Here is a 49,547-nt window from a genome sequence, read left to right on the forward strand (position 1 = left end):
TGTTCGTAGTAGTGCCCTTTTTTCTCATGTAAAAAAGAAAGTGCCGATGTAAAGAAAGGCTCATCGAAAAGTTGAGAAGGCTCCGTATAGGTATTATCACTCAACGTATTGAGGTACTGTAAAAAAAGCCCATTAAAGAAAGTAACCTGATGCTCTGCATTGAAAAAAGCAAGCCCCTCCTTGGAGCTAAGTACGTGCTGTAAGAGGCGTTCTCTCTCATAATCTATCTGTCTATTTTTCTCTTGTAATAGCTTGTAATTCGCTGCTATTTGTGCTCCGATCTCCCCTAACTCATCGTTGGGAAAGGTAACTTCCGCCATTTCTCCCTGAGCTGAAAGAGCAAAATTTCTCAAACGTTGTATGGTTTTGCCCATTGCTCCTGCTTTCTTTCCCAAGACGAAGAGCATACTAAGGAAGAGAGCTATCAACCAGAAAAGAAACACGTTATCGGCTCGTAACCAATCTCTCGTTTGCATATCGTAGGGCAGTGCAATTCTTATGTAAGAATTGCCCCTTTTGCGTGCCAGATAGATATACTTTTTTCCATCAGAGAGAGAGGTGCGTATGTCTACTCCCTCACCAGCATGGCGCGCCTTAGCTATCTCCTTCCGCTCTCTATGGTTCTCAAGTAAAAGAATATCATCAATAGCATTGTCAAAAAACACTTCGCCACTCTCCTTTATTATAGAGACCCGTATAGGACGAGGCAACAAATGTATAAAGTGCTCTAATTGCTCTTTCCAATCGGAGGGTTCGGAGATAACTATACGTTCTACAGAGGAAGCATAAGTTTTCAACTGACCTATAAGAGCCTCTTTGCGAACGCTACGCTGGCGCACCTGCTCTATAACCACTATGCAGCTTGCGAAAACAGCAAAGATGAGAGCGAATGAAAAAAAGAGTTTTCGCTGATAGGTCAATCGCATAGCACCGCTATATTAAAACGATAGCCATAGCCTGAGCGATTGGTAATAGCGGGAGCATACTTCCCCAACTTCTTACGCAAACGGGCTATGTGTACATCTACCGAACGCTCGGTAATATAAGAAGTCTCACCCCATACTTTATCAATAATCTCAGTTCGCGAAAGGATACGGTCTCGCTGTTCGACCAAAAGGAGCAAGAGCTCCATCTCTGTTTTTGTTAAGGCTACAGGTTCTTGAGCAATAGTTACCTCCTTACGCTCCTTATCGATCTTAAGGTCTTCGAAAATAAAAGAGTCTTGCTGCTTTTGTTCCCCCTTGGGATCGGAGCGTCTCAATATAGAACGTGCACGAGCAATAACTTCTTTTATCGAGAAGGGTTTTGAGATATAGTCATCTCCTCCTACCGAGAAACCCGTAAGCATATCATTTTCGGTATCCTTGGCCGTGAGAAATATAATCGGGATATTATTCTCTTCCTTACGAAGTAGCTCTGCCATCTTGTATCCCGACATACCCCCCATCATAACATCTAAAAGGATGAGATGAAAAGAGTCGGAGAGAAGTTCCAAAGCCTCCTCTGACGAATGGGCTGTTACCACGTCAAAACCCTCACTTCGGAGGTTAAAATCGAGTATTTCACAAATGCTTTGATCGTCATCTACGATCAGTATCTTATGGCTCATCGGTTTGATCTATTATATACATAGAAATAATCCTCTTGTTGTAGAGAGGGAAAAGACAAAACAAATGTACAAAAAGAGCGTGTTGCACCGACCACAACACGCCTTAAGCATCGAGAGAAAGGATGAGAGACAGAACGGACAAGCCCCAAAAGCTCGTATAACGGCCTCAAAATCCCCCTTTCTTCACTTTAGAAAAAGGTCTAATCAAGGAAAAACTCTACAATGAAGTCTTAGAAGTTCCACTATGCTTCAACACCTTGGCATCTAAGTAGAAAACTATTTCCTCTACAATATTGCTACAGTGGTCTCCGATACGCTCCAACTTCCGGATAAGAAGAAGAAGTTTTAATCCGCAGTAAATATGCTGCGGAGCAGGTGTTAGCAATTCACTTAACACACGAGGAGCCTTGTGATAAATCTCGTTTACATCCTTATCCTTCAGGAGTATTTTGCCCGCCAGCTTACTGCTCTCGCTGTCCAAAGCCGAATAGCAATCGGAAAGCATCTCCTGCAAGCAGTCAAACATCTGCTCCAAATGTAATTCTTCGTACCACTCTACAGGGATAGTACGACAGTCATTATCAACAATATGAAGAGCAATCCCCGCTGCAAAGTCTCCAATACGCTCAAGAGTACGGCATATTTTCATTAACGAAAGCATCAATCTTAAATCTATCGCTACAGGATTAAACAAGGCAATATAGTGTTCACAACTACTCTCTATATTCAACTCATAGAGATCTACCCGCTTCTCTCTACTGATAACCTCACGCGCCAACTCCACATCGTTATGGAAAAAAGCACTCTTTGCCTTATCCAATTGAGAGATAACAAGCTGCCACATGTGAGTAACATCCTCTTTGATGAGCATCATCTCTTGTTCTGTATGTTTCATAAAATTGTATGATTATTTTCTTGTGTCCAATCCGATTCATCCAAAACGACCTGTGATATAGTTCTGCGTCTCCTCCGATTCGGGAGCTAAGAACATCTTTTTGGTTTCGGAATACTCAACCAAACGTCCTAACATAAAGAAGGCCGTCTTGTCACTTACCCTCGCCGCCTGGTGCATATTGTGCGTTACGATAACAATAGTGTACTGCTCTTTGAGCTGATGGATAAGATCTTCTATCTTTTCGGTCGATATGGGGTCTAAGGCAGAGGCAGGCTCATCCATAAGGAGCACCGAAGGGGAAACAGCAAGTGCACGAGCAATGCAGAGTCGTTGCTGCTGCCCTCCCGAGAGCGCAAAGGCCGATTTCTTCAGTTTATCCTTGACCTCTTCCCAGAGTGCAGCAGCCTTGAGAGATTCTTCCACACGTTGAGCTATGAAATGTTTATCGCCCATGGAGTTTACCCTAAGACCATAAGCTACATTCTCAAAAATTGATTTTGGGAAAGGATTAGGCTTCTGGAAGACCATTCCAACTTTCTTTCTTAATTCATCCACCGATATATTTTTCCCATAGATATCCTCTCCATTGACCAAGCACTCGCCCGTTAAACGAGTACCTCCGACCAAATCGTTCATACGATTGAAAAGACGCAGAAGAGTAGACTTGCCACAACCCGAGGGACCTATAAATGCCGTTACTGTATTGCACTCTATTTTAAGATTGATATCATGCAGGGCATGAAAATCTCCGTAATAGAAATTGACGTTTTTCGTTTCTATCATAAATCTGTTATTCTAATATCAAATGCTATTTACTCCTCGAGCTTTAGCGATTGCCCCTCTTGCGTGCGAGATAGTTGCGCAGTAACATCGCCGAGCAGTTCATTAATAAAACGATAATAATAAGTACCAAGGCCGTTCCATAGGCTATAGGACGCGATGCCTCTAAATCTACCCCTGTAGTTGCTATAACATACAAATGGTAGGGCAATGCCATCACCTGATCAAAAACACTTGTAGGCAAATGAGGCAAAAAATAAGCTGCCGCCGTAAATAGGATAGGAGCCGTCTCTCCCGACACACGACCAATGGCAAGAATAAGCCCCGTCATAATATCGGGCAGTGCGGCAGGAAGTATCACACGACGTATGGTCTGAAACTTGGTAGCACCGAGTGCCAAACTCCCCGTACGATAGCTGTCGGGGATTGCCTTAAGTGCCTCTTCCGTTGTACGTATAACCAAAGGGAGAGAGAGTATCCCCAGTGTACAAGAACCTGCCAATATAGAGTCTCCAAAACCGAGCGTATTTACAAAAAGAGCCATACCGAAAAGCCCAAATACAATAGAGGGCACACTGGCTAAGTTGTTTGTCATGATGCGAATAAAGCCTGCCACCTTTGCCTTATGAGCATACTCAACCATATAAATAGCAGACATTGTACCTAACGGAAAGGCGAGCAACATACTCCCTATAACCAAACAAATCGTCCCTACGATTGCGGGAAAAATCCCCCCTGACGTCATCCCTTCTGTCGGGAACTCTGAGAGAAACTCCCAACTCAATACGCCCGCTCCGTTGTAGACAATAAACCCTAACAGAGCTATCAATAAACCCAGTATAGAGAAACCGAGTAAACGAAACAAGGTAAAAGCTATTTTTTCTTCTATTTTCTTCTTTAACATAATTGCTTTTTATGTTACTACTCAAGTTTTATTTCACCTATTCCTGCAACTACAGCGACGTTCTGTGCTGTCTTTTAGAAATAAACTCGGCACTCACACTGATAATAAGAGTAAAGACAAAGAGAATACAACCCAAGAGGAAAAGGGCTTGATAATGCGTACTTCCCATAGGCACTTCTCCCAACTCGGCTACGATGGTCGCAGGGATTGTACGTACCGACTCAAAAAGCGAGCTCGGCATAACGGCTGCATTACCCGTAACCATAAGCACTGCCATAGTCTCCCCTACTGCTCTTCCGATACCTAATACAACGGCGGCAGAAAGACCCGATTTGGCATAAGGCACTACCACTTTGTAGATTGTTTGCCACGAGGTCGCACCTAAGGCTAAACTAGCCTCCCGCACCGATATGGGAGTATTGGAGAGAGCATCCTGTGCAACACTAATAATAGTGGGAAGAGCCATAATAGCAAGTATGATACTACCCGTAAAAGCGGTCTCTCCGACGGGCAAATTAAACAATCGTTGTATCCAAGGGACTAACACGACCAACCCCCAAAAACCGTAGACCACGGAGGGAATACCCGCCAACAGCTCTATAGCAGGCTTTAGTATCTTACGCGTACGCTCATGGGCCAGTTCCGAAAGGTATATCGCCACCCCCAATCCTAAAGGAAGAGCCAAAAGAATCGCAACGAAGCTCACCAATAAAGTACCCAATACCAAGGGCAATGCTCCATAGAGAGGAGCAGGAGTAGCCGTAGGCATCCACTCGGTAGCAAGGAAAAAGTCTTTGGGATGAATAGAGCCCGTCGAAACTTCGTAAAAAAGACTACCCCCCTCAAGCATATACTTCTTGGGCAAAAAAGCAAGTACATTGGGCGTATTGGCTATATACTCCGCAAGTTTTTGAGGGAGGAGTTCGTAGTTTGACCCCAATTCTTCCTCACTATGTAAAGCAAATATATCGTCGACACGGAAGATCTGTATCTCTCCCCCCTCGCCTCCCAACTCTTTCCAATTCGTAACTTCTCCGTCGAAGATCTGTTTTGTTTGCTTAATAGAGAGCGCGCTTACTCTATTCTGAGTATGGACATATAGAGCATATCCCTCTTCTACAGCAGGGGCTTTGAATAGAGACCACCCTTCGCTAAAAAGGAAGAGTGTTATTAACAGGGTAATAACACTCGTTGTAGCCCCACTGAGAGAGAAAATGAACTCTATAGTCCTTTCCGCTATCTTCCGTAATCTTTTCATATTACGAGGCAAAAAGTACTGCTACTTTTACTTGATACTAATAAAGCCTACCTTATCTACAATCGCCTGTCCTTTGGGAGAGAGCACATAGTCTACAAAAGGTTTTACCTGTCGCTCTATCTTTGCATCGTAGTAGTAGTAAAGAGGACGTACAATCGGATAAGCACTGTTTTTTGCGTTCTTTACCGAGGGAGCAATGAACTTCTTACCTCCGTCAAAAGAGACAGAGACTGCCTTAACATCCTTATTCAAATAGGCCATACCTACGTATCCGATAGCTCCTTTGGTTTGAGTTACAGACTGAATGATTACTCCCGTTGCAGACATACTCATAATACCATTCATGTAGTTTTTGTTTTTCATAACTACTTCTTTGAAGAATTCATAAGTACCCGAAGAGGTCTCTCTGGAGTAAGGAATTATTTTCATATCGTCGCCTCCTACCTCTTTCCAGTTCTTAATCTTACCTGTGAATATGCCTTCCAGCTGCTCACGAGTGAGCTTACTCACTTTATTCGCAGGATTGACCACCACGGCCAAAGCATCGTAAGCGATGACTACTTCTTTGGGATTTATCCCCTTCTCCTGCATCTTCTGACGTTCAGAAAACTTGATACGACGAGAAGCCTGTGCTATATCTGTCGTTCCCTCAAGAAGAGCAGAGAAACCTACACCGCTACCTCCCCCTGTTATGGTTAGACGTGCCGAGGGATTCTCCTTCATGTAGCCTTCTGCTTCCTTCTGTGAAAGAGGGATTACCGTATCTGAACCCTTTACTCTTTGTCCATAAAGCGATGCTGCCACCATACTCATAAGTAGCGCGGTAATGACTGTTTTTTTCATTTTGTTCTAATTCTTTTGTTTAGTTGCAATAAAAAACCACTGCAAAGCTACGTTTCGCTAATTACGCAGCTATTGCAGTGATGTTACGATATGGTTACGTCTACTGAAAAGAGATATTATAGCCTCTTCAAAAGAGGCTGTTAAAAGGCTACTCTTAGCCAACTTTACAGATGTCTGTAACCGCAAGAGTTTCGTAAGGTGAGAGCAGAGCGGGAGTATCTGCTCTATCGGAACGAGCAACCGTGCTTTTAGGGGCATTGAGAGAAAAGAAAAGGGAGCGCACGTCTGTACACCCCCCAATCCATTCTTTCGCTAACAATACCGTATTGCATGCCAGTAGCCTCTAAAAGAGATACTGTAAAACGAGTGAGAATCTGTTATCCTTACGATCTTTGGAATATCCTTTAAGCGAAGAAGAGACCTCATTATTGACGAACTCGTAGTAAGCCGTTAGCTTGAGAGAGGGCGTGATCTTGTAGAGCAATCCTCCCCCCAAAGTCTGATAGGCAATATCGGCCTTATTGGTACTATTGAGTCCAACAGCATCTCCTGCCACTTGAGTATTAGGGTCATACCAGTCATACTTTACAAGAGCAGAGAGAGGCAAGCGTCCTAAATCCTGTACAAGCAGTGCGTAACCTCCCTGAAAAGATCTAATATAAGTATCGAAGTCGGGCAAAGAGGAGGAGTTGGGGCTTTTAGACGACTCAAGTCCGCCTGGTTGTTTCCCTGTCAGCCATTCCCCTCTCAAATGAGTTCTTCCCCAATCGGTATATAGAGAGAACTGCATATCTACTCCCATGTAAACGCGTTGAGCATAAGCCCCGAGATTTTCGTCTCTATCATCCAAGGACCATGCTCCATTATTTATAGAGTAAACTTTAGAGGAACCCTGATAAACAGCTCCATAATATAGGGAAGTACCTACACCCCACTCCATCCAATCGCCACACTTGCGAGCAGCCGATAAGCGTCCGATAAAGTCTAAACGACTGTCAATCTCGGGCTTGATACCGTTACCAGCGAACAGCCCAGCATCTAATTTCAACAGATGCCATGCACTCTCTTTAGAGGGTTGTAGCGTGAGCATTGCTCCGAGATCTCGTTCATTGGGGAAAAGAGTTTGAGTAATAATAGAGCGTTCGGGCGACTCTCGTTTGCTTGACGAGAAAGAGATCTCATGCCCAAATGGGCGGTCAAAAACCCCTGCACGGAAACTACTTGCTCCCATATAGGGAAGTTTCGCATTGATATACGCATCCTTGAGAGAGAGACCTTTTTCTGTAAGATCTATCTGCAAGACGCCCGAAAGGAACTTTTCGGCATAAGTAGCTTTCAAGCGACCCCTGCGCACACCAACGCGCGAGAAAGATTGTCCCTTGTTTTCGTTCTCTTTGCCCACTTTCAACGAGGCATCGGGCATTCCATGCTGGAAAGAGGCTTGGATATAACCCGACAATTTTAATTTTCCATCCTTTACTGTTTTTTCCTCCTGCTTAGAAGTTGACTTTACTCTCGCCTGTGCAGACGAAGTTGTTTGTGCATTACTTGGCATAACAGTAGCCAGCCCCAAAAGAGAAGCAGTGAACAATAAGATAAATCTCTTTTTCATATTCTTTAAATTAGCAAATGACAAATTTAGAGTGAACTTATTTCTGCTGCAAAGATAGAGCTCTATTGTTACGTTTTTGTTTCTAAACCTTTACCTTTTGGTGTTAGATGCTTCCTCCACAAGTCTAAGGGGTGTTTTAAGCTTCGACAAGCATACTCCCAAGATTCCTCCCAACAAATCCAAAGTGTACAAGCATAAAAAGGCACAATCCTCCCAAAGAGAATTCAGGTTTATAAGCTCCTAAAAATCATTAGGTAATAAACTAAAAATGGTTTTCTTACGAGAAATTCTCTATACTCAATCCAAATATACATATATGCAGATTGAATATATGTATATTCAGATTGGATATATATATATTCAGATTAAAAATATAGTTTACCTCCCAAGGAAATCAACTTTTCCTCATATCCTGACTTTTTTATAGACAACTTCTTTCTATCTTTTTGACGATTATAGGTGGCACTTTGGAAACAAGGTACGAGCTACCTTATTGAGGGAAAAAGTATTAAGGGTTTAGAGGAAAAAAGAAGCAAGAATATAGCTCTCAAGAAAGAAGACAAAAATGAAAAAAGAGCAACCGAAGTGCAAAATAAAAAATTTACACTTCCAAATTATACAATACCCATAAGCTTTACATTATCTTTGCGGTATATTAATAGGTATTCTAGAGAGTTACACCCAAAATAAAGTATAGGAAGTATCAATGAAAAAGAAGTTTAGAGAATATACCCAGCCTAATTTTTCGGGAATAAACAAGGAAATGTTAGCTGTTTGGGAAGAGGAAAACCTCTTCGCCGAGACTATACGTCAGCGTAAAGATGCTCCAGCATTTATTTTCTACGAGGGACCTCCCTCTGCTAATGGTATGCCTGGCATACATCACGTTATAGCCCGTTCGCTCAAGGATATATTCTGTCGTTACAAAACGATGAAAGGATACAGAGTTGATAGACGTGCTGGGTGGGATACCCACGGACTTCCTGTAGAACTTGGGGTGGAAAAACTCTTAGGCATCACCAAAGAGGCCATCGGCAAGACTATCAGCGTAGCCGAGTATAACGCAGCTTGTCGCCGTGAAGTCATGAAGTACACGGGCGAATGGGAGAACCTAACAAAAAAAATGGGTTATTGGGTAGACATGGAACACCCCTACATAACCTACGACAACAAGTTTATCGAAACCCTTTGGTGGCTGTTGGCAGAACTCTATAAAAAGGGATATCTGTACAAAGGATTTACCATACAACCCTACTCCCCTGCTGCGGGAACGGGTTTAAGTTCACACGAGCTAAACCAACCTGGATGCTACAGAGATGTAAAAGATACTGTCTGTACAGCCCAATTTAAGATTGTAAACCCGCGCCCCGAATGGAGCAACTGGGGAGAAGCCTACTTCTTGGCATGGACTACTACTCCATGGACACTTCCCTCCAATACAGCTTTGTGCGTAGGTCCCAGTATAGAATATGCTGCTATCGAAACGTTCAATCCCTACACCCATTTTAAGCAAACGGTAATCGTCGGTGCACCCCGCATCAACGCTTACTTTGATGAAAAGATGATGGTAGAGAGCTTGCCAGAGCAAGTGGCAGAAGATGCAAAAAAACTCCCTTGGCGTGTTGTAGGCCGTTACAAGGGCGAAGAGCTGGCAGAGATGCAGTACGAACAACTTATTCCTTGGGTAAATCCAGGAGAGGGAGCTTTCCGTGTGATCACTGGAGACTTCGTAACCACCGAGGACGGTACGGGTATCGTACATATCGCACCGACGTTTGGGGCAGACGATAGCCGTGTAGCTCGTCAAAATGGTATCCCCTCCCTCATCGTAATCGACAAAGAGGGACAGGAACGCCCTATGGTAGACCTTAAGGGTCGCTTCTATAAAGTAGAGCATCTTAGCCCCGACTTCGTTCGCACCAACGTGGATCTGCCCCTGTATGATGTATATGCTGGACGCTACGTAAAGAATGCCTACTCTCCTACTCCATTGGATGAAAAAGAGACTTTGGACGTAGACCTCTGTGTTATGCTCAAGATGGAAAACAAAGCTTTCCGCATCGAAAAGCATACGCACAACTATCCTCACTGCTGGCGTACCGACAAGCCTATTCTCTACTATCCCTTAGACAGTTGGTTCATACGTACTACTGCCTGCCGAGAACAGATGATTAGCCTAAACAATACCATTAACTGGAAACCTGAATCTACTGGACAGGGACGTTTCGGTAAATGGTTGGAAAACCTTCAGGACTGGAATCTCTCTCGTAGTCGTTTCTGGGGTACTCCTCTCAATATATGGCGTAGTGAAGATGGCTCCGAGGAGCGTTGTATAGGTTCCATAGCAGAGTTATATGAAGCGATCGAGGAGTCTGTTAAAGCTGGAGTAATGGCAAGCAATCCTTTCAAAGGCTTTGTACCTGGGGACTTCAGCGATGAAAACTACAAAAAGATAGACCTGCACCGCCCCTTTGTCGATGAGATTAAACTTGTTTCTCCACAGGGAAAGACACTATATAGAGAGAAAGATCTTATTGATGTATGGTTCGACTCGGGAGCTATGCCTTTTGCTCAAGTACACTATCCCTTTGAGTGCAAAGAGGAAATAGAGAACGGAGAGCTTTTCCCTGCTGACTTTATTGCCGAAGGTATAGACCAAACAAGAGGTTGGTTCTTTACCCTACACGCCATTGCCACTATGATAAAGGGAAGTGTAGCCTTCAAAAATGTATTGGCCAACGGACTCGTATTGGATAAAAATGGTAATAAAATGAGTAAACGCTTAGGCAATGCCATAGATCCTTTCGAAACCATCAACCAATATGGTTCAGACCCCTTGCGTTGGTACATGATTACCAATGCTTCTCCGTGGGATAATATCAAGTTCGACATCGAGGGGATTAAAGAGGTAAGCCGTAAGTTCTTCGGCACACTATATAATACGTATCAGTTCTTCGCCCTGTATGCCAACTTAGATGGCTTCATGGCAAAAGAGCAACCCTTGCCCTCCGAAGAGCGTCCCGAAATAGACCGTTGGATTCGCTCTCTGCTCCACAGTTTGATTTTAGAAGTAGACGAGCATCTGAAAAACTATGAACCTACCAAGGCGGGTAGAGCAATTGATGATTTTGTTTCCATCAATTTGAGCAACTGGTATGTACGCCTCTCTCGTAAACGTTTCTGGGCTGGAGAAATGACTGCCGATAAAATGTCGGCTTACCAAACACTGCACGAATGCTTGGTTACCGTGGCGCAACTGATTGCTCCCATTGCACCCTTCTATGCAGACCGTCTATACCGAGATCTTATTGGAGAGGGCAATTCGGTACACTTAACACACTTCCCTCAAAGTCGTTCCGAGCTGATTGACAAATCTCTCGAGGAACGGATGCAATTGGCACAAGACCTCTCTTCAATGGTCTTAGCCCTACGACGCAAAGTGAATATTAAAGTGCGCCAACCGCTCGGTAAGATTATGATTCCTGTCTCTACTTCGAAAGAGTTGAATCAGATTAAAGCGGTGCGCGAACTCATTCTTTCAGAAGTGAACGTAAAGGAGATTTCATTCGTAGATGCCTCTGAAACGATTTGGAGCAAGCGTATTAAACCCGACTTCAAGAAGTTAGGGCCTCGCTATGGAAAGATTATGAAGCCCTTGGCGACAGCTATCGAAGCATTAACGCTCGAAGAAATTGCAAACATGGAAGAAAGGGGCTACCTCGAACTCGTAGTAGAGGGAGTAGCCGTTCGCATAGAGCGTAACGAAGTCGATATCATAGTCGAAGATATTCCTGGATGGCTCGTTGCCTCGGAAGGTACACGCACTGTAGCTTTGGACATAACGATAACCCCCGAACTGGAAGAAGAAGGATTGGCACGCGAACTAATCAACCGCCTGCAAAATCTACGTAAGCAGTCGGGTTTTGAAGTGAATGACCGCATAGAAGTAATCGTACTCTCTGGCACCAAGATTGACAGCATGTTGCCTTCGTTCCAAGAGTACATTGCTCGACAAGTACAGGCCAAGAACATCATCATCAGCGATGCCGTTAGCGATGCTACACCTATCGAGTTTGACGACTTCAATCTTATGGTTAGTATCTCTAAAGTAGTCGAGTAAAATCTATCTTTTTCTTTCGATGAAAAATATACTTCACCCCTCTTCTCCCCAAACTCCTCTTTCCTCTTCTGAACGAGGAGAAAAGGGAGAGGGGCGTGTCCGCACCCAATCTTTGATTGTATTCGGGGGGATTTTCCTCCTACTCCTTATCGATCAAATAATAAAGCTATGGGTTAAGCAAAATATGGTATTGGGAGACCAGATTAAGGTTTTTGACTGGTTCTACATATACTTTGTAGAAAACCCAGGTATGGCTTATGGCATAGAAATAGGTAGTAAACTCTTTCTAAGTCTCTTTAGAATAGTGGTTATGGGCGCACTATGCTGGATGATATACCGACTTATCAAGGAGAAAACATTTAAGACGGGTTTCCTTTTGGTCTTGGCATTGATAGCTGCTGGAGGTATTGGGAATATAATTGACAGCCTGTTCTATGGGATTATCTTCTCCTCCAGTGAGGGGCAATTAGCCACACTGTTTCCTCCTGAGGGTGGATATGGGACTTTCTTGCACGGCAAAGTCGTTGATATGTTCTACTTTCCGCTCATTGATTGTTATCTCCCGCAATGGCTCCCTTGGATAGGCGGTAAGCATTTTACTTTCTTCGACCCCATTTTCAACTTTGCAGACTCTTGCATCTCGGTAGGTGTGGTAGCTCTCATTCTATTCTATCGACACACTATGAACTTTGCGATAGAATATGTCTTTAGGAAAAAAGAAAAAGAAAACGACCCTGCTGTCTAAATCATAACTTGTAACAAAATGGGGAGATACAATTCTCTTTTGAGAGGTTGCCTTGCGTCTCTTTTAGGAGCTACGTTTTTGCTCTCTTGCTCAGGGGACAAATGGGATAGTAGATTGAGTAAAAAAGAGCTACAAGCCTGTCTGGAAGAGTTGTACACGATGGAGCAAGCCATTAAAGCGACCCCTCTGATCGGCAACGACACACTACACTTAGCCCTACAACAGTCTCTGTTTCAAAAGTATGGCCTCACGATAGCGGAGTTTGATAGCGTCATATTTTATTACAATAAAAACAATCCTCTTCTCTATGCCGATATAGCCCGTAAGGCAGCAGAAAACACCCGAAAAAGGCTGAAAACCCTTAACAAACAAAACAAGTTCATAGCCCAAAACAGAGCAGAGCTCTTTTTCCAAGAGTTGTCATTACTTCAAATCAGCTCTTTAATCCCCCCGAAGACATATCCGAAACTTGTTCGTTGCGGTACAGATTACTCCCTCTTGCTACACAATGCTCTGGTAGGAACAAAAATTCCCAAAGAAACTCGTCTTTCTCTCAAAGCGAGTATTATGGGGCTTCCAAATACCATATTTTCAAAGCAGCCAGAATACGTCCCCCATCTTACCATAGGTTATTACGTGTCTGACAGCCTGCAAGCAAAAAGTTCTTGTCCTCTTGCTGAAAACAAGGAGTATAACCTCCTACTGGAGTTCAACAAAGAATATCCAGAGGGGCTGCTTACCATAGGCATAGAACAAAAGTCCAATGCCCCCTATCTTCACAATATCCTAATTCAAAGTATGGAACTATCTTCTCTAAATACTTTTTCGGAAATATCGGGAGACTCAATCCTTCTTCAAGCAATCCGATAAATTAAGTTGGAGGAAATCTTTTTATTCCTCTCGTAAGACATTAAGCATATTTCCCCTTTCGTAGCCTGTTCCCCTAGCTCTATGTAGTAGAGCTGTAATTTAAGGTTCATTCGCCCCTTCCATCTCCTCTATCATTCAATCCCGACAAACCGTTTTGTAGGAGATCCACAATATTCTTTTATACAAGAAAGAAAATAATCTTATAGCTATTTGTAGCTAATCAAGCTTATATTATCTTTGCACCTGATACGTGTAAAAATTTCACTGTATCTACACAGACGTAGGAAATATTATTACTAATCAAATATATCACTATGGATTTTTCGCAAACTCCACAAGAGCAGTTGTTCTTGCAGATGATCACCGCTTTTGCAGAAAAGGAAGTAAAACCTTTGGCTGCAGAAATCGATGAGCAAGAACGCTTCCCCATTGAAACTGTGAGAAAAATGGCTAAGCTGGGTATCATGGGTATCCCCGTTCCTACACAATATGGAGGAGCTGGTGGTACGAACCAAATGTACTCAATGGCAGTGGAAGAACTCAGTCGCGTATGCGCTACGACTGGGGTAGTAGTCTCCGCACACACCTCTCTTTGTACAGCTCCTATATTAGAGCATGGTACCGAGGAACAGAAGATGAAATACCTTCCCAAATTGGCCTCTGGGGAGTGGATTGGAGCTTTTGGACTAACAGAACCTAATGCAGGTACAGATGCTTCGGCACAACAAACCACAGCTGTAGATGCAGGAGATCACTGGGTACTCAATGGTAACAAAATATTTATTACCAATGCAGAGTATGCTCATGTGTATATCATCTTTGCCATGACCGATAAGAGTCTTGGCAACCACGGTATAACTGCTTTCATTGTAGAGAAAGATATGCCAGGCTTTAGCGTTGGTAAAAAAGAGCTAAAGATGGGTATTCGTGGTTCTGCAACTTGTGAGTTGATTATGGAAAACTGTATCGTTCCAAAGGAAAATCTTTTAGGCAAGATTGGCGGAGGCTTCAAAATTGCTATGAAGACTCTTGACGGAGGTCGTATTGGTATCGCTTCTCAAGCTGTAGGTATTGCTCGTGGAGCTATGGACGAAACTGTTAAGTACACTAAAGAGCGTAAGCAGTTTGGCCGTAGCATTGCTCAATTCCAAAACACACAGTTCCAATTGGCAGACTTACAGACTCGCATCGAGTGTGCATCTCTCTTAGTGCGCCGTGCTTCTTGGAAGAAAGATAATGGTCTACCCTACTCTGTAGATGCTGCGGAAGCAAAGCTATTCTGTGCAGAAACAGCAATGGAAATGACCACTAAGGCAGTGCAATTCCATGGAGGGTACGGTTATACACGCGAATATCCAGTAGAGCGTATGATGCGTGATGCTAAGATTACGGAGATTTACGAAGGTACGAGCGAAGTCCAGCGTTTGGTTATTGCTTCAAACCTATTAAAAAAATAAGGAGGACATATAAATGTTGAAAATAGTTGTTTGTATCAAACAAGTACCCGATACAACTGAAATTAAGCTCGATCCCGTAAAAGGAACTCTTATCCGTGATGGGGTCCCCAGTATTATGAACCCTGACGATAAGGGTGCATTGGAACAAGCCCTTCTCTTCAAAGATATGTTTGGAGCTGAAGTAACTTGCGTTACGATGGGTCCTCCTCAAGCAGAAGCCATCATCCGTGAAGCTTATGCAATGGGTGTAGACAAAGGTATTTTGATTTCTGACCGCCGTTTTGGAGGAGCAGATACTCTCGCAACAAGTTATACAATTTCTCAGGCTCTTAAGTCTGTAGATTACGATATCATCCTCGCTGGTCGTCAAGCTATCGACGGAGATACGGCACAAGTAGGTCCTCAAATCGCAGAACAATTAGACCTACCTCAGGTTACTTACGTAGAAAAGGTAGAGTTTGATGGTACCAAGAAGCTTACTGTTCGCCGCAATGTAGAGGAAGGACACGAAGTACTCGAGGTAGAACTCCCCTGTATGCTTACATTTTTGGCCTCTGCTTATGAGCCTCGTTATATGAATGTACGTGGCATCATGGAAACCTATGGCAAAGAGGTAACTGTTTGGAATGCTGATAGCTTCGAGACAGATCCAGAGCGTCTTGGTCTTAAAGGTTCTCCAACAAGCGTTAAGAAGTCTTTCACTAAGGGAGCTAAGGCTATGGGAACACTCCATGATGATATCACACCAGAAGAAGCTGCTGATATCATTGTTGCCAAATTAAAAGAGAAATTTATCATCTGATGCTATTATGAACAAGGAACAATATAGGGGAATACAAGTTTTCGCAGAGCAACGCGAAGGAGTTGTACAAAACGTTGCTTTTGAACTTATCGGTAAGGCTCGAGAACTGGCAGATTCTATCGGAGAAAAGGTAACAGCTGTACTCTGTGGTTATCAAGTTGGGCATCTTACACAAGAACTTATTGCTGCAGGTGCCGACAAAGTTTTGGTAGTAGATGATGAACTACTCAAGGATTATGTTACAGAGCAATATACACAGGCTGTAACTCATGTTCTCAACACTTATAAGCCTGAGATTTTCTTGCTCGGAGCAACAACTATAGGACGAGACTTAGGTCCTCGTCTCTCGGCGCGTGTACAGACAGGTTTAACAGCAGACTGTACCTCTTTAGAGATTAATGAAGATCGTAATCTTCTTATGACTCGTCCTGCTTTTGGAGGTAACTTGATGGCAACTATTATCTGTAAAGAGCACCGCCCTCAGATGTCTACCGTACGCCCTGGTGTTATGCGTCGCAAAGAAAGTGATCCATCAAGAATAGGAGAAGTAGAAACCGTTAAGGTTACTTTTGACACTTCGAAATGTCGTGTACGTTTGGTACGTAAGGAGCGTGAAGACAAAAACCTCGTTGACATTACCGAAGCTCATGTACTCGTTTCTGGAGGCCGTGGAGTTGGTACGCACGACGGTTTTAGTAAACTAAAGGCTTTGGCAGAAGTCTTGAAAGCAGAAGTATCTTCTTCTCGTGCTATGGTAGATGCAGGTCTTATGGGACATGACCGCCAAGTAGGTCAAACAGGAAAGACTGTCCGTCCAGACCTCTACTTTGCAATTGGTATATCTGGAGCTATCCAACACCTTGCTGGTATGGAAGAGTCTGACTATATCATTGCTATCAACAAGGATAAGTTTGCACCTATTTTCCAAGTAGCAGACTTGGGAGTTGTTGGGGACCTCCACAGAGTAGTTCCTGTACTAACAGAAAAACTTCGTGCCGAATTGGAAAAATCTGGCCGTTAATATTTGCCTACACTACCCCACCCCTCTTTTTGAGAAGCAGTGTAGTGCTTTAGTAAAAGCTCTCTCGCTATTGAAGCGAGAGAGCTTTTATAGAAAATGCTATATGCTCTTACCGTCGTCTGATTGTGATCGATTTACTCAGACTTCTCTTTTTGAAATTCTGTACACTCAATAATATGCAGTCGTCGCTTAAAAACTCTCTTTAAACGAGAACTGATTGTCAGCTAGCCCCCAAGAGGATATTCTTTCTATTTGCTTTGCACTTACTACTTGAAAATGCATCAAACGATACCAGAAAAAGAAGAAATATCAGATGGCAAACAAAAGCATAAAGAGTTATAAAACAGTAGAATAGAGATCTAAACCTCATATTGAAATAGAAAACTTCACTTTTTTCTTCCTAGAATCCTTGCAAAATTCATTTTTTGTTGTACCTTTGCAATCGGTTTTAAGGAGCTCGCTTCTTTTCCAGAGGGAAAGATAGAAAGGAGTTCTAACCTTGAGGCTAATGGTGCCATAGCTCAGTTGGTAGAGCAAAGGACTGAAAATCCTTGTGTCCCCGGTTCGATTCCTGGTGGCACCACTTTGAAGAAAAGCAAAACGACGTAAACTCCTGATTTCTAAACGAAGTCGGGAGTTTTTATTTTTCCCACTTACGCAAAATATAGCAGAATATTACCGATTTTGGTGGAGCAAAAGGTGGAGCAAAAACAGCAGAATGAAATCTCCACCGAAAAAGTTTCTTTACCACTGATATGCAGTGATTTGCATACCGATAACTCGTGAATGATTTCCGAATTTTGTATCAACTAAAAACGTATCGAAATGAGAAGGATTTCATTCAATGTGCTCTTCTTTATCAAGAAGACGAAACTGCTCAAAAACGGAGAAGCCTCGGTTTGCATGAGAATCACCGTTGATGGACAACGTGTCGAAACTAATATCCGAAAAAGTGTCGATCCGAGTTCTTGAAACCAAGCCAAAGAGTGTGTACATGGTAAAAGTCGTAAAACCAACGAATTGAATAGCTACATAGAAGAAGCAAAAATCAAGTTACACTCTATCAATGCCTCTACTTTGTAAGTAAAAGCTTAGGTGCTTCGGAGAATAAATTAAAGACAATTCATTTGAACAATGAAAAAGCAGGCAGTAAAGAGTATTTTTCTTACTGCCTGTTCTTGTTACGAGCTTATTGCATTGCCAGCAGCTTGCGGTATATTCCATCTTTTGCTTTGAGTTCGGCGTGCGTGCCTTTCTCCATAAGTTGTCCTTTCTCCATCACGATAATTTGGTGGGCATTGCGGATGGTCTGCAAATGGTGGGCAATGACCAAGACCGTGCGGTTTCGGATAAGCGCGGACATTGCTTGCTGTATTTTGTACTCATTGACGGGATCGACATTGCTCGTTATCTCGTCTAAAAGGAGGATGGGAGCGTCTTTGAGGAAAGCACGTGCGATAGAGAGGCGTTGCTTCTGTCCGCCAGAAAGTCCCAAGCCGTTTTCTCCGATTTTCGTTTCGTAACCATCGGGCAGACTTACGATGAAGTCGTGTATCATCGCCCGTCGCGCGGCTTCCTCGATTTCCGCCTGCGTGGCATTGCGGTTGCCTACTTTGATGTTATTGGCAATGGTATCGGAAAAGAGAATAACATTCTGCATCACCACGCTGATTTTACCGAGTAAATAATCATAGTCCATTTCTCGAATGTCTAAACCACCGATACGGATACTGCCGGTCTGCGGTTCCCAGAAACGGAGTAACAGGTTAGTAATGGTTGTTTTGCCCGAACCCGACGAGCCAACAAGTGCCGTTACCGTTCCTTCGGGAACATGGAACGTGAGGTCGCTCATCTCAAAACCTTCTTTTTCGTAGTGGAAACCTATGTTTTCAAACGAGAGGTCGAAGCGTTCCACCGTTTTCGGTTGGTCGGGATTGACGATAACGGGAGCATCCAACAAGCGGGAGATACGTCCGTAGCTGTCCTTTACCTTAATGTAGCTCAGCCAATGGCTCTCCATATTGACAAAAGGTTTGTAGAACTCTTTCGAGACGATTACAAACATCAGGTATGCGAAAAGAGAAAGTTCGCCACGCTGCGTCCACCAAAGACCGAGCGTAGCCATCAGTGCAAAAGCCAGTTCTATGAAAAAGGCATATCTGCCCACACTTACCGCCGCCAGTCGTGAGGTCTCCTTGCTGCTCTCCCCGAACTCACTCACGGAGCGGTCAAGCCTGTCACGGAACATTCCTTTTCCTCCGAACACTTTCAGCACGGGTATGCCCTTGACGTATTCCACGAAGAGACTGACCATATCCGCCAGATTGTCTTGTGCCTCCTGCTGTGCTTTCATTCCCGAGCGAATGCCCCGATACAGAGAAAATAGGGCAATGGGGAGAATGGCTACCATTGCCAATCCCATGCGCCAATCCACACAGAACAGCCCGATACCAAGAATCAGAGCTACAATGAAGTCGGCGGACATCCGTGTCCATAGGTGTCCTACTACCATCTCCATATTATCCACGTCTTTGTGTATGACGGTGCTTATCTCTCCCAGACGCTCATTGGTATAGAAACCGAGTGAGAACATTTTCAATTTCAAGATGATTTTCTCACGAATGCGTTCCACGAGGTCGAAGCTGGCAAAATGCTTGCTCATATCGGCTATGGCATTGGATATGGTTTTCAAAACCAGCAGACCACTGAGTATCCACGCTGCTGAAACGAGTGAAACGCTTTCGCCCGATATATAGCGGTCGATGAGAAACAAGACAGTGAGCATTATCGCTGTGCCACAGAGGGCATAAATCACAAAAAACAGTGCGGAGACAATCAGATGCCGCACTCCGCGGGCGGTCAGTTCATTCAGTATATTGCGTACCATTCTTATTCCTCCTTTTCTTTTAGTTGCCATTTGCTTACCTGCTCCTGCGTTTCTGTCATATTGCGGTATAGCGGGCAGTTGTCCATCAGTTCTCGGTGTGTTCCCTTCGACACAACCTGCCCTTTGTCCATCACAACAATACGCTCCATATCCTGAATGGTATTGAGACGGTGGGCGATGGTAATAACGGTCTTGTTGCGTTGCAACTCGTCCAAAGCTTCTTGGATAAGTTTTTCATTCTCTCCGTCCAATGCGGCGGTGGCTTCGTCGAGAATGACAATCGGCGAGTCTTTGAGTAACATACGCGCAATGGAAATACGCTGTTTCTCCCCGCCGGAGAATTTTACACCTGCTTCGCCCGCCAACGTACCATAACCATTAGGCAACCCTATGATAAAATCGTGTATGCGGGCACGCCGTGCGGCTGTTTCTACCTCCTGTTGCGTAGCAGTGGGCTTGCCGATACGGATATTGTCCCGAATGCTCGTGTTGAAAAGGAACACCTCTTGCTGCACCATCGAGAAGAAATCGGCAATGTTGCGTTCGGAGAGTTCCACAAGGTTCTCTCCGCCTAATCGGACAGTTCCCGATTGAGGCTGCCAGAAACCCATCATCAGGCTTGCCAATGTGCTTTTTCCAGAACCTGATTCGCCCACAATAGCTGTATGGCTACCCTTGGAAAATTGCAGACTGACATCGGATAATGCACTGCCTTTCTTATTCGGGTAGGCAAATGTCACGTGCTCGAAACAGACATCGGTCTGTATGGCATCCATATCCCTGTCTGCCGTATCCTTTGCAGGTACTTCGGTAATCGACTGAACCTTCGCCAACGACTGACCATAGACAATCTTGAAGTGCTGGAACGTAGCCAACTTGGCAAAGGAGGACGAGAACAGTCCTCCCAATATCAAGGCGAGAATGAAACGTGCCACGGTCAGTTCGCCCGAACTCATCAGCCATAGCCCGACAAGGGTCATTACCACGATACCGCCCTCCAAGAACATCGTGATGAGCGTCATCGGAACAGTAACGCTGAACATACTTCGCTTTACCCAATGGATATAGTCGCGCATACCTCCGAGAACTCGCTCTGTCTGGGTCTCTTCGTGGCTGAATGCTTTAATGATTGGTATTGTAGCCACATATTCCAGGAGGTCTTCCGACATTTTCTGCGTGCTTTCCATAAAGTGTTGGAAGCTCTTGCCCCAAAGCGTTTTAACAGCCATCTGCAAGAGGAATGCCAGCGGTAGTAGCGATACGAGCGATAGTCCCATCCGCCAGTCCAATACCATAACAATAACCCAAAGCAAAGCAGGGAAAAGCGTTGCCGAGAGAATTTCGGGCAGTCCGTGTGCCAAATAAATCTCGATTTGCTCCACGTCGTGGTTGATGATGTTCACCAAGTCGCCCACCTTCCGCTCCTGAAAGAAGCCGAGCGGCAACCGTTGCAAGTGGCTCACGATACGCAACCTCAACCGTGTGAGGGCATTGTAAGCCGAGTGGTGCGCACGCCAAATCGAAGCTCCGTAAAACACACCGCGAAGCAGGGCGAACAGCAGCATTGCTCCGCCGATAATCCATACTGCCAAGGAAGTAAGCGTACCATCCATCAATCTGTCCACCGCCCACACCACGAGCAATAGGGGCAATGTGCCGAAAACAAGATGCAGTATGACCACCACATTGGAGAGCAGGCTGCGACTCTCCCGTTCCTCATCGAGAGGCTTGATTTTTTGTTTATCCATATATCTGTATCGTTTTGATTTTCTAAGATGCAAAAGTACGGAGACGCACAGGGGTAAAATAACCCGAATGAGCATTACACTGCCCGAAAACGATAACTTGACACATATAAAACTCAATAGGGGTATAAGTCTGGATAGCAGGGATATTTCTTTGTTCGATAGGTGGGTAATTTTGTACGAGTTTTTATAAACAGATAAGATATGTCAATCGACTCAATAGTTCATTTATACAAAAGAGTGCTCATCGTCAGCTCCCTATTGCTGTGGGCCTATCCGATGTTTGCACAACTGCATTCCATCGAAATAAAAGTTATTGATGCAGAGAATGGAAACAGTATAGAATTTGCCACGGTGCAATGGAAAGGTCTGAACGAACCTTCGTACAAGAACGGTACAACCACAAATAGAAAAGGGGTGGCAACACCCATCATCACTGCCGTGGGAGTACCTTCAAGTTTAGTCGCGTTTGAGTAACCAAATACGATATACGGAAGAACTCATAAGAAACTCATCAAAAGCACCTAAGCTTTCATCTGATTACACCTAAGCTTTTACTCAAAAGCTTAGGAGCTTTTTGCAATAAATCAAGTACATTTGCGTTATCGAACAAGAAGCCTTTGTCGAAAGTCAATACCTCCGACTTCGGCAGGGGGAAGTAAAAGGAGGAAAAACTATTGAACTATGGCTAACAAACCATTACAGTTCGTTCTTGTAGAACGCAAATTGAACGTCGGCGCAAATGCCGGTAAAGTCGTGCAAATCGCCCAACCAACAGGTAGACATCGAGTGAGTTTTCGTAATTTTTGTGAGCGTGTGGCGAAATCGACCACATTCAACCGTCAGGAAGTGGAAGCCGTATTGAACTACGCCACCGAGATTGCCAGAGACATCGTAGCAAATGGCGACATCGTAGAGTTTGGAGATTTGGGTACGCTCAAACCTTCATTCAAGAGTAAATCCGTTCCTAAAGGCGAGGTTTTTAATGTGCAGAAGCATATCGAAAAACCGGTTGTACGTCTCAGCCCATCGAAGAAATACTTTACACTTACCGATGTGAGCTACGAACAAACGACGGCCAAACCCAAGAAAGGCACGAAACCCTCTGTACCAAAACCTAATGAGGACGAGGACTCAGGTCTGGGAATTTAATCAATCCTGCGGAGCGATTGCCTCTATCGGCAGTCGCTCCGCTGAAATCTCATGTATAAAAAGATGAAAACAGAAGGAATAACAAATGATTTTATAATAGCATTGTGTAGCAATGTCAGAAGCAAGCGAATTCCCGAAGAATACGATTTCTTTGGTATGCTAATAGGTGAATGGGATATTATTTGGAACGACCATCTGGAAGATACCGAACCAAGACGAGTAAAGGGTGAATGGATATTCTCCCGAGTTCTGGATGGAACAGCTGTGCAAGACCTTTTTATAGTTCCCTCTCGCGAAGAACGCCTACAAAATAAACAACCCGATGCAGAATACGGAACGACGCTTCGCATTTTCAATCCTAAGACTATGGTATGGGATATTTTTTATGGTTGTACGGGTGAAGCTATCCGACTGACGGCTCAAAAGGTAGGCAATGAGATTATCTTGACTGAAAACACGACAAAAAAGATGCGATACGTTTTTTCAGACATAAAGGCATTTTCTTTTCTGTGGAGAAAGGAACGAATGGATAAGAATAACGAATGGCAGATCGTGGCGAAAGTAACGGCAGAGAGAAAACAAAACAGATAACGGGAAAGTATGACCATAGAATTTTGTGCAATCAATAAGCCTGAAGATTGGATGGAGATGGTTGCCGAGCAATTCGGCACATCGGTAACGGATAACGGTTTTACCGTTCCGTCTTCAATCGGCAGCGGCTTTTTCAAGCAATACTACCCGTTGCCGTGGCTCACATTGACCTACATCAGTTTCGTATCGTACGAACCGATGACAATGGTGCGTCGCTCGGTGCAAAACTCGAAATGGATTCCCGTGATGTTCTACATCAACGAGCATAAACATGAGCAGATTATCGGCACAAGCACAAAAACGGTCGGGGTGGACACGCTCGACGGTATCTTTATGCCTTCAAGCAATATCCCTACGGAATGGACTTTCGCTCCCAAACGACAGTATGAAAACATCACATTGACTTTCAACAAGGATTGGATAGAGCAAATGGATACGGCTTGCGCAACCTATATCGGTCGGTTGCTCCAGTCAGACAAGTCTTTTTATCTCTTCGAGACTATCACACCTGCGATGCAACAAGTATTGGAGGGCATCAAGGCGATAGCCAAAAGCGATGCGCCTTTCTCTCCCCTTCATTTGCACGGAAAGGCGATAGAATTGCTGACGATATTCCTTGAAAAACTTGAAAAGCGTTCGGAAGTAAAATCTCTTTCCAACTTGAATTTGAACGATGTGGAAGCAGTCTTCCGTGTCCGTCGCCAGATCTTACAAAGTTTGAACAACGTACCAAGCATTCCCGAACTGGCACGTGAAACAGCAATGAGCAGTTCCAAACTACAAAAATGCTTCAAACAGGTCATCGGCAAGGCGATTGCCGAGTATGCCCTATCCGAAAAGATGGAATGGGCAAAACGTTTGCTTTCCACTCGTCTTTACTCTGTATCCGAAGTAGGCTATAAAATCGGATATGCCAATCTCAGCCACTTCACGGAGGCTTTCCGCAAATATCACAGGATAAAACCCAAGCAATATCTCGACTCTTTGTGAGTTTTATGCAATAGGGATATTACTTGCCGTTTGAGGGTTATTTTGCCCTGAACAATCTTCAGAACTTTGCCTGCAAAAACCATCAGGCAATATGAAAAGACTTATTAAAAACGCATCTTTTGAGATGCTATTCTCTAATAAAAGTACGGAAGCAACCGATGACCTTATCAGAGAAATCATAAAGTTGGGGAATAGTGAAGAAAATCTTGTTTCATTGTTTCGCACATTGAACTTTACTCGATTCCAATTGTGGATGATAGTAGAAAACTCAGACATAACCTCCGAAGTGGGAAAAAAATGTGTCAGAGTTGCTCTTGATACTGGAATCTGCAGTTGCTCTACCCGATCTACTCCCCGTAAACTTTTGTAGGAAAAAGGTATATTTGCTTTCCAAAAACTCTTTTAACTTAAGTCGATGAGTACAGAGACCCACAAGAATGAATATCCCGATGCGGGAGACTTAACCCCTCAAGAGACAAATCCAGATAAATCTCCTTTGGGGAACAGTTCAGAAAACCTCTCAGGCGATGCTGCCGATGTGCCTTGCCCTAAGGAAGAAGAAGAGGCAGATATCTCCTCCACTTCAGACGGAAATGATAAAGATCGCGTTCATTCTCTTACCAATATGTATCGTACTTGGTTTCTCGACTATGCCTCGTACGTTATTCTGGAGCGTGCCGTTCCCCACATAGACGATGGACTTAAACCCGTTCAAAGGCGCATTCTTCATGCCATGCATCTTTTTGAGAATGGACATTTGCATAAGGTCGCCAAAATTGTAGGACAAACAATGGCATTTCACCCCCATGGAGATGCCTCTATTAATGATGCCTTGGTGCAATTGGGACAAAAAGGGTATATGGTAAATACCCAAGGAAATTGGGGAAACATATTAACGGGAGACGAAGCCGCTGCAGGTCGTTACATCGAAGCCAAACTTTCTCCATTGGCTTTAGAGGTACTCTTCGACAGCAAACTAACAGAGTGGAAACGCTCGTACGACGGCACAGCATTGGAACCTGTATCACTCCCCGCTCGCTTCCCTCTTCTGTTGGCACAAGGAGCAGAAGGTATCGCCGTGGGCCTTTCCTCTAAAATTTATCCACACAATCCTAAGGAGTTACTCGAGGCAGCTATAGCCTATTTACGCCGAGAAGAGTTTGTTCTTTATCCAGACTTCCCAACTGGAGGTTTGCTCGATGCAGAGCGTTATAACGATGGGCTTCGAGGAGGAGTGCTAAAAAGCCGCGCTAAAATAGAGCGTATTGGTGACCGTTTGCTCAGTATAACGGAGCTACCTTTTGGGAAAACAACCGCCACTCTCATCGAGTCTATTCTTAAAGCCAACGAAAAGGGCAAGATTAAAATCAAACATATAGATGACATGACAGCGGCAACTGCAGATATACGCATACAGTTGCCCACAGGGGTATCTACAGACAAAACAATTGATGGGCTTTACGCCTTTACAGACTGCGAGGTATCTTTATCCCCCAACGCTTGCGTTATTAAAGATGGAAAACCCCTATTTCTAGGCGTTTCGGAGATTCTCAAGCACAACGTCAATCGCACACAACATCTCTTGGAAGAGCAGCTTCGCTACCGTCTATCCGAACTAACCGACAGCCTTTTAGCCGCATCTCTGGAACGCATATTTATAGAAAACCGCATCTATAAGGACAAAGAGTTTGAAGAAGCCTCTAACGAAATCGAAGCCCTAACCCATGTACGACAGCGTATTGAGGGGCTTGAAAACATCTCCTTCGTTCGCCCCATTACCCAAGAAGATCTCAAACGCCTCTTAGGAATCAAAATGGCACGCATACTCCGCTTTAATATCGCCAAACATGAGGAGTTGATTGCCAAGCTGACGAAGGAGGCCAATAAAGTACGTAAAAACCTTGCCAACAGTACTCAATACACCATTGCGCACTACGAAAACTTACTCAAAGAGTATGGTGAACAGTGGGCACGTAGGACCACTCTAACCCGTTTCGGGACCATAGAGGCTGTTAAGGTTATAGAAACAACCGAAAAACTTTATATAGACCGAGAGGGAGGCTTCGTAGGTACAAGCCTTAAAAATGCCGAGTATGTAGCAGACTGCTCCCCCATCGACGACATTATTATAATCTATAAAAACGGAACATACCTTATTACCAAGGTAGAGGATAAGAAGTTTATCGGAAAGGGAGAGGTAATCTACATCAATCGCTTCCAACGCAACGATGTCCGTACCATATACAATCTCATTTACCGACAGGGTAAAAAGGGACCCTACTTTATAAAAAGGTGTAGCATAACAGGGATTAACAGAGACAAGATCTACGACCTTACCGATGGTACGGAGCACTCTCGCATTGTTTACTTTACGGCCAATTTCAACGGAGAGGCAGAGGTAGTGCGCATCACTCTTAAACCTCAACCTCGCATGCGGGTATTGGTGTTTGAAAAAGATTTTCGAGAGGTGCCCATAAGGGGTAAAAGCACACGAGGTAATTTGGTTACCCGTGCCGAGATACAGCGTATAGCCCTAAAACAGAGAGGAGGATCTACATTAGGGGGGAGAAAAGTATGGTTCGACCGAGATGTTCTACGCCTCAACTACAACGAACAGGGAGACTATATTGGAGAGTTTGAGGCCAACGATCGCCTCTTAGTAATCCGAAAAGACGGTACTGTATATACGACCGACTTCAGCGAGAGCAACCATTTTGCTCCTGACAGCATCCGCATCGAAAAGTATGATGCAGGAAAGGTATGGAGTACCGTATACAAAGACCCCCAACAGGGATTTTATTATCTCAAAAGGTTTTCAATGGAAGATCAAACTAAACCTATCCTAATGCAAGGTGAAGGTAATGAACTGGTCCTTTTCTCAGATACTTACTATGCACGTTTCGGGATTATTTTTGGAGGACATGATGCCGACCGCCCCGAAGAGCTCGTCGAAGCAGCAGATTTCATCGGACAGAAAAGCATTCGCGCAAAGGGGAAACGTCTTACAACGCGTCAAGTGATAGCGGTTGAAGAGCGTGCCCCAATTCGTTTTCCCGAACCCATCGCCCCTGCCAACTTGGACGAGACTAAAGAAAACGAGGAAGATATCGACGATCTTGCAGGGAGGGGCACTTCCAGTGACACTCTTTTTGACGAAGAGATCCAAGAATAACCCTTATAGACTCCCCAAATCTATGAGACACAGTATTATCAAACTCTACAGCATCCTACTGCTCTTTATAGCTTCCTTTACAACCTATGCCCAAAATCTCCCTCTAACAAGCACGTACAATGCTACCTCTTTAGGTATAGGGGGTGTTATACTATCGGATGAATATCTAACACCCCTGCGCTACGGAGGTACTATCTACAATCTAAGAACGGAGCAAGAAAAATCTCTGACGTGCTCTTTCCCTTCTCTTCTACACTTAGACGCCTCTATTTCTTATGCTAGTACCCTAAACCCAGCCTACACGGCAAAGATGGATTTTGTACGCGGGGAGCTTCAAGCCGAGGGGCTCTATATTTGGGCACTACCCTATGGCATAAAATTGGCTGCTGGCCCAGGTCTTCGCCTCACACTGGGCGGACGTTTACACTCTCGTAACGGGAACAATCCTGGTACTCTTGATGCCAAAAGTGATCTGACAATAGGCGCAATACTTGCCTACCGTCTACCCTTTGAGCAATGGCCTATAGCCATACGTCTGCACACTTCGTACGGAGTATTGGGACTATCGAATCACTTGGAGTACGGAGCCAGTTACTACGAACAGGAATTTGTGCGCAATGGTATAATACGAGCTTTTCACTTGACCCACCCCTTCAATCAAAATTATCTCTCAACAAGATTCTCTCTTGACATTCCGCTTTGGGAAATATGCACACTACACTTAGGCTATCAATGGTCGTTCGATAGGAGCTCGTTAAAGCACCGTATCCGGTCCATGCAGGGACATATCGGATTTATCGGCTTCTCCATAGAGCAACTCAGTTTTTGGGGTAGAAGAGCGATGCATAGCGACACGCACAAAACTCTCCTTTTCGACACTTTTCACTAAAGAGACCGTATGATGAGATACTTTATAATCGGCCTATTTTTTCTGTTGGGGATTATGAGTAGTTGTTCTACTCTCAACGATTACGACCCCTCTCCTCTAAAGAACTACGATGCACTCTGGAAGATTTTAGACGAAGGGTACTGCTATTTTGACGAAAAACTTCCCGCCGACTCTACCTGGCAAGATATGTATTTGAAGCATCTTCCAAAAATTCACGCTGGAATGTCTCAAGACTCTCTCTTTGATGTTATGTCCGATCTTCTTGCCGAACTAAAAGATGGGCACGTCAATCTCTTCTCTCCCTTTGATTTAAGCAGATACAGTAAGTGGCATAGTGACTATCCCACCCACCTAAACACAAGTGTACGTAACCGTTACTTAGGGAATAAATACCGCATAGCAGGAGGGTTATATTACGCTCCCATTAAATATCTCGACCACGAGAAAGACAGCATCGGATACATTGTATACAACAGTTTTGCGTCAAGCATTACCCTATCGAACATAGCCTCTGCTTTCGTCCGCCTTAAATCATGTAAAGCCTTAATTATAGATATCCGTAACAATGGTGGAGGTAATCTTAATTACTCCACTCTTTTTGCCTCTCACTTTGCCCCTCAACGCACCCTGACGGGCTATATGCGCCATAAGACGGGGCCAGGGCATAAAGACTTCTCTCCCCCCTCTCCTGTCTACATTGACACCTTGAAGCAGGGCGTTAAATGGTTCCGCCCCGTGGTAGTACTCGTGAATCGTGGTGTATATAGTGCTGCTAACGACTTTGCAGTTATTACCAAGGAGCTTCCCTACGTAACCCTCATGGGCGATAAAACGGGAGGAGGCGGAGGACTACCTACCAGTAGCGAACTCCCCAACGGTTGGGCGGTACGCTATTCTTCCTCTATCTTAACTGATGCTCGAGACAGGAGTATAGAGTTTGGTATAGATCCTCATTACCCAGTCTCCTTAAAAGAGGAAGATGTAAAAGAGGGGAAAGATACCCTAATAGAGGAAGCTATTGTATACCTCAACAATCGGATTCAAAGATCAAGAGAAAAAGGTTACTATGAAAAGTAACCCTTAAGAAAGCCCCGATATAAAAAGTAGCAAAAAAGATCGTCTAATATACTTACTGCAAAGAATAGTAATGAAGAGATCTATTTCAAACGATTTTTTCTATTTTCAGAAAAAGTATTACCTTCGCAGGCGAAACAGCGCGGATGTGGTGTAATTGGTAGCCACGCTAGACTTAGGATCTAGTGCTGAGAGGCGTGGGGGTTCGAGTCCCCCCATCCGCACTCTATAAAAGAATTTTGATGCCCTTTCTTTTCAAAAAAGAGAGGGCTTTTTATTTTCTCTTTCTCTCCCCAAAAACAATCCTTACAACAGATAGTTCCAAAGATAGTAATCTTGAAAATCGGTAAACATATGGAGTAGTAGACCTATTCCAATGGGACGCCACCACCAAGCCCACCCCCACTTTTCATAGGGCAGTATAACTATAATAAAATAAACCCCAATAGCCCAATAAGAGTGTAACGGATGAAAATTGATGCTACAACGATTGGGGTCAAACATCGGCTCTGCCAAGAGATGATCTAAATCGACCAACATAGTTGCCAACATAACCCAATAAACTTTCCAAAAATTCTTTCTCGCATACCAATAAGCTATAAGCATAGGAGCTAAAAAATGCAGGCTATAATGCACTATAATTTGAAGGCTCATCCCTCGACAATGGTTTTATAATCTTACAAGCAACAAAAGTACTACACAGAGGGTTAATGAACGCAAAGGGTGTTGCAGTAACCCAACCGCGAGAATCGAGATTAGCATCATTCGAAAAACGCATCCGAGACGCAACGTTGTCTCTTAACGGCTAAGCTCAAGGACTAAGGGAGTATAGAGAGACAACAACCCGAGTTAAGCATTAACAGCAATACAAAGAGTACCCATGTCGTGCAACCTTGCAAAAGAGGGAGTATGCAAGTTACATTTATTGCCTCTAAAAAATACATTCATAAGGAAAATAGACTACCTTTGCCTCGCAGAGATTAAAGCCTTTTCTTAAAACTGTAACTAAAAAGATGAATAGAGGACACTTAATCACTCCGTTGAAGAATTTTATAAGTCGCCGACTTGATTCTTCTGTCTTGCTTTTCATAGCCTCCCTTGCTGCCATCGTCGTAGCTAATACTCCATTTAATTCCATATATCAGTTCCTCATTGAATATCCCATATTCATCCAAGTGGGCAACTTTGAAGTATTCAGTCACGGAGGGGAGACCATGTCGTTGCTTAGCTTTGTTAACGATGTTCTTATGGTGCTTTTCTTCCTCCAAGTAGGATTAGAAATAAAACAGGAAGGATTGGTCGGGGAGCTCTCTTCGGCACGTCGAGCTATATTCCCCGTCGTAGGGGCCATGGGGGGAATGATTGTACCAATACTCGTTTTCTTCCTGTTTTGTCATGAAGAGCCAGGGTCAAGAGGGATGGCTATTCCCATGGCAACGGATATTGCCTTTGCTCTTGCAGTACTTTCTTCTTTGGGCTCTCGTGTACCGCCTGCGTTGAAAACATTCTTGGCATCTTTGGCTGTAGCAGACGATATAGGCGGTATCATCGTTATTGCTGTATTCTACAGCACGCATCTCAATTTAGTCATGCTCCTTTGGGCTGTAGGGGCTTTGGCTCTACTCTTTATTTTGGGGCAAATAGGCGTACGCAAACTCTGGTTGTACTATTTGGGTACATTTATCGTGTGGTACTTCTTCCTGCAATCGGGCATACACACCACTATTGCGGGGGTATTGGTCGCCTTTATCGTATCGGCACGACCTACCATTCCTACCCAACGCATGATACAGCTAATACGAGGCATGTTGGGGCTATTCCCAGAGGAGGAACAAAAAACAGCTGGGCGTGCCGTACTGTTACCTCACGAGCAAGTAGCCGTAGTCTATACAATGAGCCAAACGGTACGTGGGGCGGTAAACCCCGTACAACGTATGGAAACCCAATTAGCCCCCATTGTAAACTACATTGTACTCCCTTTTTTTGCCTTTGTAAATGCAGGGGTAACTTTTGGAAATATCTCTATGGACCAACTCATGGGCATACCTCTTGCCATTTCGGCAGGGCTATTTATCGGTAAGCCTTTAGGCATCTTCATCTTCTCCTATCTGTTTATAAAGCTAACTAATGGTATTATGCCTCTCGGCATGACTACCAAAAACCTTGCAGCCCTATCGGTATTGGGAGGTATAGGATTTACCGTATCACTCTTTATCGCGTCTCTTTCCTATGGATCGCCAGAGCATGCTATCCTTCTCAATGAGGCTAAAATTGGGATTTTTGTAGGAAGTATCGTATCGGGCATAGTGGGCTTTCTACTGCTTAAAAAACTCCTTCCTCAAAAAACAAAATCATAAAAATACTTCTTAGACTTCTCTCAAGCATCGAATGTTTCGGTAAAAGCAAAAATTTCTCTGAGAAGTTGGAAGAAAAGCAAAAGGAGCTGATATCCCATAGGGTATTGGCTCCTTTTCATTTATAAAGGAAGTAGATAGCTATCGAACAGAAGCGAAGTGCAACCTCACGTATAGTGTGTACAACGCTACTTAGGATTCCAAAAGGTTAATCACGTATAAAAAAATAGTTTACTATACTCCATAAAATGATTTCGACACGAGCAAATCTCTATTTGCAGATTAGATATATATATACTCAATCTAAGAATATATATATTCAAGTTGAATATATGTATATTCAATCTAAAAATAAAAAATAACTCAAGAGAAAAACTCTTTTAGCACCTATCTTCCAAAACTTTACCCCACTAAAAGAGGAAGAATATAGAGAGAGGTTAAAGAGAACAAAGGAACAGACAAAAAAATCGTATTGTAAGCAGAGTACATAAAACACCATTATATAGAATCTGTACAAGAGCCTCTATTGGAGAAGAGGAAAGGGGCTTAATTTCTATTTTTTTATTCTTTTCTTCCTTTTCCTGAAATCTTTTTCATATATTTGCCCTGTAGAAAGTTTGAGATTCCTATGAAACAACATACTACATGTATCTATAAAATCTTTACGGTGGGCGTGTGTGCACTCCTGTTCTCTATATTTCAAGCCTACTCTTCAGGGGCTACCGATGTTACTTCCCTCCCCTCGGAGGTGGAGTTGAGCTTTGTGCAGAGCCCTGACACTTCCCCCTCTAATGGTGTGGCGGTTACATCGTCTGATTTGATTATCAACTTACCTTTTGAGGAGCAAAGTATCGTTATCTACGATATTACTGGGAGAGTATGGTACCGAACGACTTCGACAGGCGAGAAACAACTGTATATCAGTCGCTCTTCGCTACCAACGGGTCTTGTACTTATAGAGATTGTTAGCAAGGAGAAGCAGAAACGCATTATCAAGATTAAACTATAGATATTCACACACCACTCTACCCTTGAGTTCACTTCATCAAGTAGAGTGGTTTTCTTTTTATCCAAATTTTTTATGGAAATCATTACTCCGAGTGTAAGCACTGAAACGGGGGTACTAAAGGTCGTAGTATTAGGTCTTCCAGATTCTTTAGGTCCACAGCCGACGTTGGACGAAACATACGATGCCACAAGTTACCAGTCTGTACAAAAAGGTATATACCCTACAGAGAGTAACGTCAAGCGAGAAATGGATGCCCTGTACAATGTACTTACCCGATATAACGTACAGGTACTCCGCCCCAATCTTATACAAGATTACAACCAGATATTTGCACGAGACGTAGCCTTTACAATAGAAAACAAGCTCTTCGTGGCGAATATGATTGAAGACCGCAAAAGAGAAACCGAGGCCTTTGCCTCTATATTCCAAAAGGTCGACCCCAATGCTATAATACACCTACCTGAGGGGCTCCACGTAGAGGGCGGTGATGTGCTTCTTTACGGAGACTACCTCTTTATAGGCTCATGCCAAGAGCAAGATTTCAAACGCTACAAAACAGCTCGAACCAATAAACTCGCGATAGAATATTTTACCTCTTTCTTTCCCGACAAGAAGGTAATTCCGCTCAAACTTAAAAAGCATGATCAAGACCCCTCTAAATCTGTTCTTCATTTAGATTGTGCCTTCCAACCCATATCAAAGGGGCGAGCTGTAGTTTACCCTAATGCTTTCGTAGACAATGAGGAGTACCAACTGCTCGAAAGTATATTCGGGACGGAAAACCTTTTTAAGGTAACCGATCAAGAGGCGCAAGCACTAACTACCAACTTTGTATCTTTGAGTCCCGATACGGTCATCACAGAAGAACGTTTCGAGCGTCTCAACTCTTTTCTTTGCCAAGAATGGGGCATGAAAGTAGAAACTGTACCCTACCACGAAATATCTAAAGAGGGGGGATTACTCCGCTGCTCGACCTGCCCCCTACTGAGAGAATAAATGGCAAAAGAGAAGAAAGTATATACTTGCACATCCTGTGGGGTTTCTTATGCCAAATGGCAGGGACAGTGTTCCTCTTGCCACGAGTGGAATACTCTACAGGAAGAGACGATTTACCCCTCCTCTTCTGCGCCCAAAAGTGTACATACCGTGAGCCGTATCGTGGGAGATACCGCCCAAAAGCAACCTAAACCCTTGCGTTCTCTTACAACGCAAGGGGAAGAGCGATTAGATCTCTGCGACAGAGAGTTCAACCGTGTTTTGGGGGACGGTCTGGTACGAGGCTCTTTTACTCTACTGGGCGGAGAGCCAGGGATAGGAAAATCCACTCTGATACTACAAACGGTAATTCGCATTCCCAATATCAAAACGCTCTATGTATCGGGAGAGGAAAGCGAGCATCAGCTAAAGATGCGTGCTGACCGCCTTGGAGGTACAGAGAGCGAAGTCCTTATCTACTGTGCCACATCTCTGGAAGAGATATTAGAAAAGGCTCGAGATATCCAACCCGACCTATTGGTTATAGATTCTATACAAACTACCTATACTCAGCTTACAGATAGTTCTCCAGGCAGTCCCACCCAAATACGAGAGAGTGCCAATCTATTACTACGCTATGCTAAACTCAACAAAACGGCCATAATCGTCATCGGGCATATCAACAAAGAGGGAAGTATAGCTGGTCCTAAGGTGCTAGAGCACACGGTAGACACCGTACTCCAGTTCGAGGGAGACAAACACTTCCTCTTCCGTATTCTTCGGAGCTCAAAAAACAGATTCGGTAGTACCAACGAATTGGGTATTTATGAGATGAGAGGAGATGGACTCAAAATAGTAGATAATCCGTCGGAACTGCTCATTTCCGCCAATATGGAGGGGTTAAGCGGACGGTCGGTAGCTGTGGCATTGGAGGGAGTACGCCCTCTACTAATCGAGACACAGGCTCTTGTTAGTACTGCTATATATGCCAACCCTCAACGTTCTGCCACGGGTTTTGACCTAAGGAGGATGAATATGCTCTTGGCCGTTTTGGAGAAACGCGCTGGCTTTAAGCTCATCAAACAGGATGTTTTTCTCAACATAGCGGGGGGAATACGCATTAACGACCCCGCCGTCGATCTTTCCGTTCTGGTAGCCGTACTCTCCTCTGTATTGGATAGAGCTATTCCGAGCAGTATCTGCTTTACGGGAGAAATTGGGTTATCAGGGGAATTACGTGCCGTTAGTCGCATCGAGCAACGTATTGCCGAGGCAGAGCGAATAGGTTTTACCCATATCGTCGTACCCTCGGGCAACATCTCCTCTATAAACCCCTCTCATTACCGTATTAGGATACACGGTTGCAACAATACTGAAGAGGCCCTTCGTACGGTTTTTCAGAGTCATTGATTGTTATCTACCCGCTCTTCTCTCGATAAAAAAAGAAAAAGCATAGAATCTACGGCACGGGTACCATAAGAAGAGAGAGAGCAGTTTACTCTGCTATGTTTACAGAAGAGACACCCAGTTTGATATAGCCTCTACGCTAATATGCCCCCCCATTGTTTATACCTACCCATATCAGGTAATCGGAGAAGAAATTTTAGGGAGCTAAGTATCGGAGTACAATGTGTGGCAAACGGTATTTCCTTTCGCTTCAAAACAGACAGGAGCTAACTTTTGTAAAGATGACATAAGACACAGCATAGCTCGGCCGCTGCAAATGATCAAACCCTACGTGCAGGCTTCGATTATCATCCTATTAGTAGTCATAATAGAAACAAGAAACCCCTCTCTGAATGAGGAGTTCTTCCACATTCTATCTCGCTTCTATAGCTTTGGATAAATAGTATTTTTCAACTACATTTGTGGAACAAAATTTGTCATTTAATATATATCAAACCCTATGAATGTTACTCTTATCTGGTTTATCGCAGGATTGGTTCTCTTCTTGTTGGAACTCCTAACTCCCGGATTTGTGCTTGCATGCTTTGGAGTTGGTTGTTTATTAGCCTGCATACCCTCCTTTTTCGGTGGAGGGATACTCTTACAAACTCTCTTTTTTGCGGGAGGTTCTCTCCTCTCTCTCTTTCTTCTAAGACCTCTCTTGAATAAGAGCAAAAAGAGTAAATCTCGCCCTACAGGTATCGAGGCTTTAACAGGAAGAATGGGGCGTGTAGTACGCGCTATTGATGGCAACAAGAAAGAAGGACGAGTAGCAGTAGATGGAGACGAGTGGCTAGCTATATCTTCCGAACCCGACACCTACATCCAAAAGGGAGCACGGGTAGAAATCGTAGGACACGATAGTATCATACTTATAGTTCGTCCCTCGGAACAATAATTTTTTCTGAATACAAAACAATTAAATAAGGTGAATTTATGAATCCAACTTTGATTATCGTCGGAGTCATCGTACTGTTGGTACTCTTTTTTGTGTCTAAAGGATTGACCATAGTACAGCAATCTGAAACTATGATTATAGAGCGATTAGGTCGCTTCCACAAGATTCTTAACTCGGGAGTGAACATCATCATTCCCTTTATAGACCGCCCTCGAGCTATGGTGTGGCGCTATACCTCTCAGAGCCCCAAAGGTACTCCCGTGGTACGTTTTAGTTCCATTACTCACATTGACCTACGCGAAACGGTGTATGACTTTGCTCGCCAAAGCGTGATTACACGAGACAATGTGGTTACCGAGATTAATGCTATCCTCTACTTCCAAATTGTAGATCCTATGCGTGCTATGTATGAGATATCCAACCTCCCCGTGGCTATCGAAATGCTTACACAAACCAGTTTGCGTAATGTGATTGGAGAGATGGATTTGGACGAAACTCTTACCAGCCGTGATACCATCAATAGTAAACTACGTGACATTTTGGACGAAGCAACGAACAAATGGGGGGTTAAGGTTAATCGTGTAGAACTCCAAGACATCAATCCGCCAAGAGACATCCGAGACGCTATGGAAAAACAGATGCGTGCCGAACGTGATAAGCGTGCTCAAATCCTCACCGCCGAAGGACAAAAAGAGGCCGTTATCCGCGAGTCTGAAGGTATTATGCAACAATCTATCAACCATGCCGAGGGGCAGAAAAAGGCAGAAATACTCGCTGCCGAGGCAGAGTCTCAAGCTAAGATACTTAGAGCTGAAGGGGAAGCAGAGGCTATCCGCAAAATCGCAGAGGCCGTATCGGGTACAGGAGCAGAACCAACCCAATACCTTATCGCTATGCGTTATCTCGAAGTAATGACGCAGATGGGAGCGAACAAGAATGATAAGGTCATTTTCCTCCCCTACGAAGCGACAGGCATACTCTCTGCTTTAGGCGGCATAAAGGAAATAGCAGGCAAAGGGACTTTAAATACCATTCCTCCCTTTAAACCCAATCTATAATCTCTGAATAGAGTTTTATGGAGCACAATCACGAACAATCAGTCGACATCTCTATCGTTATCCCTCTATACAATGAAGAGGAGTCTCTCAACGAGCTACATGACCGTATACGTGCGGTAATGCAAAAAGAGGGCTACTCCTATGAAATAATCTTTGTAGACGATGGAAGCACGGATTCGTCGTGGCAAGCAATAAACGCACTTCGAGGGGTTTACCCCGAGGTGCGTGCTCTTCGTTTTGCCCGCAACTATGGTAAATCTGCCGCCTTACAATGTGGTTTCAAGCGCACACGAGGGAAGATAGTATGCACCTTGGATGCAGACTTGCAAGATCAACCAGAGGAATTACCTCAAATGTGTCGTATGATTCAAGAAGAAGGGTATGATCTGGTAAGTGGTTGGAAAAAGAAGCGTTTCGATCCTAAGTGGAGCAAAAACCTCCCCTCTAAACTGTTCAATGCCACAGCTCGCAAGGTATCTGGCATTAAAAATCTGCATGACTTCAACTGCGGTCTCAAAGCCTATCGTAGGGAAGTAATAACCTCTATTGAGCTATACAACGATATGCACAGATATATCCCCTATCTGGCCAAGAATGCAGGTTACGGACGTATAGGAGAGAAAGTGGTACAACATGCTCCCCGTAAATATGGTTACACCAAGTTTGGGTGGAGCAGGTATTTCAATGGTTACTTAGATCTGCTCACGCTCTGGTTCTCTTCGCGCTTTGGGCGCAAACCGATGCACTTCTTTGGGTTTATAGGTAGCCTCGTCTTTCTTATTGGTTTTATAGCACTTATCATAGTACTACTCTCCAAGTTTATAGCTCTCACGAGGGGGATACCAGCTCCTTTGGTAACAGATAGAGTATACATCTACATCGCTCTGAGTACTATGATTATAGGCACCCAACTATTCTGTGCCGGTTTTGTTGGGGAGCTATTGTCTCGACAAGATAGTAATCGCAACGAATACAATATCAGAGAAGAAATCTAAAGCTGTATGAAACAATTAAAATGGCTACTTATAACGACTTGTGTATCTATATTCTTTCTAGGAGGAGCTTCCTGCTCTTCCGAAAAAAAAGGTGATAACAAGGAGTATTTCATCGAGAGTGGAGAGATATTCCACACCATATACCACATAAAATATGCCTCCGAAAAGGAGCAGAGTGATGTTATAAACAATGCCTTCGTGCAACTCAATCACTCGGCCAATCCTTTTGACCCAACCTCTCTTCTGTATGCGATCAACAATAATACCACTACAGAAGTAGACAGCATATTCACGCAAATACTGCACCAAGCCCAGCATCTATCGGAGCTTACTAATGGTACATACGACATAACGGTAGGACCTTTGGTAAACATTTGGGGGTTTGGATTCGAACCCTCGCCCTACCCTCAAGGAGATGTACCCTCTGAGGTAATCGACAGCATCCTCCAATTTGTAGGGTTTAGAAAAATAGAGATAAGAAACAACAAAGTGTACAAGGCCGATCCTCGCCTCAAGATAGATTTCTCGTCTATTGCAAAGGGTTTTGCTTCAGATTTGGTGGGGAATTCGCTACGTCAAAAGGGTATAGAGAACTACCTTGTAGAGATTGGGGGAGAAATCGCCTTCTCGGGTGTCAATCCCGAGGGAAAAGAGTGGACTATTGCTATCCGTAAACCTGTCTTAGACAGTATAGGATTGGAACACTACAATGACTTTGAAACTATCATATCTCTACCCTCTTCAAAGGGAAAAAGGGGCTTGGCGACCTCTGGAAACTATCACAACTATAAAATGCGTGACGATGGCAGTATCTATGCACATACCATTGACCCTGTTAGTGGCTATCCTGTGCAAACCGACGTGCTAAGTGCCACAATCATCACAGACAACTGTGCTTGGGCAGATGCTTTGGCAACGGCATGTATGGCCATGGGGTCGAAACGTGCAATCGAACTACTGGAACAGCTCCCCAACGTAGACTACTTCTTAATCTTAGCCAATAATCAGGGAGAGAAAGAGGGCTTATATCAGTTTATTTCTAACCCTACATTTGAAAGCTACATCGTAAAGTAAAGTCCAAAACGTTACAAAGCAAACTTTTTATGAATAGTAGCTGTTTACCAACGATGGGGAACTATTGTTTTTATAATACTATAGAACTATGAAAATTGGGAAAGTAGTAAATCAAGCAATCAATCAACAAATCAACTTGGAGATGTGGTCTTCTAACCTCTATCTTTCTATGTCTATGTATCTACAGCACAAAGGGTATGCAGGTATGGCAACATGGTTGATGAGACAATCTAAAGAAGAGATGGAGCATGCCTACGATATGATGCACTTCGTTAATCGTCGTGGTGGCTGTGTAACTATCCTCCCCTTAGCAGAGGTTCCTACCGAGTTTGGCTCCGTAGCAGATGTATTCACTAAAGTGTATGAGCACGAATGTTTGGTCACATCAAAAATCGAGGAAATGGTAGGCATCGCATCTCAAGAGCGAGATATGGCTTCTCAAGACTTCTTCTGGAAGTACATTCGTGAGCAAGTAGAAGAGGAAGATACCGTAAGTGGGATTATCGACCGCATCAAGCTATCCAAAGAGCAAAGCCTAATCTTCTTGGACGAAGAGTTGGCAAAAGCATAAATAGCTTCTTGATCCCGACCGTTAGACATTAACCCAACGCACTCTATGAAACCGCTCCTGTAGCATTTCATAGAGTGTTATCTATTTCTCAATGGCTCATACTCTATCTACTTCTATCAAAACGCTTGCTCTCATCGTCGCAATGCCCAAAGAGGCCTTTCGTATAGCTTCTTTTTTTCAGGAAACAGAAAAGATTGCAGAAAAGGGACTTACAGCTTCCGTTGGCTATAAAGAGGGGGTAAAAATCATCTTGGCACTCTCGGGCATTGGCAAAGTAGCTGCTGCAATAACCACGGCAGAGGTAATACGTCGCTATGCACCCAATGGCATCATAAACATAGGGGTAAGTGGAGGAATTCATGAGAGTACACATCAAGGGGACTTGGTTGTAGCCAATCAGGTTTGTTACCACGATGTTTTTTGCGGAGAAGAAATTGCTTGGGGACAAGTACAGGGATTCCCTCTCTACTACCCTTCCTCCATGACCCTTCTCAGCCAATTTAAGAAAACAAATATCCCCTATCACACAGGATTGGCGGTTTGTGGAGATCGCTTCCTCACCGACCCCGAAGAGTTTGATTTTATTCGCAAAACTTTTCCGCAAGCTCTTTCTATAGACATGGAGTCGGCAGCAGTAGCCCAAACCTGCTATGTATATCATACTCCTTTTGCCATAATACGAGCTATAAGCGATACCCCTGGACGAGGAGATAGCTACCAACAATACACCCAATTTTGGGAAGAGGAGGCACTACAACAAAAAGTATTCAACCCAATACAACAATTACTAAACAGCATAATACAATAGAAATCTGAACTTATGGATAAGATACCCAGCTTCGAATTAGACCATATCCGCCTCAAAAGAGGTATATACGTTTCGCGCCAAGACCGTTGGGGAGATGTAACAATTACTACTTTCGATATTCGTATGAAGGAGCCCAATAGAGAACCTGTACTGGGAGTACCCGAGCTACACACCATAGAACACTTGGCGGCAACCTTCTTGCGCAATCACCCTCAATGGAAAGATAAGATTGTTTACTGGGGCCCTATGGGCTGCCTAACGGGCAACTACCTATTACTCAAAGGCGACTTGACCTCCCGAGAGATTCTTCCATTGATGCAGGAAACATTTGAATTTATCCGAAACTTTGAGGGTGTAATCCCTGGGACCGAACCGAGAGACTGTGGTAATTGTCTGCTGCACAACCTTCCCATGGCTCGTTATGAAGCAGAAAAATATCTTAGAGAAGTACTCAACGTGGCAACGGAAGAAAACCTTATCTATCCCCAATAATCACTTTATAATACTTCTTTTTTTCTGCTTCCTCTTAGCGCGTAATCATTATGCATAAAATACAAATACTTATGGCCCTTTTTGTCGGGTTCATGTTGGTTACCTCCTGCAAGAAAGAACCTATTTCTCAACCTATTGTAGAAAAGGTTCCCTCTGACGACAAGAAAGAAAACCCGAAAGAAGAAGAACAAAAACCCGAGGAAGAAGAGACTCCCAAAGAGGAGGAAGAGCAACCCAAAGAAGAGGATGAAAGTAATCTATTCCCAACTCCAGACAACTCCATCGAACTAAAAGGGGCACCTGCAGAACGTTTGCTTACCCTCCTCTTCAAAAGAGATTTTGACCGAATTTTAGCTTTGGGAGAAACGCAAATTAGCCACAACCAACTGGCCGAAATAAAGTCCTTTGCAGATCAACTTATCGAAAAGAATAATGCCCAAACTCAGAAAGAGAAGCACAATCTGCTCTTCAAATGGATAGTCAGCCATGTAAAATACGGCTCTCCGTCGGATGCCTCCCTGCCCGATTACAACAGTGCCTATACAACCTATAAGTATGGAAGTGCAATTTGTCAGGGGTACTCCAATCTCTTAAAAGTAATGTGTTACACCCAAGGGATTATTGCTCCTGTCGTTAATGGATTTGCCAACTTCAATACGTTGGGCAATCCTTTGGGGCACGCTTGGAATTATGTTTTCCTCGATAATACTTGGTACGTTTCCGATGCTACAAACAATATCTTCTATAAAGCAGACGAAAAGGAAAAGTTCAACTTCCTATTGCCCGAGCACATTGACTTTGTTCTTTGGAAAGATGAGCAGATGGAGTATGTGTATCAGAATAAAGAACTCACCGTGGGCAGTATTCGTAACAATGTTTCAAGTAGCCGCCTTACGGTACCTTACAGTATCGGGGGAATACGTATCTCCAATTTTAATCCGCAATCTCTTCCCTCTACCATCAAGGAAATCTATTTGGGAAGCAACATAAAATACTTGGGAGTAGCAGATAACCGCAAGTTAAAAGACGTAGGCGGTCACTTAGAAAAGATCGCAATAGACCCGCAAAACGAGTACTTAGAGAACTATTATGGATCTATTTACGAAAAAGGGGATACGCAAAACATTCCTATCTTAATACCTGCTCAACTAAAAGTCATCAAGCTCAAACCTATTCCCACCGTCGGCAAGAATATTATTTATGGTCATCAAGGTGCGCGGGAACTATATTTTCAGGAAGGCACTGAAGTAATCGAAGAGTATGCCATCGATAGTTGTCCGAACTTAGAAAAAATCTATCTACCAAAGTCAATAAAAAAGGTCGGCGAAAAAGCCTTTTGGTTGTGTCATCCCAACCTCAAAGTCATTTATTTTTAGGACTACTTTTATAGAGTATTTGGAGTTAATGATGTGCCCGAAATATGCACACATTACAGTGCGTATAAGCAGGAATATTTTTTCGTATATGCACAAGAAAAATTCCGTTAGACGAAAAAATATTTTCGTATATACAAAAATTCCCTTGCCTACAACAACTATTCGAGGAAAGGGCATTGGGAGGAAGATGGAGGGTAAGTGAATGAGAGTGAGAGGGATTTGCTGTATTTTTCTATGTTTTACACAGAGGAGTAAAATGCAGAAGATGTGGATTTATGCAGAAGTTCCGTTACCAAATCATTAGTCGATTTGTTGATTGGTAACGGTGAGGCAAAAGGAGGTAACCGAAGAGGGGTTCGTCGGCTATGCACTTTTTCTCTTCTGCGGTGCTGATGCTCTATGACACAATATTTTGCGTAACAAAGAACGCTTCGGTAACGGGTAACTTTGCCCATAAAAACAGAAGCGTATGCAAACAGAAAAATTCAAGGTGTTGCTCTACCTGAAAAGGAGCGGATTGGACAAGTCGGGGCAAGCTCCGATAATGGGGCGTATAACCTACGGAAGAACCATGGCTCAGTTCAGTTGTAAACTGTCGTGCAACCCCGATTTGTGGAATGCTCGAGAGAGCAGACTGAACGGCAAGAGCCGTGAAGCTGTGGTAACGAATGGCAAGTTGGAAGAATTGCTTCTTTCGGTGCAATCGGCTTATCGGAGACTTTGCGAAAGAGGAGCGATATTTACGGCAGCAGATATCAAGGAGCAGGTTCAGGGAAGTATGCAAAGCCAGACGACTTTCCTGGGGTGTTACGACCTGATGTTGGAAGAGTTGAAAATGCGTGTCGGAATTGACCTGAAACCCGCATCTATGAGAATTTATCATTTGGCTCGTCAGTACTTTGTAGAGTTCATTCACAGACAATTCAGAACAAACGATATGACATTCAGCCAAATCACGGAAGATTTTCTTTTTCTCTTCGAGCAGTATGTCAAAGGAGAATCAAGTCTCTCGCAAAGCTATTTTCACACCCTCTCCGTCTGTTTGAAGAAGGCTTGCCGTTTGGCATATAGCAAAGGATTTTCTGACAGACCCCTTTTTGAAAACAGCAAGGTGGAACAAGGGAACAAGAAGCTGCCTCGCGCATTGGATGAAGTCTCGTTGGAGAAGTTGCAAAGTTTGACTTTTGAAGCGTACGAAATAGAGCTGGAAGCGGCGCGTGATCTCTTTCTCTTCTCTTGTTTCACGGGTGTTGCCTATTGCGATATGGTTACCCTTGGTCGAGAGCATCTTTTTACGGATGATGAAGAGGCATGGTGGCTGAAGTTCCGCAGACAAAAGACCGGTGCGCTTTGTCGCGTGAAGCTTCTGCCCGAAGCGGTGCGTCTGATGGAGCGTTATCGGTCGGATGAACGAATTACACTCTTTGCTCCCGTTGCCTATCCCTCTTATCTCTCCCGACTCAAAGCCCTACAACTTCGGGCAGGTATCTCGATTCCCCTTTCGGCACATGTCGGAAGGCATACTTTTGCCACGCTCATAACATTGGAGCGGGGGGTTCCCATCGAGACCGTGAGCCGAATGTTGGGGCATAGCAATCTCCAAACGACCGAAAGATACGCTCGCGTCACCCCGAAAAAACTCTTTGATGAGTTCGATCGATTTCTCTCTTTCACCGAAGATTTGCAACTCTCTTTGTAACGTTTCAAGAAGATGCCCTCAAAAGCTCCTAAGGAATCAAGCAAAAGCTTAGGTGCTTTTCATTTAAAGCTCAGGAGTTTTGAGGGCAGAGTAAGTAACTATTCGCACAGCAGACTAAAAACTTATGCGCAGTACATTCAAAATACTATTCTACATCAATAAGAATAAAGTCAAAATAGACGGCACGACAGGCATCCTTTGTCGCATCACCATTGACGGAACAAACGTTGTGATGAGCACAGGTGAAAGTATCGTTCCTCACGATTGGAGCGTGAAGCGAGGGGAAACAACGGATAAGAAGACCAACCAACGCCTGCAAGCCTTTCGGGAGGAAATCGAACAAGGGTACAGTATATTGCTCTACAAATATGAAGCGGTGAGTGCCGAACTTCTGAAAAACTACCTGCAAGGCATCGGGAGAAATCCAACGACGCTGCTTGCCCTCAGTGCAAAAGAACTCAAAGCCCAACGAGAAAGCAAGAGTGGGGGAACGTATGGCAGCAATCGAAGTTCAAGTAAACAACTCAACACCTTTGTGCAAAGTCGAGGCGAAGAAGATCTGCCTCTTACGGCAGTTACGAAGGGATTCTTCGATGATTACCGTTTTTATCTGAAAAAAGAGGGATATGCACCTGCAACGATAAACAAGCATCTCTGTTGGTTGAGCCGATTGATGTATCGAGCCGTCAGTCAAGGGACAATCCGTTTCAATCCGTTTGAAGGTGTGAAGTATGAGACCGTGGAGCGCAAGCCTCGTTTCCTCTCCAAGGATGATGTGGCAAAGCTCTTGGCTTTCCCATTGCAGGATGAAGGGGCAGAACTAAGTCGAAGAATGTTTCTTTTCTCTGTCTTTACAGGATTGGCTTTTGCCGACTTGCAAAGCCTGCGAGTTTCGCAAATCGAAACGAACAGCGATGGGAAGCGATATATCCGTAAGGCAAGACAGAAAACAGAAGTGGAGAGCCTGATACCCCTGCATCCGATAGCAGAACAAATACTTTTGCTCTACTTGAAAGAGGAAGACGATAGTAGCGATCACAAAGTATTTCCTAACACGATAACCAAAAACCAACTTATTGCCCATCTCAAAGCTATAGGCTTGGCGAGTGGCATACGCACTCCGCTGACTTGGCACGTTGCAAGACACAGCTTCGGCACATTGACCTTGGAAGCGGGCATCCCAATGGAGAGTATCGCCAAGATGATGGGACACGCCTCTATCTCCAGCACACAAATCTACGCTCAAATCACTGACCAAAAGATTGCAAGGGATATGGGTAGATTAACAATAGCCAACTAAAATGTTTTTTTGTAATAAATGGCTACCTTTGCGAGAGAATGAGCTTGGAGATAAGGGTAGAAGTTTGGCTGTTTTTGCTTTCTCTTTTGTGATGCTTTTGCTCATTTGTTGAGGTGTTTTAATTCGAATACTTACTCGTTATGACAACAAGGACGCCACGTTGCATCCATCATTTTGAAGTTACGATGGTGGAAATTATATCTCTATTAGAAATCAAAAAAATAAAATGCAGGATTTAAAACAGTTATTTAATCAATATGGTTATCAGCTAGACAGAGAAGAGGAATCCAATATACTTGTGTTCTCTCTAAAAACTTCTACCTATCCTGCTGTGGAAATGGTTCTCACAGGGGATGTAGATGAAGAAAGATTAAAAGAATTGCATTCTGAGTATTCGAAAATCGGATATGCTGTGCATGTTTGTAAGCAAACAGATTTACTTGGGATAGAAAATTATCTGTTCAATCGTTTCTTCAATGTAGAGATTTCTAATCAGAGAATTCTTCAGCGATATGAAGATTATACAGAAGAACTCATGTCCCTATATGATAAACCCAAAGAAGATTATAGTTACATCTCTATCCCATACTCACTTGAAAGAAATTTTGAAGCTCTACAGGGTACTCTCCCCAATTTGACGTCCTCTTTGTTGGAAGTCCTCAATCAAGAAGGCCCCCAATTTGTAATCATTGAAGCAGCTGCAGGATTTGGGAAAACATCAACTGCATACGAACTACTTAAAGAATATGTAAATCAAAAAAAACAAACACGCCCATTCCTTATGGAATTGTCAAAAGACAGGCGAGCAAATAACTTTAGATATCTTCTTCTTTCTCAAATAGATCAAAACTTCGACATTATTTTAAAGCAAGATATTGTCATCCATAATATTAAAAGAGGTCGAATCCCTTTGATTATAGATGGTTTTGATGAGCTTCTCAGTAAAGACCTTGATAATGGAGCAATGGACGCAAAGTTTGATGATGTGGAGACAATGTTATCTACGATTGGCGAACTTTTGACAGATAATTCTAAAGTTATCTTAACTACGAGAAAAACAGCAATTTTTTCTGGAGAAAGTTTCTATGAGTGGTACATGTCTTTGTATGAAAAGAGCCCCTTTTCTGTTTCTAGATATCAGCTCTATAGTCCGAGTGTAAATGATTGGCTTTCTCCTAAAGATTTAGAAGAGCGAAACATTCGACAAGATCACTTAAAATACATTGCAAATCCCGTGCTTTTAGCATATCTGCGATATTGTTCTACACCATTTGAGAATTCTGAGAGTCTTGTAGATCATTACTTCGAATTTCTACTCAAAAGAGAGATTAGGCGTCAAGAAATACCATTTTCCAAAGCAGAACAACTTGATATATTCCAGAAGTTAAGTACTTATTTTTCTGGGTTTAATATTACTTCTGAAAAACGAAGTGACGTTAAATCCGCAATAGCTGAGTATGCTAGCCCTTATATAAAGAACTATGCTCTAGGTAGTAAAGATGCTGAAAACATAATCAATGCTCTAACCAATCATGCTCTGCTCGATAGAAAAGAAGAAAAAGTGGGCTTTCTCAATGATTTCGTATTAGGATTTCTTCTGATGGAGGCATTCATTCATTATTCAAAAGATAGGGAATTCAAAGATTTTCTAAAAGAGACATCTTACTCTTTTTTAGATAAGTCCCTTATTGCAGCGGCAGTTCGTTGCGAAAATGCTAAACGTCTTTTTTGGGAAGTATTACAAGGACACCCTGCTGTTACAATTGACCAAATGCTTCGGGTAGATCTTGTACTAACAGGTAAAACTCAGCAGAGTATCTCGGTATGTTCATTTACTTCTGAGACCTTTCTTGAATGTCTTATTGGAACAGAAAAAGGAAGTATCAGAGAATGTACTTTCTCGTCTGTAAATTTTATATCCTGCACTCTTGATTTTAACTTCATAGAAGACTGTGCCTTTGTTAATTGCAAATTTGAGAATTGTGAATTCAAAGGTAGTAATGACAACAATCACTTTTGGAACTGCATTGAGATTCCAAACAGTTTTTTGAGCATCTCTGAAAACGAAGAAAACGAGGAAAACGAAGGGCAAGAGATTTCTGATATTGGCTTGCAACTTCAAGTTTTAGAAAATTTTTTCCAAGTGGACAAGCGAACTCGGCGAATGCGTCTTATTTCTCGTTTGAGGAAAGAGATGGGATTGGAAGAAAAAACCCTAAAAAAGGTTTTAGGGTTTCTAGAACATAAGAGAATGATTTTATTTAATGGAGACAAATCTTTCATTTCGGATGAAGGAGCCCGCTTTTATTTTGAACACAAATATGAACGGTAACCAATTACTTCTAGACTTTATTATAAAGGAGATTCAAGAGGAGCTTTCAGAACCTTTGAACAAGGCTGGTTTTTATTACCGAGTCTTTGCTCGTTCTAAATCCATAGCTTCCATCACAAAGAAACTTACATTGAAAGGGGATTTGTATAGATCTGAATGCAAGAAACTTCAAGATATTATAGGTATTCGTTTTGTATTTTATTTTTCAGAAGACGTTGAAATATTTGCAGAACACCTAAGAAGCTTAGATAATTTTATTGATGAGTCCAATAGTTTAAAAGATTTGGAGCAAACGGAATCAGATACTTTTTTGGGGTCTCTATGTGATAAAGTATTCATGCCCAATCGTCTCAATCTTATTTTTAAGCTAGATGAGAAGAAGACAAAGGAACTTAACAATACCCTAAGAAACTGTGAAGACAACATGGAAATCCAACTGATTGATAACACCTATGAGGTTCAGCTTAGAACGGTACTATCAGAAGGATGGCACGAAGTGGAACACGACCTGCGTTACAAATGTAAAAATGACTCTTGGTGGAAGTATTGTGGTGAAGAATCTCGGATGCTAAATGGTATTTACGCATCATTAGAAACGAGTGAGCGTGCATTAGAACACCTATTCTCACAGATGGCATATAAGAATTATAAAAATAAAGATTGGCAGGCAATGTTACGGAATCACTTCCGTATTAAGTTCGTGGAGGGGGGCTTATCTCAAGAGATTGAAGAAATATTCAAAAACAATCCTCGCCTTGCGAAAGTTATACTCAAACACGAAAAATCTAGATTGTCTCGTCTCTTATTTCACGCTAGCAGTACATACCCTTTACATATGGATAACGTGATACACCTCATTAATGAAATGCGCGGCAATGAAAAAGATATGGAACTTTCTAAAATAGCAACTCCTTTGCTAAAGGAGAAGATAGAGAAAATATTTGATACTCCCAAGAAGGGCATATAACTCCAAACTTTATAGGGTATAAAATTGAGCGTGGTAGTAATATTTTGATTTGAAGACTATTTGAAAGTTTTAATTCTCAGTGTTGTGCTTGCAAAAAAATAGCATCAAACAAATTCCTAAATAAAGTTTATTTTCTACAACTCATTTGCAATAGATGGTTGATGTCTGAGAGTCGATAGAGGACTTTCCCTGCAATTTGGGTGTAGGGGATAATGCCTTTGTCTTGATAGTCTTGCAATGTACGAGGAGAGATGAAAAGTCGTTCGCAGACTTCTCGCCCCGTGAGATAGATTTCTCCTCCGAAAAGCGGACGATGTGTCTCAGCAATCTCTTTCAGCCGCTTTGTCATCTCTCTGATGCCCGAAATGAGTTCTTTCATTTCGGGCGTTTCTCTGTTTACAATCTCGTGTTCCATGGTTACTGTTTCTTGTGATTAGACTTTGCGAGAAGAGCCTCCACATCCTCTCGCTTGTAGTAGCACTTGTGCCCGATTTGGATAAAGGGCAATACAGAAGTATCCCGATAGTGCTGGAGCGTTCGTTTACTGATATTCAGGATGCGACAGACATCTCCGTTGTGCAACAGGTCGGGGACTTCGGGCTTCGTGCCGAAATGTTCTCTCATGCAAAGAGCCAGTTCTTCGATGCTCTTTTTTAGTTCCTCCCAAGCGGAGGTATCAATAGCGGTAAATCTCATATCGGAATGCTGTTTTTGTTACTCTGTTTTTGTCTTTTGATGCAAATGTAGGAAGCCTCTCCATTCGTTCTTTCAGTCAGG

Annotated in this window: 42 protein-coding genes, 2 tRNA genes and 2 pseudogenes (1 of these 46 only partly in view); 33 read left to right on the top strand and 13 right to left on the bottom strand. The window is 43.3% G+C overall.

The window, feature by feature from the left end; genetic code table 11:
* The 8 genes from B5D06_RS04740 to B5D06_RS04775 all read right to left on the bottom strand — a co-directional run.
* On the bottom strand, positions 1-926 hold the 5' portion of the coding sequence (locus B5D06_RS04740; RefSeq protein WP_078736872.1) for a sensor histidine kinase. The gene continues 784 nt to the left of window position 1, outside the view; only the first 926 of its 1,710 coding nucleotides appear in the window; the start codon lies at positions 924-926; its stop codon lies beyond the left edge, outside the window.
* Positions 917-1,609 (bottom strand): response regulator transcription factor, encoded by a 693-nt coding sequence (locus tag B5D06_RS04745; RefSeq protein WP_078736873.1) that lies wholly within the window; start codon positions 1,607-1,609, stop codon positions 917-919. Before B5D06_RS04745 ends, B5D06_RS04740 begins: the two co-directional genes overlap by 10 nt.
* Positions 1,610-1,826: 217 nt before the next feature.
* Positions 1,827-2,504, bottom strand: coding sequence for a phosphate signaling complex protein PhoU (gene phoU / locus B5D06_RS04750; protein ID WP_078736874.1), 678 nt, complete (start codon positions 2,502-2,504; stop codon positions 1,827-1,829).
* Positions 2,505-2,540: 36 nt separating this feature from the next.
* Positions 2,541-3,287, bottom strand: coding sequence for a phosphate ABC transporter ATP-binding protein PstB (gene pstB / locus B5D06_RS04755; protein WP_078736875.1), 747 nt, complete (start codon positions 3,285-3,287; stop codon positions 2,541-2,543).
* A gap of 43 nt (positions 3,288-3,330) precedes the next feature.
* A complete protein-coding gene (pstA, locus tag B5D06_RS04760; RefSeq protein ID WP_078736876.1) occupies positions 3,331-4,188 on the bottom strand; it encodes a phosphate ABC transporter permease PstA in 858 nt (285 codons plus the stop codon).
* Positions 4,189-4,237: 49 nt separating this feature from the next.
* Positions 4,238-5,446 (bottom strand): phosphate ABC transporter permease subunit PstC, encoded by a 1,209-nt coding sequence (gene pstC, locus B5D06_RS04765; RefSeq protein WP_078736877.1) that lies wholly within the window; start codon positions 5,444-5,446, stop codon positions 4,238-4,240.
* 27 nt (positions 5,447-5,473) lie between these two features.
* Positions 5,474-6,289: a PstS family phosphate ABC transporter substrate-binding protein gene (locus tag B5D06_RS04770; RefSeq protein ID WP_078736878.1), complete on the bottom strand. Its 816-nt coding sequence runs from the start codon at positions 6,287-6,289 to the stop codon at positions 5,474-5,476.
* Between the two features lie 343 nt (positions 6,290-6,632).
* The gene (locus tag B5D06_RS04775) at positions 6,633-7,901 is read right to left on the bottom strand and encodes a hypothetical protein (protein WP_078736879.1); all 1,269 of its coding nucleotides are present in this window, start codon (positions 7,899-7,901) and stop codon (positions 6,633-6,635) included.
* A 706-nt stretch (positions 7,902-8,607) separates the two neighbouring features.
* Here B5D06_RS04775 and ileS point away from each other — a divergent pair.
* The 8 genes and pseudogenes from ileS to B5D06_RS04820 form a co-directional block, all read left to right on the top strand.
* The gene (gene ileS, locus B5D06_RS04785) at positions 8,608-12,021 is read left to right on the top strand and encodes an isoleucine--tRNA ligase (RefSeq protein WP_078736881.1); all 3,414 of its coding nucleotides are present in this window, start codon (positions 8,608-8,610) and stop codon (positions 12,019-12,021) included.
* 19 nt (positions 12,022-12,040) lie between these two features.
* A complete protein-coding gene (locus B5D06_RS04790) occupies positions 12,041-12,766 on the top strand; it encodes a lipoprotein signal peptidase (protein ID WP_078736882.1) in 726 nt (241 codons plus the stop codon).
* An 18-nt stretch (positions 12,767-12,784) separates the two neighbouring features.
* Entirely contained in the window at positions 12,785-13,636 is an 852-nt protein-coding gene (locus B5D06_RS04795) for a DUF4296 domain-containing protein (RefSeq protein WP_078736883.1), read from the top strand.
* A 314-nt stretch (positions 13,637-13,950) separates the two neighbouring features.
* Positions 13,951-15,093 carry an acyl-CoA dehydrogenase gene (locus B5D06_RS04800; RefSeq protein WP_078736884.1) on the top strand — a complete coding sequence of 381 codons (1,143 nt, stop codon included), beginning with the start codon at positions 13,951-13,953 and terminating at the stop codon, positions 15,091-15,093.
* A 16-nt stretch (positions 15,094-15,109) separates the two neighbouring features.
* Entirely contained in the window at positions 15,110-15,895 is a 786-nt protein-coding gene (locus B5D06_RS04805; protein WP_078736914.1) for an electron transfer flavoprotein subunit beta/FixA family protein, read from the top strand.
* A gap of 7 nt (positions 15,896-15,902) precedes the next feature.
* The gene (locus B5D06_RS04810; protein WP_078736885.1) at positions 15,903-16,916 is read left to right on the top strand and encodes an electron transfer flavoprotein subunit alpha/FixB family protein; all 1,014 of its coding nucleotides are present in this window, start codon (positions 15,903-15,905) and stop codon (positions 16,914-16,916) included.
* Positions 16,917-17,426: 510 nt separating this feature from the next.
* Positions 17,427-17,499, top strand: a tRNA-Phe gene (locus B5D06_RS04815).
* Between the two features lie 242 nt (positions 17,500-17,741).
* A pseudogene (locus B5D06_RS04820) lies at positions 17,742-17,981 on the top strand (Arm DNA-binding domain-containing protein); the annotation flags it as partial.
* A 124-nt stretch (positions 17,982-18,105) separates the two neighbouring features.
* Here the strand turns inward: B5D06_RS04820 and B5D06_RS04825 are convergent.
* Positions 18,106-19,803 (bottom strand): ABC transporter ATP-binding protein, encoded by a 1,698-nt coding sequence (locus tag B5D06_RS04825; RefSeq protein WP_078736886.1) that lies wholly within the window; start codon positions 19,801-19,803, stop codon positions 18,106-18,108.
* A 2-nt stretch (positions 19,804-19,805) separates the two neighbouring features.
* Positions 19,806-21,551 carry an ABC transporter ATP-binding protein gene (locus tag B5D06_RS04830; RefSeq protein WP_078736887.1) on the bottom strand — a complete coding sequence of 582 codons (1,746 nt, stop codon included), beginning with the start codon at positions 21,549-21,551 and terminating at the stop codon, positions 19,806-19,808.
* A gap of 201 nt (positions 21,552-21,752) precedes the next feature.
* Here B5D06_RS04830 and B5D06_RS04835 point away from each other — a divergent pair.
* The 9 genes and pseudogenes from B5D06_RS04835 to B5D06_RS04875 all read left to right on the top strand — a co-directional run.
* Positions 21,753-21,971 (top strand): annotated as a pseudogene (locus B5D06_RS04835) (hypothetical protein); the annotation flags it as partial.
* Positions 21,972-22,232: 261 nt separating this feature from the next.
* On the top strand, positions 22,233-22,700 hold the full coding sequence (locus B5D06_RS04840; RefSeq protein ID WP_021645814.1) for an HU family DNA-binding protein: 468 nt from the start codon (positions 22,233-22,235) through the stop codon (positions 22,698-22,700).
* Between the two features lie 63 nt (positions 22,701-22,763).
* Complete coding sequence (locus tag B5D06_RS04845; RefSeq protein WP_036889458.1) at positions 22,764-23,291, top strand: hypothetical protein; 528 nt, start codon at positions 22,764-22,766, stop codon at positions 23,289-23,291.
* A gap of 9 nt (positions 23,292-23,300) precedes the next feature.
* On the top strand, positions 23,301-24,281 hold the full coding sequence (locus tag B5D06_RS04850) for a helix-turn-helix domain-containing protein (RefSeq protein WP_078736888.1): 981 nt from the start codon (positions 23,301-23,303) through the stop codon (positions 24,279-24,281).
* A 91-nt stretch (positions 24,282-24,372) separates the two neighbouring features.
* Positions 24,373-24,651 (top strand): ribosome biogenesis protein, encoded by a 279-nt coding sequence (locus tag B5D06_RS04855; protein ID WP_078736889.1) that lies wholly within the window; start codon positions 24,373-24,375, stop codon positions 24,649-24,651.
* 45 nt (positions 24,652-24,696) lie between these two features.
* Positions 24,697-27,453, top strand: a complete 2,757-nt coding sequence (locus tag B5D06_RS04860) for a DNA gyrase/topoisomerase IV subunit A (RefSeq protein WP_078736890.1) — start codon at positions 24,697-24,699, stop codon at positions 27,451-27,453.
* Positions 27,454-27,475: 22 nt separating this feature from the next.
* Positions 27,476-28,342: a hypothetical protein gene (locus B5D06_RS04865; RefSeq protein WP_078736891.1), complete on the top strand. Its 867-nt coding sequence runs from the start codon at positions 27,476-27,478 to the stop codon at positions 28,340-28,342.
* Positions 28,343-28,351: 9 nt separating this feature from the next.
* The gene (locus B5D06_RS04870) at positions 28,352-29,419 is read left to right on the top strand and encodes a S41 family peptidase (protein ID WP_078736892.1); all 1,068 of its coding nucleotides are present in this window, start codon (positions 28,352-28,354) and stop codon (positions 29,417-29,419) included.
* 139 nt (positions 29,420-29,558) lie between these two features.
* Positions 29,559-29,640 (top strand) — tRNA-Leu (locus B5D06_RS04875).
* An 82-nt stretch (positions 29,641-29,722) separates the two neighbouring features.
* On the opposite strand, the gene B5D06_RS04880 is transcribed toward B5D06_RS04875, so the two are convergent.
* On the bottom strand, positions 29,723-30,070 hold the full coding sequence (locus B5D06_RS04880) for a DUF6122 family protein (protein WP_078736893.1): 348 nt from the start codon (positions 30,068-30,070) through the stop codon (positions 29,723-29,725).
* A gap of 359 nt (positions 30,071-30,429) precedes the next feature.
* Here B5D06_RS04880 and nhaA point away from each other — a divergent pair, with 359 nt between their 5' ends.
* The 16 genes from nhaA (at position 30,430) to B5D06_RS04960 (ending at position 48,770) form a co-directional block, all read left to right on the top strand.
* Positions 30,430-31,773: a Na+/H+ antiporter NhaA gene (gene nhaA, locus B5D06_RS04885; RefSeq protein WP_078736894.1), complete on the top strand. Its 1,344-nt coding sequence runs from the start codon at positions 30,430-30,432 to the stop codon at positions 31,771-31,773.
* 625 nt (positions 31,774-32,398) lie between these two features.
* A complete protein-coding gene (locus tag B5D06_RS04890; RefSeq protein ID WP_078736895.1) occupies positions 32,399-32,779 on the top strand; it encodes a T9SS type A sorting domain-containing protein in 381 nt (126 codons plus the stop codon).
* 72 nt (positions 32,780-32,851) lie between these two features.
* Positions 32,852-33,775 carry a dimethylarginine dimethylaminohydrolase family protein gene (locus tag B5D06_RS04895; protein WP_078736896.1) on the top strand — a complete coding sequence of 308 codons (924 nt, stop codon included), beginning with the start codon at positions 32,852-32,854 and terminating at the stop codon, positions 33,773-33,775.
* Positions 33,776-35,164, top strand: a complete 1,389-nt coding sequence (gene radA, locus B5D06_RS04900; RefSeq protein WP_078736897.1) for a DNA repair protein RadA — start codon at positions 33,776-33,778, stop codon at positions 35,162-35,164.
* A gap of 496 nt (positions 35,165-35,660) precedes the next feature.
* Positions 35,661-36,098, top strand: a complete 438-nt coding sequence (locus B5D06_RS04905) for an NfeD family protein (protein WP_078736898.1) — start codon at positions 35,661-35,663, stop codon at positions 36,096-36,098.
* 38 nt (positions 36,099-36,136) lie between these two features.
* Entirely contained in the window at positions 36,137-37,156 is a 1,020-nt protein-coding gene (locus B5D06_RS04910) for an SPFH domain-containing protein (RefSeq protein ID WP_078736899.1), read from the top strand.
* A gap of 17 nt (positions 37,157-37,173) precedes the next feature.
* The gene (locus B5D06_RS04915) at positions 37,174-38,151 is read left to right on the top strand and encodes a glycosyltransferase family 2 protein (protein ID WP_078736900.1); all 978 of its coding nucleotides are present in this window, start codon (positions 37,174-37,176) and stop codon (positions 38,149-38,151) included.
* Positions 38,152-38,157: 6 nt separating this feature from the next.
* Complete coding sequence (locus tag B5D06_RS04920) at positions 38,158-39,225, top strand: FAD:protein FMN transferase (RefSeq protein WP_078736901.1); 1,068 nt, start codon at positions 38,158-38,160, stop codon at positions 39,223-39,225.
* 88 nt (positions 39,226-39,313) lie between these two features.
* Positions 39,314-39,796 carry a ferritin gene (locus tag B5D06_RS04925; protein WP_078736902.1) on the top strand — a complete coding sequence of 161 codons (483 nt, stop codon included), beginning with the start codon at positions 39,314-39,316 and terminating at the stop codon, positions 39,794-39,796.
* Positions 39,797-39,887: 91 nt separating this feature from the next.
* On the top strand, positions 39,888-40,604 hold the full coding sequence (locus B5D06_RS04930) for a 5'-methylthioadenosine/adenosylhomocysteine nucleosidase (RefSeq protein WP_078736903.1): 717 nt from the start codon (positions 39,888-39,890) through the stop codon (positions 40,602-40,604).
* Between the two features lie 12 nt (positions 40,605-40,616).
* Positions 40,617-41,096 carry an S-ribosylhomocysteine lyase gene (locus B5D06_RS04935; RefSeq protein ID WP_078736904.1) on the top strand — a complete coding sequence of 160 codons (480 nt, stop codon included), beginning with the start codon at positions 40,617-40,619 and terminating at the stop codon, positions 41,094-41,096.
* A gap of 50 nt (positions 41,097-41,146) precedes the next feature.
* Positions 41,147-42,472, top strand: a complete 1,326-nt coding sequence (locus tag B5D06_RS04940; protein ID WP_078736905.1) for a transglutaminase domain-containing protein — start codon at positions 41,147-41,149, stop codon at positions 42,470-42,472.
* A 469-nt stretch (positions 42,473-42,941) separates the two neighbouring features.
* Entirely contained in the window at positions 42,942-44,171 is a 1,230-nt protein-coding gene (locus tag B5D06_RS04945; protein ID WP_078736906.1) for a site-specific integrase, read from the top strand.
* Between the two features lie 124 nt (positions 44,172-44,295).
* Entirely contained in the window at positions 44,296-45,471 is a 1,176-nt protein-coding gene (locus tag B5D06_RS04950) for a site-specific integrase (RefSeq protein ID WP_078736907.1), read from the top strand.
* 226 nt (positions 45,472-45,697) lie between these two features.
* Positions 45,698-47,803: an NACHT domain-containing protein gene (locus B5D06_RS04955; protein ID WP_078736908.1), complete on the top strand. Its 2,106-nt coding sequence runs from the start codon at positions 45,698-45,700 to the stop codon at positions 47,801-47,803.
* Positions 47,793-48,770, top strand: coding sequence for a nucleotidyltransferase family protein (locus tag B5D06_RS04960; protein ID WP_159442692.1), 978 nt, complete (start codon positions 47,793-47,795; stop codon positions 48,768-48,770). Before B5D06_RS04955 ends, B5D06_RS04960 begins: the two co-directional genes overlap by 11 nt.
* A 127-nt stretch (positions 48,771-48,897) precedes the next feature.
* On the opposite strand, the gene B5D06_RS04965 is transcribed toward B5D06_RS04960, so the two are convergent.
* Together B5D06_RS04965 and B5D06_RS04970 are read right to left on the bottom strand one after the other, a co-directional pair.
* Positions 48,898-49,185, bottom strand: a complete 288-nt coding sequence (locus B5D06_RS04965; protein WP_078736910.1) for a helix-turn-helix domain-containing protein — start codon at positions 49,183-49,185, stop codon at positions 48,898-48,900.
* A 2-nt stretch (positions 49,186-49,187) separates the two neighbouring features.
* On the bottom strand, positions 49,188-49,466 hold the full coding sequence (locus B5D06_RS04970; protein WP_025843248.1) for a helix-turn-helix domain-containing protein: 279 nt from the start codon (positions 49,464-49,466) through the stop codon (positions 49,188-49,190).
* Positions 49,467-49,547: the final 81 nt, after the last annotated feature.

This window comes from Porphyromonas circumdentaria, assembly GCF_900167105.1.
GTDB classification, from domain to species: domain Bacteria; phylum Bacteroidota; class Bacteroidia; order Bacteroidales; family Porphyromonadaceae; genus Porphyromonas; species Porphyromonas circumdentaria.

What these genes read in the sequence shown, in the direction of transcription:
- B5D06_RS04745 (WP_078736873.1), bottom strand. Translation starts at nt 1,609, where the DNA reads ATGAGCCATAAGATACTGATCGTAGATGACGATCAAAGCATTTGTGAA.
- phoU (WP_078736874.1), bottom strand. Translation starts at nt 2,504, where the DNA reads ATGAAACATACAGAACAAGAGATGATGCTCATCAAAGAGGATGTTACT.
- pstB (WP_078736875.1), bottom strand. Translation starts at nt 3,287, where the DNA reads ATGATAGAAACGAAAAACGTCAATTTCTATTACGGAGATTTTCATGCC.
- pstA (WP_078736876.1), bottom strand. Translation starts at nt 4,188, where the DNA reads ATGTTAAAGAAGAAAATAGAAGAAAAAATAGCTTTTACCTTGTTTCGT.
- pstC (WP_078736877.1), bottom strand. Translation starts at nt 5,446, where the DNA reads ATGAAAAGATTACGGAAGATAGCGGAAAGGACTATAGAGTTCATTTTC.
- B5D06_RS04770 (WP_078736878.1), bottom strand. Translation starts at nt 6,289, where the DNA reads ATGAAAAAAACAGTCATTACCGCGCTACTTATGAGTATGGTGGCAGCA.
- B5D06_RS04775 (WP_078736879.1), bottom strand. Translation starts at nt 7,901, where the DNA reads ATGAAAAAGAGATTTATCTTATTGTTCACTGCTTCTCTTTTGGGGCTG.
- ileS (WP_078736881.1), top strand. Translation starts at nt 8,608, where the DNA reads ATGAAAAAGAAGTTTAGAGAATATACCCAGCCTAATTTTTCGGGAATA.
- B5D06_RS04790 (WP_078736882.1), top strand. Translation starts at nt 12,041, where the DNA reads ATGAAAAATATACTTCACCCCTCTTCTCCCCAAACTCCTCTTTCCTCT.
- B5D06_RS04795 (WP_078736883.1), top strand. Translation starts at nt 12,785, where the DNA reads ATGGGGAGATACAATTCTCTTTTGAGAGGTTGCCTTGCGTCTCTTTTA.
- B5D06_RS04800 (WP_078736884.1), top strand. Translation starts at nt 13,951, where the DNA reads ATGGATTTTTCGCAAACTCCACAAGAGCAGTTGTTCTTGCAGATGATC.
- B5D06_RS04810 (WP_078736885.1), top strand. Translation starts at nt 15,903, where the DNA reads ATGAACAAGGAACAATATAGGGGAATACAAGTTTTCGCAGAGCAACGC.
- B5D06_RS04825 (WP_078736886.1), bottom strand. Translation starts at nt 19,803, where the DNA reads ATGGTACGCAATATACTGAATGAACTGACCGCCCGCGGAGTGCGGCAT.
- B5D06_RS04830 (WP_078736887.1), bottom strand. Translation starts at nt 21,551, where the DNA reads ATGGATAAACAAAAAATCAAGCCTCTCGATGAGGAACGGGAGAGTCGC.
- B5D06_RS04840 (WP_021645814.1), top strand. Translation starts at nt 22,233, where the DNA reads ATGGCTAACAAACCATTACAGTTCGTTCTTGTAGAACGCAAATTGAAC.
- B5D06_RS04845 (WP_036889458.1), top strand. Translation starts at nt 22,764, where the DNA reads ATGAAAACAGAAGGAATAACAAATGATTTTATAATAGCATTGTGTAGC.
- B5D06_RS04850 (WP_078736888.1), top strand. Translation starts at nt 23,301, where the DNA reads ATGACCATAGAATTTTGTGCAATCAATAAGCCTGAAGATTGGATGGAG.
- B5D06_RS04855 (WP_078736889.1), top strand. Translation starts at nt 24,373, where the DNA reads ATGAAAAGACTTATTAAAAACGCATCTTTTGAGATGCTATTCTCTAAT.
- B5D06_RS04860 (WP_078736890.1), top strand. Translation starts at nt 24,697, where the DNA reads ATGAGTACAGAGACCCACAAGAATGAATATCCCGATGCGGGAGACTTA.
- B5D06_RS04865 (WP_078736891.1), top strand. Translation starts at nt 27,476, where the DNA reads ATGAGACACAGTATTATCAAACTCTACAGCATCCTACTGCTCTTTATA.
- B5D06_RS04870 (WP_078736892.1), top strand. Translation starts at nt 28,352, where the DNA reads ATGATGAGATACTTTATAATCGGCCTATTTTTTCTGTTGGGGATTATG.
- B5D06_RS04880 (WP_078736893.1), bottom strand. Translation starts at nt 30,070, where the DNA reads ATGAGCCTTCAAATTATAGTGCATTATAGCCTGCATTTTTTAGCTCCT.
- nhaA (WP_078736894.1), top strand. Translation starts at nt 30,430, where the DNA reads ATGAATAGAGGACACTTAATCACTCCGTTGAAGAATTTTATAAGTCGC.
- B5D06_RS04890 (WP_078736895.1), top strand. Translation starts at nt 32,399, where the DNA reads ATGAAACAACATACTACATGTATCTATAAAATCTTTACGGTGGGCGTG.
- B5D06_RS04895 (WP_078736896.1), top strand. Translation starts at nt 32,852, where the DNA reads ATGGAAATCATTACTCCGAGTGTAAGCACTGAAACGGGGGTACTAAAG.
- radA (WP_078736897.1), top strand. Translation starts at nt 33,776, where the DNA reads ATGGCAAAAGAGAAGAAAGTATATACTTGCACATCCTGTGGGGTTTCT.
- B5D06_RS04905 (WP_078736898.1), top strand. Translation starts at nt 35,661, where the DNA reads ATGAATGTTACTCTTATCTGGTTTATCGCAGGATTGGTTCTCTTCTTG.
- B5D06_RS04910 (WP_078736899.1), top strand. Translation starts at nt 36,137, where the DNA reads ATGAATCCAACTTTGATTATCGTCGGAGTCATCGTACTGTTGGTACTC.
- B5D06_RS04915 (WP_078736900.1), top strand. Translation starts at nt 37,174, where the DNA reads ATGGAGCACAATCACGAACAATCAGTCGACATCTCTATCGTTATCCCT.
- B5D06_RS04920 (WP_078736901.1), top strand. Translation starts at nt 38,158, where the DNA reads ATGAAACAATTAAAATGGCTACTTATAACGACTTGTGTATCTATATTC.
- B5D06_RS04925 (WP_078736902.1), top strand. Translation starts at nt 39,314, where the DNA reads ATGAAAATTGGGAAAGTAGTAAATCAAGCAATCAATCAACAAATCAAC.
- B5D06_RS04930 (WP_078736903.1), top strand. Translation starts at nt 39,888, where the DNA reads ATGGCTCATACTCTATCTACTTCTATCAAAACGCTTGCTCTCATCGTC.
- B5D06_RS04935 (WP_078736904.1), top strand. Translation starts at nt 40,617, where the DNA reads ATGGATAAGATACCCAGCTTCGAATTAGACCATATCCGCCTCAAAAGA.
- B5D06_RS04940 (WP_078736905.1), top strand. Translation starts at nt 41,147, where the DNA reads ATGCATAAAATACAAATACTTATGGCCCTTTTTGTCGGGTTCATGTTG.
- B5D06_RS04945 (WP_078736906.1), top strand. Translation starts at nt 42,942, where the DNA reads ATGCAAACAGAAAAATTCAAGGTGTTGCTCTACCTGAAAAGGAGCGGA.
- B5D06_RS04950 (WP_078736907.1), top strand. Translation starts at nt 44,296, where the DNA reads ATGCGCAGTACATTCAAAATACTATTCTACATCAATAAGAATAAAGTC.
- B5D06_RS04955 (WP_078736908.1), top strand. Translation starts at nt 45,698, where the DNA reads ATGCAGGATTTAAAACAGTTATTTAATCAATATGGTTATCAGCTAGAC.
- B5D06_RS04960 (WP_159442692.1), top strand. Translation starts at nt 47,793, where the DNA reads ATGAACGGTAACCAATTACTTCTAGACTTTATTATAAAGGAGATTCAA.
- B5D06_RS04965 (WP_078736910.1), bottom strand. Translation starts at nt 49,185, where the DNA reads ATGGAACACGAGATTGTAAACAGAGAAACGCCCGAAATGAAAGAACTC.
- B5D06_RS04970 (WP_025843248.1), bottom strand. Translation starts at nt 49,466, where the DNA reads ATGAGATTTACCGCTATTGATACCTCCGCTTGGGAGGAACTAAAAAAG.